The sequence below is a fragment of the Streptomyces sp. NPDC020742 genome (genome assembly GCF_040641675.1).
GTDB lineage: Bacteria > Actinomycetota > Actinomycetes > Streptomycetales > Streptomycetaceae > Streptomyces.
In genome coordinates this window covers 130,218-187,888 of the sequence record NZ_JBFAEA010000004.1, presented here as the reverse complement: position 1 = coordinate 187,888, position 57,671 = coordinate 130,218, and the positions used below count along the sequence as shown (strand labels likewise).

47 protein-coding genes and 1 tRNA gene (1 of these 48 only partly in view) are annotated in these 57,671 nt (G+C 72.6%); 20 read left to right on the top strand and 28 right to left on the bottom strand.

All coding sequences use genetic code 11. The features are described 5' to 3' along the window. Positions 1-380 carry the end of an isocitrate lyase/phosphoenolpyruvate mutase family protein gene (locus tag AB0G84_RS10240; protein WP_361318159.1) on the top strand. It extends 451 nt beyond the left edge of the window, so 380 of the gene's 831 nt are visible here — the last part of the coding sequence; the start codon falls outside the window, past its left edge; its stop codon occupies positions 378-380. 195 nt (positions 381-575) lie between these two features. Here AB0G84_RS10240 and AB0G84_RS10235 read toward each other — a convergent pair whose 3' ends face one another. Beyond that, positions 576-860 carry a hypothetical protein gene (locus AB0G84_RS10235; RefSeq protein ID WP_361318157.1) on the bottom strand — a complete coding sequence of 95 codons (285 nt, stop codon included), beginning with the start codon at positions 858-860 and terminating at the stop codon, positions 576-578. Positions 861-1,066: 206 nt separating this feature from the next. After that, positions 1,067-3,001 (bottom strand): DNA helicase RecQ, encoded by a 1,935-nt coding sequence (recQ, locus tag AB0G84_RS10230; protein ID WP_361318571.1) that lies wholly within the window; start codon positions 2,999-3,001, stop codon positions 1,067-1,069. 440 nt (positions 3,002-3,441) lie between these two features. On the opposite strand from recQ, the gene AB0G84_RS10225 reads away from it, so the two are divergent. Beyond that, a complete protein-coding gene (locus AB0G84_RS10225) occupies positions 3,442-4,005 on the top strand; it encodes an IPT/TIG domain-containing protein (protein WP_361318155.1) in 564 nt (187 codons plus the stop codon). Between the two features lie 150 nt (positions 4,006-4,155). On the opposite strand, the gene AB0G84_RS10220 is transcribed toward AB0G84_RS10225, so the two are convergent. Next, positions 4,156-5,160 carry a tyrosine-type recombinase/integrase gene (locus tag AB0G84_RS10220; RefSeq protein ID WP_361318153.1) on the bottom strand — a complete coding sequence of 335 codons (1,005 nt, stop codon included), beginning with the start codon at positions 5,158-5,160 and terminating at the stop codon, positions 4,156-4,158. Between the two features lie 1,043 nt (positions 5,161-6,203). Between AB0G84_RS10220 and AB0G84_RS10215 the strand changes: the two genes are divergently transcribed. The 4 genes from AB0G84_RS10215 (at position 6,204) to AB0G84_RS10200 (ending at position 15,062) form a co-directional block, all read left to right on the top strand. Next, positions 6,204-6,410, top strand: coding sequence for a DUF5988 family protein (locus tag AB0G84_RS10215; RefSeq protein WP_361318151.1), 207 nt, complete (start codon positions 6,204-6,206; stop codon positions 6,408-6,410). A 79-nt stretch (positions 6,411-6,489) separates the two neighbouring features. After that, entirely contained in the window at positions 6,490-7,824 is a 1,335-nt protein-coding gene (locus tag AB0G84_RS10210; RefSeq protein ID WP_361318149.1) for a beta-ketoacyl synthase N-terminal-like domain-containing protein, read from the top strand. A gap of 33 nt (positions 7,825-7,857) precedes the next feature. Continuing rightward, the gene (locus tag AB0G84_RS10205; protein ID WP_361318147.1) at positions 7,858-14,196 is read left to right on the top strand and encodes a type I polyketide synthase; all 6,339 of its coding nucleotides are present in this window, start codon (positions 7,858-7,860) and stop codon (positions 14,194-14,196) included. Between the two features lie 335 nt (positions 14,197-14,531). Continuing rightward, a complete protein-coding gene (locus tag AB0G84_RS10200) occupies positions 14,532-15,062 on the top strand; it encodes an ATP-binding protein (RefSeq protein WP_361318145.1) in 531 nt (176 codons plus the stop codon). A 142-nt stretch (positions 15,063-15,204) separates the two neighbouring features. On the opposite strand, the gene AB0G84_RS10195 is transcribed toward AB0G84_RS10200, so the two are convergent. From AB0G84_RS10195 to AB0G84_RS10155, 9 genes are all read right to left on the bottom strand, one after another. Further along, entirely contained in the window at positions 15,205-16,617 is a 1,413-nt protein-coding gene (locus AB0G84_RS10195; RefSeq protein WP_361318143.1) for a transcriptional regulator, read from the bottom strand. Between the two features lie 743 nt (positions 16,618-17,360). Next, the gene (locus AB0G84_RS10190) at positions 17,361-17,534 is read right to left on the bottom strand and encodes a hypothetical protein (protein ID WP_361318141.1); all 174 of its coding nucleotides are present in this window, start codon (positions 17,532-17,534) and stop codon (positions 17,361-17,363) included. A gap of 951 nt (positions 17,535-18,485) precedes the next feature. Next, on the bottom strand, positions 18,486-19,436 hold the full coding sequence (locus AB0G84_RS10185) for an SUKH-3 domain-containing protein (protein WP_361318139.1): 951 nt from the start codon (positions 19,434-19,436) through the stop codon (positions 18,486-18,488). Further along, positions 19,429-19,812: a YwqJ-related putative deaminase gene (locus AB0G84_RS10180; protein WP_361318137.1), complete on the bottom strand. Its 384-nt coding sequence runs from the start codon at positions 19,810-19,812 to the stop codon at positions 19,429-19,431. Before AB0G84_RS10180 ends, AB0G84_RS10185 begins: the two co-directional genes overlap by 8 nt. Position 19,813: 1 nt before the next feature. Next, on the bottom strand, positions 19,814-20,281 hold the full coding sequence (locus AB0G84_RS10175) for an SUKH-3 domain-containing protein (RefSeq protein ID WP_361318135.1): 468 nt from the start codon (positions 20,279-20,281) through the stop codon (positions 19,814-19,816). A gap of 26 nt (positions 20,282-20,307) precedes the next feature. Next, positions 20,308-22,098, bottom strand: a complete 1,791-nt coding sequence (locus tag AB0G84_RS10170; protein WP_361318133.1) for a YwqJ-related putative deaminase — start codon at positions 22,096-22,098, stop codon at positions 20,308-20,310. 526 nt (positions 22,099-22,624) lie between these two features. Further along, a tRNA-Arg gene (locus tag AB0G84_RS10165) sits at positions 22,625-22,700 on the bottom strand. A 679-nt stretch (positions 22,701-23,379) separates the two neighbouring features. Next, positions 23,380-23,670, bottom strand: a complete 291-nt coding sequence (locus AB0G84_RS10160) for a hypothetical protein (protein WP_361318131.1) — start codon at positions 23,668-23,670, stop codon at positions 23,380-23,382. After that, positions 23,667-23,831 carry a hypothetical protein gene (locus AB0G84_RS10155; protein WP_361318129.1) on the bottom strand — a complete coding sequence of 55 codons (165 nt, stop codon included), beginning with the start codon at positions 23,829-23,831 and terminating at the stop codon, positions 23,667-23,669. Before AB0G84_RS10155 ends, AB0G84_RS10160 begins: the two co-directional genes overlap by 4 nt. A gap of 101 nt (positions 23,832-23,932) precedes the next feature. Here AB0G84_RS10155 and AB0G84_RS10150 point away from each other — a divergent pair, with 101 nt between their 5' ends. Next, positions 23,933-24,574, top strand: coding sequence for a TetR family transcriptional regulator (locus tag AB0G84_RS10150; RefSeq protein ID WP_361318127.1), 642 nt, complete (start codon positions 23,933-23,935; stop codon positions 24,572-24,574). 88 nt (positions 24,575-24,662) lie between these two features. Here the strand turns inward: AB0G84_RS10150 and AB0G84_RS10145 are convergent, their stop codons facing one another. Continuing rightward, positions 24,663-25,910 (bottom strand): M6 family metalloprotease domain-containing protein, encoded by a 1,248-nt coding sequence (locus AB0G84_RS10145; RefSeq protein ID WP_361318125.1) that lies wholly within the window; start codon positions 25,908-25,910, stop codon positions 24,663-24,665. 235 nt (positions 25,911-26,145) lie between these two features. Here AB0G84_RS10145 and AB0G84_RS10140 point away from each other — a divergent pair, with 235 nt between their 5' ends. After that, positions 26,146-26,853, top strand: a complete 708-nt coding sequence (locus AB0G84_RS10140) for a TetR/AcrR family transcriptional regulator (protein ID WP_361318123.1) — start codon at positions 26,146-26,148, stop codon at positions 26,851-26,853. Between the two features lie 138 nt (positions 26,854-26,991). Further along, positions 26,992-28,506, top strand: coding sequence for an MFS transporter (locus AB0G84_RS10135; RefSeq protein ID WP_361318121.1), 1,515 nt, complete (start codon positions 26,992-26,994; stop codon positions 28,504-28,506). Positions 28,507-28,751: 245 nt separating this feature from the next. Here the strand turns inward: AB0G84_RS10135 and AB0G84_RS10130 are convergent, their stop codons facing one another. Beyond that, complete coding sequence (locus AB0G84_RS10130) at positions 28,752-29,249, bottom strand: MarR family transcriptional regulator (RefSeq protein WP_361318119.1); 498 nt, start codon at positions 29,247-29,249, stop codon at positions 28,752-28,754. A gap of 165 nt (positions 29,250-29,414) precedes the next feature. On the opposite strand from AB0G84_RS10130, the gene AB0G84_RS10125 reads away from it, so the two are divergent. Both AB0G84_RS10125 and AB0G84_RS10120 read left to right on the top strand, forming a co-directional pair. Continuing rightward, complete coding sequence (locus AB0G84_RS10125) at positions 29,415-30,182, top strand: class III extradiol ring-cleavage dioxygenase (protein WP_361318569.1); 768 nt, start codon at positions 29,415-29,417, stop codon at positions 30,180-30,182. A gap of 375 nt (positions 30,183-30,557) precedes the next feature. After that, entirely contained in the window at positions 30,558-31,115 is a 558-nt protein-coding gene (locus tag AB0G84_RS10120; RefSeq protein ID WP_361318567.1) for a pyridoxamine 5'-phosphate oxidase family protein, read from the top strand. A 68-nt stretch (positions 31,116-31,183) separates the two neighbouring features. On the opposite strand, the gene AB0G84_RS10115 is transcribed toward AB0G84_RS10120, so the two are convergent. Together AB0G84_RS10115 and AB0G84_RS10110 are read right to left on the bottom strand one after the other, a co-directional pair. Continuing rightward, on the bottom strand, positions 31,184-31,735 hold the full coding sequence (locus tag AB0G84_RS10115) for a hypothetical protein (RefSeq protein ID WP_361318117.1): 552 nt from the start codon (positions 31,733-31,735) through the stop codon (positions 31,184-31,186). Between the two features lie 117 nt (positions 31,736-31,852). After that, positions 31,853-32,488 (bottom strand): N-acetyltransferase family protein, encoded by a 636-nt coding sequence (locus AB0G84_RS10110; RefSeq protein WP_361318115.1) that lies wholly within the window; start codon positions 32,486-32,488, stop codon positions 31,853-31,855. 200 nt (positions 32,489-32,688) lie between these two features. Here AB0G84_RS10110 and AB0G84_RS10105 point away from each other — a divergent pair, with 200 nt between their 5' ends. Continuing rightward, positions 32,689-33,690 (top strand): sigma-70 family RNA polymerase sigma factor, encoded by a 1,002-nt coding sequence (locus tag AB0G84_RS10105; protein ID WP_361318113.1) that lies wholly within the window; start codon positions 32,689-32,691, stop codon positions 33,688-33,690. Positions 33,691-34,082: 392 nt separating this feature from the next. Continuing rightward, positions 34,083-34,730, top strand: coding sequence for a hypothetical protein (locus AB0G84_RS10100; RefSeq protein WP_361318111.1), 648 nt, complete (start codon positions 34,083-34,085; stop codon positions 34,728-34,730). Between the two features lie 171 nt (positions 34,731-34,901). Here AB0G84_RS10100 and AB0G84_RS10095 read toward each other — a convergent pair whose 3' ends face one another. The 3 genes from AB0G84_RS10095 to AB0G84_RS10085 form a co-directional block, all read right to left on the bottom strand. Next, entirely contained in the window at positions 34,902-35,093 is a 192-nt protein-coding gene (locus AB0G84_RS10095) for a DUF397 domain-containing protein (RefSeq protein ID WP_361318109.1), read from the bottom strand. A 202-nt stretch (positions 35,094-35,295) separates the two neighbouring features. Beyond that, positions 35,296-36,627: an Ig-like domain-containing protein gene (locus AB0G84_RS10090; protein ID WP_361318107.1), complete on the bottom strand. Its 1,332-nt coding sequence runs from the start codon at positions 36,625-36,627 to the stop codon at positions 35,296-35,298. 81 nt (positions 36,628-36,708) lie between these two features. Next, the gene (locus AB0G84_RS10085; RefSeq protein ID WP_361318105.1) at positions 36,709-37,932 is read right to left on the bottom strand and encodes a CoA transferase; all 1,224 of its coding nucleotides are present in this window, start codon (positions 37,930-37,932) and stop codon (positions 36,709-36,711) included. Positions 37,933-38,264: 332 nt separating this feature from the next. On the opposite strand from AB0G84_RS10085, the gene AB0G84_RS10080 reads away from it, so the two are divergent. Then, positions 38,265-38,579 carry a hypothetical protein gene (locus AB0G84_RS10080; RefSeq protein WP_361318103.1) on the top strand — a complete coding sequence of 105 codons (315 nt, stop codon included), beginning with the start codon at positions 38,265-38,267 and terminating at the stop codon, positions 38,577-38,579. On the opposite strand, the gene AB0G84_RS10075 is transcribed toward AB0G84_RS10080, so the two are convergent. After that, positions 38,580-39,212 (bottom strand): Yip1 family protein, encoded by a 633-nt coding sequence (locus tag AB0G84_RS10075; RefSeq protein WP_361318101.1) that lies wholly within the window; start codon positions 39,210-39,212, stop codon positions 38,580-38,582. It abuts the gene before it with no gap. A 167-nt stretch (positions 39,213-39,379) separates the two neighbouring features. Here AB0G84_RS10075 and AB0G84_RS10070 point away from each other — a divergent pair, with 167 nt between their 5' ends. Then, positions 39,380-40,096, top strand: a complete 717-nt coding sequence (locus tag AB0G84_RS10070; protein ID WP_361318099.1) for a VIT family protein — start codon at positions 39,380-39,382, stop codon at positions 40,094-40,096. Between the two features lie 20 nt (positions 40,097-40,116). Here the strand turns inward: AB0G84_RS10070 and AB0G84_RS10065 are convergent, their stop codons facing one another. The 4 genes from AB0G84_RS10065 to AB0G84_RS10050 form a co-directional block, all read right to left on the bottom strand. Beyond that, positions 40,117-41,250 carry a P1 family peptidase gene (locus tag AB0G84_RS10065; RefSeq protein ID WP_361318565.1) on the bottom strand — a complete coding sequence of 378 codons (1,134 nt, stop codon included), beginning with the start codon at positions 41,248-41,250 and terminating at the stop codon, positions 40,117-40,119. Beyond that, on the bottom strand, positions 41,243-42,082 hold the full coding sequence (locus AB0G84_RS10060; protein ID WP_361318097.1) for a hypothetical protein: 840 nt from the start codon (positions 42,080-42,082) through the stop codon (positions 41,243-41,245). The genes AB0G84_RS10065 and AB0G84_RS10060 overlap by 8 nt, the downstream gene beginning before the upstream one ends. Positions 42,083-42,516: 434 nt before the next feature. Next, positions 42,517-43,674 (bottom strand): low temperature requirement protein A, encoded by a 1,158-nt coding sequence (locus AB0G84_RS10055; RefSeq protein ID WP_361318095.1) that lies wholly within the window; start codon positions 43,672-43,674, stop codon positions 42,517-42,519. Positions 43,675-43,773: 99 nt separating this feature from the next. Next, positions 43,774-44,805: a methyltransferase gene (locus AB0G84_RS10050; RefSeq protein ID WP_361318093.1), complete on the bottom strand. Its 1,032-nt coding sequence runs from the start codon at positions 44,803-44,805 to the stop codon at positions 43,774-43,776. A gap of 188 nt (positions 44,806-44,993) precedes the next feature. Here AB0G84_RS10050 and AB0G84_RS10045 point away from each other — a divergent pair, with 188 nt between their 5' ends. Both AB0G84_RS10045 and AB0G84_RS10040 read left to right on the top strand, forming a co-directional pair. Continuing rightward, positions 44,994-46,328, top strand: coding sequence for an amidohydrolase (locus tag AB0G84_RS10045; RefSeq protein ID WP_361318091.1), 1,335 nt, complete (start codon positions 44,994-44,996; stop codon positions 46,326-46,328). 361 nt (positions 46,329-46,689) lie between these two features. Continuing rightward, complete coding sequence (locus AB0G84_RS10040; RefSeq protein WP_361318089.1) at positions 46,690-47,787, top strand: MerR family transcriptional regulator; 1,098 nt, start codon at positions 46,690-46,692, stop codon at positions 47,785-47,787. Positions 47,788-47,918: 131 nt separating this feature from the next. Here the strand turns inward: AB0G84_RS10040 and AB0G84_RS10035 are convergent, their stop codons facing one another. From AB0G84_RS10035 to AB0G84_RS10025, 3 genes are all read right to left on the bottom strand, one after another. Continuing rightward, entirely contained in the window at positions 47,919-49,133 is a 1,215-nt protein-coding gene (locus AB0G84_RS10035; protein ID WP_361318087.1) for an FAD/NAD(P)-binding oxidoreductase, read from the bottom strand. A gap of 136 nt (positions 49,134-49,269) precedes the next feature. Then, a complete protein-coding gene (locus tag AB0G84_RS10030; RefSeq protein WP_361318085.1) occupies positions 49,270-50,253 on the bottom strand; it encodes a sulfite exporter TauE/SafE family protein in 984 nt (327 codons plus the stop codon). Positions 50,254-50,272: 19 nt separating this feature from the next. Beyond that, the gene (locus tag AB0G84_RS10025; protein ID WP_361318083.1) at positions 50,273-51,100 is read right to left on the bottom strand and encodes a GntR family transcriptional regulator; all 828 of its coding nucleotides are present in this window, start codon (positions 51,098-51,100) and stop codon (positions 50,273-50,275) included. Positions 51,101-51,394: 294 nt separating this feature from the next. On the opposite strand from AB0G84_RS10025, the gene AB0G84_RS10020 reads away from it, so the two are divergent. Further along, positions 51,395-52,762 carry an MBL fold metallo-hydrolase gene (locus AB0G84_RS10020; protein WP_361318081.1) on the top strand — a complete coding sequence of 456 codons (1,368 nt, stop codon included), beginning with the start codon at positions 51,395-51,397 and terminating at the stop codon, positions 52,760-52,762. Between the two features lie 291 nt (positions 52,763-53,053). On the opposite strand, the gene AB0G84_RS10015 is transcribed toward AB0G84_RS10020, so the two are convergent. Beyond that, positions 53,054-54,445: an MFS transporter gene (locus tag AB0G84_RS10015; protein WP_361318079.1), complete on the bottom strand. Its 1,392-nt coding sequence runs from the start codon at positions 54,443-54,445 to the stop codon at positions 53,054-53,056. 210 nt (positions 54,446-54,655) lie between these two features. On the opposite strand from AB0G84_RS10015, the gene AB0G84_RS10010 reads away from it, so the two are divergent. Further along, positions 54,656-55,189: an AMP-binding protein gene (locus tag AB0G84_RS10010; protein ID WP_361318077.1), complete on the top strand. Its 534-nt coding sequence runs from the start codon at positions 54,656-54,658 to the stop codon at positions 55,187-55,189. A gap of 1,570 nt (positions 55,190-56,759) precedes the next feature. Further along, complete coding sequence (locus AB0G84_RS10005; RefSeq protein ID WP_361318075.1) at positions 56,760-57,242, top strand: GNAT family N-acetyltransferase; 483 nt, start codon at positions 56,760-56,762, stop codon at positions 57,240-57,242. The last annotated feature ends 429 nt before the right edge of the window (positions 57,243-57,671 follow it).

Below are 57,671 nucleotides of genomic sequence, written 5' to 3'. Positions count from 1 at the left end.
CCAGGATCGACACCCACTGGCAGGTGGACACCCCTCCGCCGCTGTCGGTGACGCTCGCCCGTGCCGAGAGCTATCTGGCGGCCGGTGCGGACGGGGTGTTCGTACCGGGCGTGGTCGCCGATGAGGACATCGCGGTGCTGGTCGCCGAGGTGCCGGCGCCGTTGAACATCCTCTTTGCACCGGGGCGGCACACCGTGGCCCGGCTGGCGGAGCTGGGGGTGCGCCGGGTCAGCACCGGCTCGCTGCTGTTCCGCACCGCGCTACAGGCCGCCCTCGGGGCGGCGGAGGCCCTGCGCGCCGGGACGGAGCCGCCGGATGTGACCGGTACGGGCGGTGCGGTGCTGGGGTACGAGGACGTACAGCGGCTGGTGGGGGAGTAGCGCGCGGGTCGGCCGGGGCGGGGGTCGGCCGAGGCAGGGGCGGGCCGAGGGCGCGGGCGGTGCGGGCCTGGTGGCGCCGAGGATCCGGCACGCCCGCCCCGGTACGGGCCTGGTGGCGCGGACGCGGCGCGGGCCCGGCGCGGAGCCGGCGGTTCGGACCCGGTGGCGCGGAGCCGGCGGTTCGGAGCCGGCGGTTCAGACCTGCCGGCTGCGGCTGTCCTGGAGACGGCGGCGCACCGCGACGACGGCACCGGCGAGGCCCAGCGCTCCGGCGCCGCCGATGAGTCCCGCCTTGGGCAGGTGGCCGGCCTTCTCGGCCAGCCCGGCCAGCCCGTTGTCGGGCAGCATGATCGACGTCCGGCTCTCCGTCGGCGCGGTGGAATCGGCGGCGAAGGCGGCGCCTGCGGGAAGCAGCAGGACGGCCAGCGCGCCGGTCGCGACGGCGGCGGTACGGATCACGGAGCGGCTCTGGGCCCGCATGGGTACTCCTCGTCGGGGGCGGCTCGGGCCGCCAAGGGGCGCGGTACGGCACAGCAGAGTACGGAGCGTCCTTAACGGCCACCCGTACGTTGTGTAACAGTCAGCAAGATCCTTGGAGTCGGTCCTGTGACAGGACACTCGACCGGGTGGCTCCCCGCACTCCCGTTCGCCCCCTGCGGCGGTGTGCCGCCCCCGGGAGGCGGCGCTCACCAGTCGATGTCGTCCGGCGGCTCCTCGATGTCGTCCGGCGGCTCCGGCGGCGCCTGGTCGGATCCGGAACCGGCGCCGGCGGCGTCGCCGCCGTCCGTCGTGCCCCGCCCCGCCAGGACCTCCAGAATCGGCTGCCCGTATTTGGCGAGCTTGTTCTCGCCGACGCCGTTGATGCCGCCCAGTCCGTCGAGCGAGGCCGGGCGCAGCACGGCGATCTCCCGCAGGGTGGCGTCGTGGAAGATCACATACGCGGGCACGCCCTGCTCCTTGGCCGTACGCCCCCGCCAGTCGCGCAGCGCCTCGAAGACCGGCAGCGCCTCCTCGGGCAGGTCCACCGGTGCCCGCTTGGCCTTGGCCCGGGCCGCCCGCGCGGCCTTCTCCGGCTCGCGCCGCATCGGCACCTGCCGGTCGCCGCGCAGCACCCCGCCGCTGGCCTCGGTGAGCACCAGCGTGCCGTAGTCACCCTCGACGGCGAGCAGCCCCTGCGCCAGCAACTGCCGTACCACGCCGCGCCATTCGGCCTCCCGGAGGTCGGCGCCGATCCCGAAGACGCTCAGCGCGTCGTGGTCGAACTGGATGACCTTCGCGGTCTTCTTGCCCAGCAGGATGTCGATGATCTGCCCCGCGCCGAACTTCTGGCCCCGCTCGCGCTGCAGCCGCACGACCGTCGACAGCAGCTTCTGCGCGGGGACCGTGGCGTCCCAGGTCTGTGGGGGCGCCAGGCAGGTGTCGCAGTTGCCGCAGGCGCCGCTCTCCTGGCCGAAGTAGGCCAGCAGCCGGACCCGGCGGCACTCGACCGTCTCGCACAGCGCCAGCATCGCGTCGAGGTGGGCCGACAGCCGCCGCCGGTGTGCGTCATCGCCCTCGGACCCGTCGATCAGCTTGCGCTGCTGCACCACGTCCTGCAGGCCGTACGCCAGCCAGGCCGTCGACGGCTGGCCGTCCCGGCCGGCGCGCCCGGTCTCCTGGTAGTAGCCCTCCACCGACTTGGGCAGGTCCAGATGCGCCACGAACCGGACGTCCGGCTTGTCGATGCCCATGCCGAACGCGATGGTGGCGACCACCACCAGCCCGTCCTCGCGCAGGAAGCGGGCCTGATGCTCGGCGCGCGTACGGGGATCCAGGCCCGCGTGGTACGGCACCGCCGCGATGCCGTTCTCCACCAGGAACTGTGCGGTCTTCTCCACCGAGGCCCGCGACAGGCAGTAGATGATGCCGGCGTCGCCGGCGTGCTCCTCCCGCAGCAGCTCCAGCAGCTGCCGCTTGGGCTCGTTCTTCGCCGCGATCCGGTACTGGATGTTCGGCCGGTCGAAGCTGGCGACGAAGTGCCGGGCCTCCGCCATCCGCAGCCGGGTGGTGATCTCGGTGTGGGTGGCCTCGGTGGCGGTGGCGGTCAGTGCGATCCGCGGCACCTCGGGCCACCGCTCGTGCAGCATCGACAGCGCCAGGTAGTCGGGCCGGAAGTCGTGGCCCCACTGGGCCACACAGTGCGCCTCGTCGATCGCGAACAGGGAGATCTTGCCCCGGTCCAGCAGGCTCAGCGTCTGCTCCACCCGCAGCCGCTCCGGCGCCAGGTACAGCAGGTCCAGCTCGCCCGCCAGGAACTCCGCCTCGACCAGCCGCCGCTCCTCGATGTCCTGCGTCGAATTGAGGAATCCGGCCCGCACCCCCAGCGCCCGCAGGGCGTCGACCTGGTCCTGCATCAAGGCGATCAGCGGGGAGACCACCACCCCCACACCGCCTCTGACCAGCGCGGGAATCTGGTAGCACAGGGATTTGCCGCCGCCGGTCGGCATCAGCACCACGGCGTCCCCGCCGCCTATGACGTGCTCGATGATCTCCTGCTGACTGCCGCGGAAGGCCTCGTATCCGAACACCCGGCGCAGCACCTGCACCGCCTCGCCCGCCTCGGGGCCGCCTTCCACGTTCATGTCCTCGACCACTTCCACGTCTGCCTGAGCCATTCCTGAAGCCTACGAGTTCCGCGGCACCGGCCGCCGGGGCCTGTGGACAACGGTGGTGAGACGGCCGGAACGCGCGCTGGGCCGAATGGGTGTCCTCGTGTCAAGGCGGTTGTCCACAGGTAACCCGTCTGGGTTACTTGAGGAGCCTCGTCGGTGGGCCGTCCATCCCCCTCGGGCTTTGGTAGTCGGCCCGCCCGCCCGCCTGGAGTGCGTGGGGCGAAGAGCACGGCCGGCAGCGCGGCGGCCCCCTGTGCACCCGCCAGGTGTGACCGGGCCGTGGGTGCGCCCCGGTGCCGTTCTCCCGTACGGCCGACTGCTGCCAGCGCCCGGCTTCCCGTGTCCGTACCGCGTCCGTCGCGGTCCGTCACCGGTGGATCCGGGCTACCGCAGACAGCAGGAGGACTTGCATGTCCACAACACCCCAACCGATCGCTCTCGGCCAGCAGGCGCAGCTCCAGCCCGGCGTCGGGCCGGTGCTGCTCGCCACGGTGCCGAACTCCGGGCCCACCACGGGCGGCAACACGGTGACGCTCGTCGGGCTGGGCCTGGCCGGCACCACCACGGTGCTGTTCGGGGGCACCCCGGCCACCATCGTCGGCCAGGACCCGGTCGGGCTGACCGTACTGGTGCTCGCCCCGGCCCACGCCGCGGGAGCCGTACAGGTCACCGCGACCAACGCGGCGGGCACCTCGAACCCGGTGACGTACGTCTATGTGACGCCGCCCCCGACGGTCACCGTCCCGGTGACGCCGGCCTCCGCCGCGGTCGGTGCGGCCTTCTCGATCGCCGGTACCAACCTGACCGGGGCGACCGTGCTGTTCGGCGGCACTCCGGCCACCGGGGTCACCGTCAACGTCGGCGGCACGGCCCTCACCGGGATCGTCCCGCCGGGCACCGTCGGCTCCACTGTCACGGTGACCGTCCAGACCCCGAGCGGCACTGCGAACGCCGGAACCTTCACCTACCTGTGAGGTGAGCGGGCGCTCTCCCGGACGACGGCCCGGGCCCGGGACGCCGGGCCCCGACGGCGGCGGGATGTCCCGCCGGACGGACCCGGCCGACCGGCCCGGCGCCGCCCGCCGGGGGAGCGCAGTACGACCGCGGTCCGGCCCCCGTCCGCTTCACGGGCGGGGACCGGACCCCGGCCGTGGAACCCGGCCGGCCGCCGGCGCGGCGGCGGAGCCCGGGGGCAGATAGCGCCGTACGGCCTCCGGCGAGGGGCGTTCGGCGACCTCACACAGCACGGACAGCCCGAGCCCGGCGTCCGCCATCCAGGTCAGCCCGGTGTAGCGCAGGTCGTGCCGGAGCAGGTACGCATGGCCGAGGCCGACCACGACCTCGTCCCAGTCGGTCGCCTCGCGCAGCACCGCGGTGGAGAACCGGCGCCGGGACGGCCCGGTGAACAGCCGCTCCTGCGGGGCGTGCCGCGCCGCTTCCAGCCGCCCGGCCACCAGCATCCGCGCCGCGGGCCGCAGCGGGACCGCGCGCAGGCTCCTGCCCCGGCAAACGTAGTCCGCCAGGCCGCCCGGCTCGGACACCGTGCGGTGGCGCACCTGCCACGTCCAGGTGGCCGGGTCGATGTCCTGGGCGCGCAGGCCGGACACCTCGCCGAAGCGGGTGCCCGTCCACGCCGCGAAGCGCACGATGTCCCCCCAGCCCTCGTGCCCGTCGAAGGAGTGCTCGACGAGCGTGGCCGCCAGGCGGTCGAGCGCCTCGGGACCGGGCAGGGCCAGCGACCGCGGCGAGCTGCGCTCGAGCTGCGCCCGCTGGAACTCCTGCTGCCAGCCCGCCACCCGTGCCGGGTTGGCGTCCAGCACGCCGTCGCGCACGGCCTGTTCGAGGACGCGCACCAGGACGGCGAGGCTGTTCTTCACCGTTGACAGGCCGCACTCGTCGGCGATCCAGCAGTGCAGCGCGCGGTTGACGGTCCGTCGGTTCATCTTCCGTACGAGGATGTGCCCGATGCTGGGCAGGACGCGGAGCCGCCAGCCGGCCTGGTAGGGCGACATGGTCAGGGGCTCCAGCCCGTGTATCGCGGCTGACCACCGCCACTCCCCGTACTCGGCGAGGGACATCGTGTGGGTGTCGACCGCCGAGGAAGACCGGCACACGGAATCAAACGTCATTCTCGAATAACCCTTGTCTGCGGGGAGTTATTATTGTCCGGTGGCGGTGGCGATGGCGCGATTCACTCGTGCGCGCGAAACCGGTCGGGTGTCGGCGGTCACTTCAATAGGGCATGCTATGCGGCGTAGTTGGCCGGAGTGCCGTGGACGGCCGGTCAAACACTGTCTACTCGCGTCTCTCCAGCCCCAGTTGTGGCATCCGTAGAGGAATGTCGAGCGATGGGCTCGCGGTGCAACACGGCGCCATTTCGCGGCGTGCTGGGAGAAGTGGGCGAGCCGGCGCTTCAGTGGTCATGAGCGAATTAAAAGCATCGACCAATGCCACAGCGCAAGTTGGTACGAGTTTCCGGATTTCGCGCTGCTCCGAACGGGTGGCCTTATCGGTTGACTGTTGTAGCTCGTCTATGTCGCATGGATTACTGGTCGCATCCAACCGGTGGGCCGCCCACCCTCTCCGGGGAGCGGCATCTGGCCTACTCGTTGGCCCGGCCCCGTGCCTGGTTGCGGTCAGACCGTGATGCCGTATGGGCGTCCCCGGTGGAGGGCTTTGGATCCGTCAGCCGGTGCCGGATTTCTTCGGCACCGGCTGATCGGCCCCCGCCGTTCGATCGAGGGGGCGTCATGCGAACGACATCCGCCAGCCGCTGGGACAGTGGCCCACGTGCCCAGGTCCCCGCCCGCAGTGCCGCCCCGTACGGCACCCGGCCCGGCACGCCGGTGCCAGCCGGCCCCGGACCCCGCCGCGGCTGACCACCAACGTCGCGGCCGTCGCCCCCGGCGTCCGTGACCCGCGATGACCGCCCCGTCCGGCGTGCTCCCCCCGCAGCGCCCCCGCTCTTCACCCGCTGCCGAGCACGGCCCCCACGTTGGCGCCGCGCCTGCCGGACACGGCACCCCCACCCCCTCACCCCCCCTCGCAGGCCCCTCACGGCTGCCGCTCCGCGGTGACCTCCTCGCAGGTTCCCCCGCCGCACATCCGAATCCGGATCAGCCGGAAAACCGGCTGCGATCAGAAACCCCGTGACTCAACACCGGAGTGCAGCATGGCGCGAAGAAGCATCGTGATTCTCGTCGACGAACCGGACGGAAAGGCTCTCCCGCAGAACTCCCGGGAGGACGTCCGAGACCCGGTCCGACTCGTGCGCGGCAATGGCTACGAGCGTTTCGAATTCTACGGCGAATACGCCGAGTTGGACGGCGAGCAGGTCCCCGTCTATCGCTGGCATTACCGCACCTCCATCGCCGAGTAGGCGCCGTGCGGTCCCGAGAAGAGAACAGTTCGCAGAGGAGCTGGAACATGATGATCCTCGTGATGGACGGAGTCCTGTCGTGAACCGAGAAGCCGATAATCCCGAAGAGTTCGAATCCGGCCGGGACGCCGTCGTGACCGGCGTCGGATTCTGTCTGCCCGGCCAGGAGAAGCCGGTCTTCACCGCCGAGGAAGCGTGGGACGTCGCCGCCAACGGACGGTCCTGCCTTCGGTACGACGAGGTCTATTACGGCTCCGTCGGCCTGACCCAGGAGATGTTCGACGAGCGCTTCCCGGACCTCCCCCCGTTCTTCTCGCGGCATTACACCACGGCCCACAGATACGGCCTGGTGTCGCTCTCCGAGGCCTGTGCGGACGCCGGGCTGAACTACCGGGACGGGGCGCTCGGCGAAGCGGCGATCCTGGTGGGCCGCGGCGGTGTGGACGCCAGCATCGACAGCTACCTCTCGGTGCTCCGGGCCGACCCCGACACCACCACCGCCCCCGAGGCGATGGAGCTGTTCGTCGCCGCCCAGCAGGCCGTGACACCCTCCGACGTCGCCCTGGTGCAGGGCGCGCTGACCCGCTCCAACGGCCCCTGCTACACCGTCTCGTGCGGCTGTGCCTCGTCCGCCGTGCAGATCGGCACCGCCCGACGGATGATCGCCCAGGGCGAGGTGGACATCGCCGTCGTCACCGGCGTCGACGTCTTCAACGTCCAGCTCATCCAGAACATCCAACGGCTGCTGCACGGCGCCCAGCAGACCTACGACGCGCTGCGCACCCCCGACATGCCGGAGCTGGTGCCGTCCTTCCTGTCCCTGATGCGGCCCTACGACCGGCGGGCCGACTGCATCAACCACGGCGAGGGCTCGGCCACCGTGATCATCGAGAGCCGGGAGCACGCCGTCCGCCGCGGCGCGCACCTCTACGGCCAGGTGCTCTCCACCGCCATGACCCGGGACGGGCTGGCCAACCCCCTCGCGTGCGAGGACACCGGCAGCGAACTGGTCTCCGCGGTCCGGCGCTGCCTCGGCGACCGCTGGGACCTGGCCGACGTGCCCTATGTGCACGGCGGCAGCGACGGCAACCTCGTCGTCACCACCTTCGAGTCCAACGCCATCCGGGAGCTCTACGGCCCCGACCGGCGGCCGCTGATGACGTCCCAGGAGGGCTGCTTCGGCCACAACGGCGCCCCGGCCGGCTGTGTGGGCGTCGCGCTGACGCTGATGATGCTGGAGCGGGGGGAGGTCTGCCCCACGGCCAACTGCGAGGACCCCGCCGACGGGCTGTCCTTCGACCCCGTCCCCGGCGTGCGCACCCGCCCGCTCGACTTCGACTACGCGCTGACCTTCAACTACCAGGTCGGCGGAGTGAAGAACGCCATCCTCCTCGGCAGCACGCACGCCGTGTGACCCGGCCGGACCACGCCTACGTACGGAGACCCGATGAGCAACCACTCACTCGATCCGGCCGCCGCGCCGCACCCCGACCCCCGCACCTGCGAGCCCGTCGCCGTGATCGGCATGGGGTGCCGGCTGCCCGGAGACACCCATTCCCCCGCCGCCCTGTGGCGGCTGCTGGCCGAGGCCCGGGACGCGGTCGGCGACCTGCCCGAAGAGCGCCGGCGCCTCATCCCCGGGGGCTCCCCGGGCCGCGGCGACCCCGCGGCGACGGCCCCCCGCCAGGGCGGCTACCTGCGCGAGGTGGCCGGCTTCGACGCCGCCTTCTTCGGCGTCGCCGGCCGCGAGGCCGACGTCCTGGACCCCCAGCACCGGCTCCTGATGGAGGTCACCTGGGAGGCCCTGGAGCACGCCGGCCTCCCGCCGGAGCGGATGCACGACACCCCCACCGCCGTCTTCACCGGGATCAGCTACGGCGACTACATGGACCACCTGGCCGGTGCGCCCCAGGAGTTGGAGGGGTCGATCCTGACCAACGGCCACTGCGTGGCGGCCGGCCGGATCTCCTACCTACTGGGGCTGCACGGGCCGTGCGTGGCACTGGACACCGCCTGCTCCTCCTCGCTGGTGGCCGTGCACATGGCGGCCCAGGCGCTGAAGGCCGGGGAGTGCGAGGTGGCGCTGGCCGGCGGGGTCACCCTGACCTTCCACCCGCGGATCACCCGCTCCTTCGCCCGGATGGGCATGCTCTCCTCCAGCGGGCGCTGCCGGAGCTTCGACGCCGGCGCCGACGGGTTCGTACGGGGCGAGGGCTGCGGCGTCGTGGTCCTCAAGCGCCTGGACGACGCGCTGCGGGAGGGCGACCGGGTCCTGGCGGTGCTGCGCGGCTCGGCGACGAACCAGGACGGTTCCTCCGACGGGCTGGCCGCGCCCTCGGCGGACGCCCAACGGGCCCTGTACCGCGAGGCGCTGGCCCGCTCGGGGGTCGACCCCCGGGACGTCGGCATGATCGAGACCCATGGCACCGGCACACCGGTCGGCGACCCGATCGAGTTCGCCGGCCTCGCCGACGTCTACGGTGACGGACCGGGCCACTGCGCGCTGACATCGGTGAAGACGAACCTGGGGCACCTGGAGCCGGCCGCCGGGATCACCGGAATGATCAAGACCGTGCTGTGCCTGCAGCGCGGTGCGATCCCGGCGAACCTGCACTTCCAGCGCTGGAACCCGGCCATCAGGGCGGAGGACACCCGCTTCTTCGTTCCCACCGAGCTGACCTCGTGGCCGCTGGCCACCCCGGCCCGGCTGGCCGCGGTGTCCTCCTTCGGCTTCTCCGGGACCAACGTCCACGTCGTGCTGGAGCAGGCCCCGCAGGCACCGGCCCCCCGCCGCGCCGAGCGCGCGGGGGTCGGTGCCGCCCCCGACGTCTTCCTGGTGGGGGCCGGCTCCCCGGACGTGCTGCCCGCCGCGGCCGGCCAGCTCGCGGACTGGGTGGACCGCGGCGAGGGCGCCAACGTCCCGCTGCGGGACCTCGCTCACACCCTGGCCCTGCGGCGCTGCGCCGGCCGCGGCCGGCTGGGGCTGGTGGCCTCCGGGCGCCGCGAACTCATCGGCGCGCTACGGGCGTTCGCCGAGGGGCAGCAGCACCCGGCGGTGGCGGTCGGCGCGGTCGGCGCGGCGGTGCAGCGCCAGCCGGTGTGGGTCTTCTCCGGCCACGGCTCCCAGTGGCCGGGGATGGGCCGCGGCCTGCTGCGCACCGAACCGGCCTTCCTCGACGCGCTGACCGAGGCCGACGAACTCATCCGGGCGCAGAGCGAGGTGGCGGTGCTGGACCTGCTGCGCGGTGGCAGACCCGTCCAGGGCTGCGGCACCGTGCAGCCGGTGCTGTTCGCGCTGCAGATCGCGCTGGCCGCCACCTGGCGCTCGTACGGGATCGAACCCGCCGCGGTGATCGGGCACTCCATGGGCGAGGTCGCGGCGGCGGTGGTCGCCGGCGCGCTGTCCCTGGCCGACGGCGTCAAGGTGATCTGCCGCCGCTCCGGCCTGCTCAGCGACATCGCCGGCACCGGCAGCATGCTGAGCGTGGGGATGAGCGCCGCCGCGGTGCGCGAGGAGCTTGCCGACAGCGCGGTCGACACCGTGTCGGTCGCCGTGCTGTCCTCGCCCGACTCGACGGTGGTGGCCGGGCGGACCGCTGAGGTGAGCCGGCTGGCGGCCGCCTGGGAGGCCCGTAACATCCCGGTCTTCCCGATCGCGGTGGACGTCGCCTCGCACTGCCCGCTGGTCGACCCGGTCCTGCCGGCGCTGCGCCGGGCGCTGGCCGACCTCACCCCCCGGCCGACCAAGGTGCCGTTCCACTCGACCGTCGTGGACGCCGGCAGCACACCGGCCTTCGACGCCGACTACTGGTGCGACAACCTCCGCCGGCCGGTCCGGTTCGCCGAGGCGGTGGCCGCCGCGGCGGCCGACCGGCACCAGGTCTACCTGGAGATCTCCCCGCACCCGGTCGTCACCCACTCCGTGGAGCGGAGCCTGGACGGCCTGGTCGGCGCCCCCGTCGTGCTGCCCACCCTGCGCCGCGACGACGACGAACCGGCCGCGCTGCGCAGCCGGCTCGCCGCGCTGCACTGCGCCGGCGTGCCGGTGGACTGGGGCCGGCTCTACGACGGCGGCGCCCTGGTCGACGCCCCCACCCTCACCTTCGACCGCCGCCACCACTGGGCGGACGCCACCCGGCCCACGGAGGAGGCCGCCGTCGCCGCGGCCCCGCTGCCCGGCCGGCACACCGAGGTGCCCGGTGACCCCGTCCGGCACTGCTGGCGAGCCGACGCCGGCACCGGCGCGCTGCCCTGGCTCGACGACCACCGCGTGCACGGCAACCCGGTCCTGCCCGGGGCCGCGCACTGCGCCCTCGCCCTCGCCGCCGCCTGCGAGGTCTTCGGCGCGCAACCGGACGAAGTGGAGGTCACCGACGTCCACTTCGAGCAGCTGCTGCGGCTGGCGGCGCACACCGAGATCAGCACCGTCGTCACCATGACCGCCCCGGACCGGGCGCACTGCGAGATCCTGGCGCGGGACGCCGACGGCGCCTGGGAGCGGCAGTCCGACGCGGTGCTGCACCGGCTGAGCGTACGGCCCGAGGTCCGGGCGCGGTCCGTCGACGCACTGCGGGTGCGCCACCCCCTGCCGCTGGAGCCGGACGCGCTCTACCGGAGCCTGCGCAAGCGGGGCCTGGAGCACGGCCCGGCCTTCACCGGCGTCTTCGAGCTGCGCTCGGTTCGCCACCACGACAGCTACTTCGCCGCGGTGAAGCTGCCGCCGAAGGCCACCGACCCCGCACCGGGCCTGCCGGTCCACCCCGTGCTCCTCGACCTGTGCGCCCAGTTGGCGGTGGCGCCGCTGATGCACGAGGACGACCAGGCCCTGGTGCTGCCGGTGGGCATGCAGGCGGTGCGGGTCCTGGGTGACCCGGCGCGCGCCGCGTACTGCCACGCGCACATCAGCGAGAATGCGCCGGACACCGTGGTGGCGAACGTCCGCCTCCTGGACGCCGACGGCGCGGCGGTGCTCGCGGTCAACGGCGTGCGCTTCGCGCGCCGGGCCGTGCGCGGTGCGCCGGCGGCCGACGACTGGCTGTTGGAGGTCGGCTGGCAGCGTGCGCCCCGCGCGACCCCGGACGGCGGGCACGCCCCCGGCAGCTGGCTGGTCCTGGGCGAGGCGGACGGCTCGGCCCGGGTGCTGGCGTCCGCGCTGCGCAGCCGCTGCGCCCGTACCAGCGTCTGGGACGTGCCGCTGGACGAGACCACCCTGGACACCTTCCGCGAGGCCCTCACCGAGCGGCTGGCCGCCGGTCTGGAACCGCCCCGCGGGGTGGTGCTGGTCTGCGGCCGGACCAGCGACGGGGAGCCGGCCGAGCAGTCGCTGCGGCGCACCCGCCGGTTCCTCGGCGTCGTCCAGGCGCTCACCGACGCCCCGGCCTCACCCCGGCTGTACGTCGTCACCCGGGGAGCGCGCGCGGTGGAGCCGGACGACGCCGTCGACCTCGGCCAGAGCGCCCTGCGCGGGGTGCTGCGGGTCGGCGCCCTGGAACACCCCGAACTGCGCCCGGCGCTGATCGACGCCGATCCCCGGGACGCCGACCCGGCCGAGGTGGCGCTGGAGCTGCTGGCCGACGCCGACGACGACGAGGTGGCGCTGCGCTCCGGCGGCCGGTGGGTGGCCCGGCTCCAGCCCGCCCCCACCGCCGCACAGGACCGCCCCGCCACCCCCTGCACCGTCCGGCACGGCGTGGACGGGTTCCGGCTGCGCGCCGGTCGGCTGGGCGACCTGTCCAGCCTGGAGTACGCCGTCACTGGGCGGCGCCCCCCGCGGTCGGGCGAGGTGGAGGTGCGGATCACCGCCGCCGGATTGAACTTCCGCGACGTGCTGACCGCCATGGGCCTGCTCCCGGGCGACGAGGACGTCCGCTACCGGATCGGCTTCGAATGCTCCGGCGTGGTCAGCGCGGTGGGCGCCGGAGTGGACCGGCTGCAGGTCGGCGACGAGGTGATCGCCATCGACCTGCGCGGCGGGGCGTTCGGCTCGTTCCTGACCGTCCCCGCCGAGACGGTCGCCCCGGTCCCCTACGGCGTCGACCCGGTCGCCGCGGCCGGGCTGCCGATCGCCTTCGTCACGGCCTGGTACGCCCTGCGGCACGTCGCCCGGCTCACCGCCGGCGAACGGGTGCTGATCCACTCGGCGACCGGCGGCACCGGCCTGGCGGCAATCGCGGTGGCCCGGTCCCTGGGCGCCGAGGTGCTGGCCACGGCCGGCAGCGAGGACAAGCGCCGCTACCTGCGGGGCATGGGCATCCGGCACGTCATGGACTCCCGCTCGCTGGACTTCGGCGAACGCATCCGCGAGGTGACCGGCGACGGCGTCGACGTGGTGCTCAACTCGCTGTCCGGGGCGGCCATCCGCACCGGTCTGGAGACGCTGCGCCCGTTCGGCCGCTTCGTGGAGCTCGGGGTGCGCGACATCCTCTCCGACGCCCCGCTGGGCATGCTGCCGCTGCGGCACAACGTCACCCTGCGCACCGTCGACCTGATCGAGCTGCGCCGGCAGCGTCCCGGGGCGTTCACCGCGGTGTGGCAGGAGGTGCTGGACGAGTTCGAGGAGGGCCGGCTCAAGCCGCTGCACTGCACCGAGTACCCGCTGGCGGAGGCCACCACGGCGTTCCGCACGATGGCCGCCGCCGACCACGTCGGCAAGCTCGTCCTGACCGTGCCGGGCAGCGGGGACGCCGCCGCGGTGCTGCCCGAGATGGACCTGCCGGTACGGGAGGGCGGCGCCTACGTCATCACCGGCGGGCTGCGCGGCCTGGGACTGGCCACCGCGCAGTGGCTCGCCCGGCACGGCGCAGGCCACCTGGTCCTCAACGGCCGCTCCACGCCCACCCCGGAGGCCGCGCGGCAGATCGCGGCGCTGTGCGACGACACCACCAAGGTGTCGGTGGTCCTCGGCGACATCGCCGAACCGGGCACCGCGGAACGGCTGGTGGCCACCGCTGCGACCGACGGCTTCCGGCTGCACGGCGTGGTGCACTGCGCCATGGTCCTGGACGACGCGGTCCTGGCCAACGTCACCGAGGACCAGCTGGACCGGGTCTGGCCGCCGAAGACCGTCGGCGCCTGGCACCTGCACCAGGCCACCGACGGGCATCCGCTGGACTGGTTCACGGTGTTCTCCTCGATGGCCTCCCTGCTCGGCAACCCCGGCCAGGGCGCCTACGCCGCGGCGAACTCCTGGCTCGACGGCTTCGCGGCCTGGCGCTCCGCCCAGGGCCTGCCCACCCTCGCGGTCAACTGGGGCCCCTGGGGCGAGATCGGTGTCGCCACCGACTTCAGCCGCCGCGGCTACCGCACCATCCCCACCGACCAGGGCATGGCCGCGCTGTACAGCCTGCTGTCCCACCGGCGGGTGCAGACCGGCGTGCTGCCCGGGCCCGCGGAGACCTGGCTGCCGTCGGCGGGCCGGCACCTGCCCTTCTTCAGCGCGGTCTCGGACCAGGCGCCCGCGCAGCCGCCCGCCGTCGCCGACGACACCGACGACCTGCGCAGCCGGCTCGGTGCGCTGCCCGCCGGCCTGGCCCGGCGGGCGGCCCTGGAAGAGCACCTCGCGGACCACGTCCGCGCCGTGCTCCGCCTGGGCAACGGCGCCCTCGATCCGCAGACCCCGCTGAAGTCCCTGGGATTCGACTCCCTGTTGGCGATGGAGCTGCGGGCGCGCATAGAGCGCACCCTCTCGGTCGCCCTCACCCGGGACTTCGTCTGGCAGCACCCGACGCTGGCGGCGCTCACCGAGGGGGTCGCGAAGCGGCTGGGGCTGGACCTGACCGCCACGTAGACCGGACGGCTACGCGCATCACCCCACGTTCGGCGGACACCCCACCCGGTGTGTCCGCCGAACACAGCGCTGTTCAGGGGCCATTATTCAATTCCCCCGTAATGAACTCGGCATTGTCCTCGCGCATACGCAACCGTTTTCTTGCGCTGATAGTATTTCACTTCCCAGTATTCTGCACCGCTCCTATTGCTTCGTATTGCGCCTTCCGGGGCGCGCTCCGTACTGCTTGAATGAATGTGGGAAAGCGAGATGAGGATTCCCGGAACGCATCCGTTCCCGGGAAATTCATAGGCAACATCCGGGGGGCCGCGAGGCACCTATGAAAGGGGGTAGCCGTGTTACCCACGATGCACGGTGTCGACGTCATACTGACGGCCCGGCACATCGACACCTGGCCCGAGCCGAAGAGCGCGCTGGTTCCGGCCGACGGCTGGCGTTCGGCGGGGCAACTGACCGTGAGCCTGCCCCCGCTGGAGCGGGCGGTGCCGGTCACCCGCGCCCTGGCCCGCACCTGGCTCGACGGGCAGCGCATCCACGGCGACGACACCCGCTACCTCGTCCTGCTCGTACTGTCCGAGCTCGTCACCAACGCGATCCAGCACTCCGCCAGCATGCGCATCACCTGCCGGCTGCGGCGGTCGGAGGACCTGCTGCACATCGAGGTGCACGACCACGGCGGGACCCCCTGGGTGCCGCGGATGCGCCGTACCGGCCCCGGACAGGAGCACGGCCGCGGGCTGGAGCTGGTCGCCAAGTCCTGTGCGCAGTGGGGACGTCGGACCGACACGGGCGACGGCTGCACCGTCTGGGCCGCCGTGCCGCTGCCGGCCGCGGAGGTCCTCGCCGAGCGCCCCACGCCGCCGTGACGCACCGCCGATGAACCACGCCGGCACCCCGGCTCCGCGCACCGCCCGGAGCCGCACCGACAGCCGACGGCCAGGCAGCACCGGCTCCGCGCCACCTCCCCCGCGGAACGGGACGAGCCACCTGGCCGTCGGCGCTTCGCCGTCACCGGCTGGACGCGCGCTGCAGCGGCACCCGTACGTCGCTCTCCTGCACCAGGGCGTCGAACTCGCTGGCCGGCTTGGTGTCCTGGTAGGGCCGCAGGTCGGCCCGGAAGGTCTCCAGGTACCGCTCGCAGAGCGCCGACCGGAGCCGGACGAGCAGCGCCACCGCCTGCTCCGCCGCCCGGCAGGCCTCCTCGACGTCCCCGGCCTGCACCAGCGCGGAGGCCAGCAGCAGCAGATCGATCGTCCGGCGGCGCACCCGGTTCCGCGGATGCCGGGCCAGCGCCTCGGTGGCCCGGCGGGCCGCCTGCCGCGGCTGCTGCAGGTCGCGGTAGCAGTGCGCCAACTCGTCGGCCAGGTAGGCCCGGTCAAAGTGGGCGATCCACTCGGGGGTGTCGGCCGGAGCGGCGTGCGTCAGCGCCTCCATGGCCTTGTCCCCGAGCATCCCGCACATCCGCGAGTCCCCCAGCAGGGCGTAGCCCCGGGCCTCGGCCACGTAGAACAGCGCCTGGGCGGCCAGCGGCGCCTGCCCCCGGGTCCCTTCCTGGGCGGCCCGTGCCAACTGCACCGCCTCCCTGGCGCACCCGGAGTCGACGGCGAGATGGCTCAGCCCGGCCGCGAGGACGTAGCCCCCGTAGCAGCGGTCGTCGGCCGCCTGCGCGAGCCGCAACGCCTGGATGTAGTACCGCTGCGCCAGCCCCGGCTGGCCGGTGTCCAAAGCGGTGTACCCAGCGAACTCGGTCAGCCGCGCCGCCGCCGCGAACAGCTGGCGCCCGGTGGTCTCGCCGTAGCTCCCGGTCATCAGCCCCGACAGCACGCTGTTCAGGCAGGACACCACCACCGGCCGCACATAGCCGCCACCGATCCGGTGGTCCAGCTCCACCAGGGCGTCCGTGGTCGCCCGCACCAGCTCCACCTCGGCCGTCCCCGCCCGCGGACCCACCTGCCGGGTCCGCGCCACCTCCGGGTCGACGGAGCTGATCAGCCAGTCCCGGCTGGGTTCGACCAGCGCCGAGGCGCCCATGGTCGTACCGGTCAGCGCCTCCCTCGACTCGACGTCCATGTGCCACAGTTCGCACACCTGGGCCAGCGCGTCCTCCACGTCCGCCGCGAAGTGCAGCCCGACCCCGCACGTCACGCTGTTGCCGTTGGCCATGCCGATCTCTTCGGTCGAAACCGTCCGACCGAGTTTGCTGCTCAGTGCTTCGGCGATAATGGCAGGGACGCGTCCGCGCGGCCGTTGCCCTCGCAGCCACCTGCTCACGGACGTCTTGTCGTACCGCAGATCCAGACCCTGTTCCTGTCCGAGGACGTTGACCTGGCGGGCCAACCCCGAGTTGGACACCGCGGCCTCCTGGATAAGTGAACGCAGCTGCTGGTTGATCTGTCGCGCGACGAGTGGTCGGGCGGCCATGGTGCGCCTCCAAGCACATGCCGCCAACGCTTCACGTTGGCATATCCAGTGATACCGGAACTGGACAGGTCATTACCCAACAAGCGGGAGCGAATCGCCATGACCGAAGTCAAGTCGCCGCCATGGCATCGCGCACCGTGGCGAAGGCGCACACGGAGTCGTCAGGCGACGCTCGGTTGCGTCCACTCCACAACGCGCGCCCACCGCATACTCGCGCGCCGTTCCGTACACACCCCACGCAACACCCCACGTCAGACCGCCTACACACGCCACGCCACCGCACTCCACCCCGCCGCCCCCGCCCGCTCCACAAAACGCACGCCTGCCCCCAGAACGGCCGTACGCCAACGCACCCGTCCACAAAGACCAAACCCTCAACTACTGCACCCCGCACGGACTCCGGCTCCCGGGCCCGTGTAGCCCAGACCCCCGCTCCACTGGGCGCCCGGCCCCTGTGGTGGCGTGCTCCTCGCCCGGCACACATTCCTTGCCCCTTTCGCCTGTGCGACGAATGGCGAATGCCACTCTCCGGGAAGTGGTGATTCCCGGAGAGCGTTTTCCGCAAGGGTCGATTCCCCGAAGGCGCCAGCGCTTCTCACTTCCGCGACGCTTACCCCGAAAATTCGCTCAATGGACAGCCCAACCAGCCTGAACCACAACACGGTTGCCCAAGGCGCATCGCTGCATGATGTTTTACGGTCGTCAAGAGGAACGGGTGGGTAAGCGCCCCGAAAGTCAGCGGGTCAGTGTTCCCGCTCGGCCGGCGTAGCGGCGCTCAGGGCCGCGGCCCAGGTCGTGAGCAGCCGCTCGTACTCGTCCTGCTCCTCGGCCCACAGCGGCCGACCGGCGCGTTGGACCATGAACGCACGTATGCGCTCGTTGGCCTCGGCGGCGTCTGGGACGCATGTGGTCGCCATGGCGCGCATCGTACGCCCAGCCACCCACCATCGCAGGCGAATTGCCTGGCTCGACCTTCTCGCAGGATCCGAGCCGTGGCAGGAACCGCCCGTACGGATCCGACCGGACCGAGACCACATGCCCGGCATCGTCCCCGGAGGCATGCTGGTGGCTATGAGATGGCCTCCGTTATGGGTGGATGTCGGCCTTGCGGCCCTCCTGCTTCCGATGTCAGCGGCACTCGTTGTCTGGCTCGGAGCGCGTATGTACCTCTCGGGTGACGACTTCGGCTCTCCCGGCCTACGGACCGCTCGTGCGGCGCGCCGCGGAGCGTGGATCAGCGGTTGCACGGCGGTAGTGGCGGGCGGCGGGCTGATGTGGCTGCGGCTGTGGATCGCCGGGTCCCTTCACCTGATTCTTCTCGGCGGAGCGGCCGCCCTGTTCACCGTGGTGGCCGTCGAGCACGGTCGAGTCCGGAGCGGCGGGGAGAGCGGATGATGTCGCCGGCAACGCCAGCTTCGGGAGGTGATGTTGTCCGGCGGCGAGGTCGATGCGTGGGACTACAACGGTCTGGGGAGCTCGAGGACAGGTGGACGCCAACCGTGCGATGCCGGGCAGGTGCACGACCTGATGAATGCTGTGGCTATCGCCGGCGGCGGTCTGCACAAATCTTGCCCTCCTCGGTCGCACCTTCGCGGCCCGGGGGCGAACGACTACGGCCAGCTCGGCGACGGCACCCACACCAACCGCAGCGCTCCGGTGTACGCCGTCCTGCAGCACGGTCCTCCCAGAGAATGATCGCCGCCCCGTCCTGGGGCCACCACAGCTACGCCCTCTGACCGGCGTACACACCCGCGCGCGAAGGTTCGGTCACCCGTGAGTGAGGCCTTGCTGCCGTGGCGTTCGCGCCCCACCTTCCCTCAGGGAAGTCAGTCGTTCCTCCAGGCAGGCAGTACTTGGCTTCCCTCTGGCTACCCTCGTGACTCCACGTACTTGTCGATCTCCGCCTGGGCGGCCGCGACGTTCTCCTGCTCGAAGGCCAGCCGGCCGGCCGGTGCTGCCAATTCCACCCGCAGCAAGCGGGGGTCATCGTCTGCCGCAGCCAACGCACAGTCGATTCGCGGTGCCGCCGACTGCGCGCTTGCATGACTGCCATCGGTCCTGCCCTGCGCCGCTACCAACGTAAGGTCCAGATCGATGGCCCCGAAGCCCGCAGCCTGCAAACGGGAACGCATTTCCTCAACAGCACGCAGTGTTGCCTCCTCCAATGAGGCATCCTGTAGCGAGAGTTCGACATCAATCGGTTCGCTGGCGAACCTGGATTCCCTGCGCGCATGCAGCCGGAGCGTGTCCGTTTTCAGTACAGAGTGGCGATCCAGGATGAAGGCCAGGGCCGTGGCAGTCTTCACCGCGTCGGTAAGGACACTTTCCCCTGCCATGTTCTGGAGGTGCCATTCCCGCTTCTCGCCCGCCACCCGTTCGGGCCGCTTGCCTTGAAGCAGGGCGGTGACTCCCTCCTTGGGCGAAGCGCCGAGGAGCCACGAGCCGCTGTGATCGATGGAGAACAGACGAGCCCGCTCGTCGATCGCGAGCAGGGCAGCAGAGTCGGTGCGGCCGAAGGGGAACAGCTTGACTCCCAGGCCCTCACTCAATGCGGCCAGGGAGTTGTGGGTGTACCGGCCGAGGCGGGGGTCTACCGTGCACCCTGTGGCGGCCACCTGAAGCCCAGGAAAGGTGGGTCGGAAGGTCAACCCGTAGAACTCCCGAATGCTTTGTTCTGCGGCTGGGAAGACCGCCCATCGTCCAGGGCCCGACTGCGCGACTGTGCTTACGGTCTCCAGTATCGCGAGCATCGCGTCGTTGCCGGCATCCCGCCCGGGGTGCCATCCTGCCGAGTGGAGTTCTTGCCCCTCGTCATTCACGGCCCATGATCCTCACGCCGAGTTCGTCAAGCAGCGCGGTGCAAGACCGGCAGGGCAGCGTTGGCTTGCCATGTTCCGGGTCACCCTGCTCACGAATAAGTCGCGACAGAATCACGGCACCCGAGAAGTGTGGTGCCGCGGCTTTCAGTGTGGTAGGGCTCTCGTCCGCCTGCTGCTCGTCCAAATGCCACAACTGGTCCGAGACGAGTGCCGATTCGGCGCAGTAGCCCGCAAATGGTTCCCTCAACTGTACGGGCAGGAAGCGGAAGAAGTGGTCGACTGCCGGATGAAGGTTGGGTTTCCCCTCGCCCGTGAGGTTGGTCTGGCTGAGCACCATATCGTTGATGAGCAGCGATGATGCGACACCTGGGGCCACGCTATACAAAGAAATCCTCCGCATCCTGCAGACGGCTTCCTTCCAGGCGCTTGGCGAATGCCTCGATCGGTCGCTCGGCCACGAAGTAAGAACCCGTCTCGTGCAGGTAAAATAGTCGCTCGGTGTCATCCATCAGCAGGATGCCGAACTCTCGCGTTTCGTATGCCACGGGGAAAATCGGCCTACCGAGACTTTGGCTGAGCTCGACTATGTCTTCGGCGTCGTCGTCGTACCCGAATGTCGGCGTCACCACCATCTTGATGCTCGGGCTCCGCGGGTAGGGGAGTTCAAGATTTCCGTACTCGTGCACGAAAGCCGTTGCGCACGGCAGTGGAACAATGTCTTCGCCTTGGTTGGCGAAGTCTCGTACCCTGGCCGAAACGAGCCGGTCGGCCTCCTCGCCGATGTCCCGACCGGGGAACCAGCCGTGCTCCGCCAGCCAAGATCTGACTTCTTCTTCACCGATCACGGTTTCTGCCAATCCTCAGCGCCTAACTAGCTTCTATGCGGGATGATACCGAGCCTCGGTAGCATCCGCTTGCAGGAGTCACAGGGCTCCTTGTAATCCCCGTGTGCCTCGATTATCTCGCCACCCCTCTTCCTGTCCCCGATGTTGTTGCAGTGCGTGACTCCCCCCGCCAACTCGTTTTTCAGGGCTTGCTGACTGGTCAAACGCGTACCATCAGGATCCAAGTCCTTCAACCTGTCTGATATCAGGGCCACCTCGGCGCACTTTCCGTGCCCCGCACTGATGTTGCCCTCTTGTTCAATGTCATCCAGCATCTTCTTGAGTTCGGGATGAACATCGATGGCTACATTGCCTCCCGATTTGGTGGAGCTGGTGTGTCCGGTGATCACGCCGTTGTGAAGAAAGCTTCCGGAGCATCCATTCTTGATGCGATATGCGCCCGGTGTTTCAACGCCCGACTTCCCCGGCGCGGCTGTGTGGGCCTTGTTCGCCAAGCGCCGCGACTCTTCCTCTAGCAGCCTGAGCCTCTGGTCGTGGCTCAGGCCACTCACGTCCAGGGCGCGACCATGGTAGTTCTTCATCCCCCATGCACTCTGTCCGTGCCAGGGAGGGTTGATGGGTTGCCCCTGCGGGCCATCGCCCCCACCCGGGGGTCGGTTGCCGGGGCTTCCCGGTCCCTTTCCGCCGCCCGGTCCACCGTGACCGCCTGTGGCCCCACCCGCTCCGGGAGCCTTCGGGTCCTTCGCGTCTCCCTTTCCGAGGCTCTTGAAGTGGTCGGCGAGTCCCTTGTCGTTGTCGTGGTGGTTCTTGGCCATCTGTTTGATGCCGCGGGTCATGTTGTCGTCGAGGTGCTTGGCGGTCTTCTTGACGCCGTCCTCAATGCCGTCGACGACCTTGTCCAGCATCACGTTTGCCGCATCGGCGATGGCATCCTTGCCCCGGGTACGCCCGTGATGGCTTTTGGCCCGCCCGATCTTGCCGCCGGCCTTGTTGCGGAATGTGCTGCCCGCGCTCTCCAGGCTCGTCACCACGCGGTCGTGCTCGTCGGCGTCGAAACTGAACCCCCCATTGCCTCCGGCGCCACCACCACTTCCTCCGCCACTGCTGCCGTTGGCGCTGAGGAGTTCCATGGGTTTGTCCGCTGCTGGCTTCGAAGCTCCCTTGGCATCCTGCACGCCCTGGGTAAAGCCCGCCTTGCCTGCCTTGCCGGTCTGGCTCAGGTCCACGCCGTTCTTGACGCCAAGGGCGTTGGCGCCGAGCTGGACGACCAGGTCGCCGACCATCGCTCCCAAAGCCTCCTCGACCGGAGTGAGGGCGATGCTGACGACCTGCTCGGCAACCTGCTGGCAGACCTCCTTGAACAGCCGCTTGAGGATCACGCGGGTCGCCTGCGTCGCGCCCAGCGCGCCCAGTTCGGAGAGCCCGAGGGTGAAGGGTGCTGCGGCCTGGGCGGCGATGACCTCCGCAGCCAGGATGCCCAGCTGGACCAGCGCGCCGATCTTCGCGCCCTCGATGAGGGTTGCGACGCCGTCCATGGCGGTGGCCGCCATGCGACCGCAGTCGGCAAGGCCCGTGAGGTGCTTGCCGTTGACCTTTCCCCAGTGCGCGTTGAGTGCCTCCGCAGCGAGAGAGCCGCCTGCCGAGTTCACCAGGTTCTGGATGGCGTTGTGTGCTTCGTTGGCGCCTTCACCGATGTCGTCGGCGAACTCTCGCATGGCGTGGGCCATTTCGCGATAGTCATCTTCATCGACATTCGGCCACGAGACGCCGATCAGGTCAAGCAGTTCGTCCGCCCACCCCGGCAGTACAACGCCCACGTGAAACCCATCCCCCGTAAACCGTAAGTCAGATGATCACACGCTCTCATCTGGGTGGAGGGGTCCTCAAGCCAATGATGAGCTTGCTGAAGTCCACAGCCGTCAACCACGAGGGCGGCCTCTGCGCCGACTCCACTGCGGGCGGCGGTGGGGCCGGCTCACGCAGCGCGCGAGCGGCTGGCCTGGCCCGTACTGCGGCGGCTGCGCACCGACGACAGCGCCCGCCCCCTCGCGCTGGACACCCAGCGCCACCCGGCTGTCGGCCTGGAGGAGTGCGTCCGGCAGGCCGGCTGGCACCCGGGCCCGTGGTACCGCGGACGAGAGCTGACAGGGGGTGACCCGCGCCGGGGCGATGGAGTCCCGGGCACTCGCAGACCGCGGTCAGGATGAGGTTTATCCGCACGCGAACGACGACAGTCGGCGTGAGGTGAGGGGCAACGGATCGGCTGCTCAAGCAGCACGGTCGTGAGATTGCCGTCAACGCCTCCGTGATCCGTGATCGCGGAGGCGTTCGGCCTGTGCGGCATGGTGCCCCCGGCAGGATTCGAACCTGCGACACCCGCTTTAGGAGAGCGGTGCTCTATCCCCTGAGCTACGGAGGCGGGGAGCTGTCGGGAAACGTGCTGGAAAATCGGTCGAAGAGGACGCGATTGCCCAGGTCAGCCCACCGACAGGCTGCGGTGGCCTGACGGTAAGGCCTGGGCCACCGCCGTCAGTGTAGCGGGTGGGGTTTGCTCCGCGTTCGGAGCTGTGGGTGCTGAGGGGCCGAGTGGGGGAGTGCGGGGGCGGGGGCTTGTCGTGCGGCGGACCGGATGGGGTGGCCGGCGGGTTGGCGGCAGGGGAAGGCGGGCCGGGGCCATCCCGGAGGCGGGATAAGGCGCGGGCGCGGACGACTTCGGTTCGGGTGGCGCCCGGCTGGTGAGTACCCGCGGGGAAAGTCGGGCGCTCGGGGGCAACCGGGTGCGGAATCCCGGGGCATGTCTGAAGTGCCTTGGCGGCGGTGGGAGTTGTGAAGCCGCCTACGGCCAAGACTTGGAGGGTGATCCGGGCTGCATCGATGGGCGTCGGGGCGCGGAGTCGGAGAAGGCGGTCGCGCGGTGGAGTGTGGCCCACAGGGGGTTCGCCGCGATGATGACGAGCGCCGGATGGCCGACCGTTGGGTCCGGTGACGGCTTCGTCCAGGTCGAAGTGGCGGGGCCTCGGCGGCGGTGAAGCGGCGTACTCGCTCCGCCCGAGGGGCTGGGCGCCGGCGGGACGGGCCGGCGCCCGGAGGTAGGGGCGTCAGCCCGGGATGTTCCAGCTGACCGTGCCGTCCGTGGTGACGAGGAGGGCCAGGATGAGGAGGTCGGCGGCGCCGAGGGTGAGGCCGAGGAGGGCGCGGCCGCGGCGGGTGGTGCCGCGGGCCAGGGCCAGGCCGCCGAGGGCCAGGGCGCAGGGGCCGAGCACGATGTTGAGGACCAGGGTGCCGAGCAGGCCGAGGATGAAGGAGGCCACGGCCATGCCGTCGGCGTGCGAGCGGGGGCCGGCTGCGGCGGCGGGGGTGCTCGGCCGGGCTTCGGTCAGGGTGGTCATCGGGAGTTCACCTCGGACTGGTGGCGGCGTTCGCGGACGAAGAAGACCAGCAGCCAGCCGCCGATGACGGCTGCGGCGACGAGGGTGACGGGGAGGGGGAGGTGTGCCGCGGTGCCCAGCGCGATCCCCATCAGGAGGAGGGCAGCGACGAGGAAGAGCATGATTGCCTTTCCAACTCGGAGGACAGTTGTTCACTCAGTGGCTCCAGCATACGGCGTACGAGGAGTGGAGAAGTTCGGAGAACGGTTGTTTACTGGATGACATGAGTCACATCGTCGGAGTCCGCCAGGCACAGAAGCAGAAGACCCGTCAGGCGCTGCTGGACGCGGCGCTCGAGCTGCTGGAGGAGCAGAGTCTGAGCAGCCTGGGGCTGCGGGAGGTGACGCGGGTGGTGGGGATCGCCCCGACCGCCTTCTACCGGCACTTCCGGGACATGGGGGAGCTGGGCGTCGCGCTGGTGGAGGAGGCGCTGGGCAGTCTGCATGCGATGGTGCGGGCGATCCTCGCCGAACAGGACGGGGCCGAGGAGCGGATCGACCGTACGGTCGCGGTCGTGGTGGAGCATGTGCGGCAACACCCGCTGCACATCCGGTTCGTGGCGCGGGAGCGGCACGGTGGGGTGCGGGCGGTGCGGGGGGCCATCGCGGACGAGCTGGACCGGTTCGCGCAGGAGGTCGCGGCGGCGCTGGGGTCCCAGCCGGTGTCGGAGGGCTGGGGCGAGGACGACGTCCGGATGCTGGCCGAGCTGTATGTGGACCGGCTGGTGACGACGGCCGCGGAGTTCCTCGACGCCGAGGCGGACGGGGCGCCGGGGGCGGCCGACCAGGTGGTGTGGACGGCCCGTCGGCAGCTGCGACTGATCAGCATCGGGCGGCGGCACTGGCAGGAGGAGGGCCGGGGATGAGCCGGTCCGGGGTGGGCCGGCGTGTTCCGGCCGGGGGCGGTTGGTCGGTGGGGCTGTGTGGCGGTCCGTCGGCAGGTAGGGGTGTGGGTCAGGCGCGGGCCGGGGTGACCCGTACGCGGTAGCTGCCGTCCTGGTTCTCGGTGAGGACGGTGATCGAGGCGCCGCTGGCCGGGTCGGTGTAGGTCTCGCCGGGGCGGAAGGTGGCGTCGGTCAGCTCCGGGTCGACGTACTGGCTGGCCTGGAAGCAGCCGCCGCTGTGCGGGGTGCCGTCCACGATGCGCATCGGGCCGCGGCCCGAGGGGACGTCGGTGGCGATCCGGTAGAGCAGGATGCCAGGCCGGCAGACCGTGGGGTCGAGCAGGCCGCGGGTGCGGGCCTCGGCGACGAGTGCGGTGTGCGGGGAGGTGGGGATCACCACGATCTTGGTGCCGCCGGGGGTGGAGACCGGGGTCAGGGTGTGTTCGCCGGGGGTGCCGCGGGGCGGTGCGCAGTGCACCTGGCCGGCGGAGAGCCAGCCGAGCTTCCACTTGTGCCAGCCGACGAAGTCGTTGCTCGGGCCCCAGTCCTCGTCCATCGGGTCCCAGTGGCCGACCAGGGGCGGGGTCCGGCGCTCGTCGGTGTAGTAGAGGTCGGGCAGCCCGAAGCTGTGCGCGTTCTCGTGGTTGAGGACGCGGAAGGCGCTCATCCCGGTCTGCCGGCTCCAGATGAACGACGCGTTCCGGAACGGCACCCCGTCGGCGGTCCGCAGCCCCATGTCCCCGCCGCTGAAGGTGACCGACAGCACCGTACGGGTCGCGGGCGGGCCGGCGTTGGGCGCGGCGATGACGTTGATGACGTCGTACGCGCGGAAGTCGACGATCGGGTCGATCGCGTCGACCACCTCCCGGGACAGTGCGTGGTAGCCGCTGTCCGAGGCCGGGTCGAAGGTGGTGCCGCGCTCGATGCCGTACGCCGCGAGCGGGCGTGACATGCGGATCCAGCGGAAGAGCGGTATCGGCAGGTAGTTGAGCCGGCCGTAGGAGCTGATCCGGAAGAATTCGGTCGCGGCCGGGAAGAACTCGGCGAAGCGCACGCTGGGCGGCATCGTGGCGGGGGCGTCCGGGAAGTCGACGAAGAGGGTCAGCGCCTTCACGACGCCGGACGAGCGGGCGAAGCCGGCGGGGGTGTCGGTGGACTCGGCCACATCGTTGGAGATGCCGCGCAGGGCGCACGGGCCGGTCGGCGGGGCGCCCGGCCCCGGAGGTATGGCCACGGCGCGGGGCGGCGAGCCCAGGGCTATCGCCGCAGCCGCGGTGGCCGCGCCTGCGGCCAGCACCGCGGTTACCTTCAGCCTCATACCGCTCACCCTGCGGTGCCCGGCATTCCCCCGCGCGCGGGGTTGCACCGACTGGACGCATCCGGACACCCGGGGCCGTGGTGCGAATCACAGCGGCGCCGGGAAATATCCGGGGACCTTCTCCCCGTTTGACCAGGCGTCCGTACGAACCGGGGAGTGCTTCCCCGGTTCACCGTCTCCGGAGCCGGTGGCCGAGAAGCCCTGCCCGTCGAGCCTTTCGAGAGGAGTGAGCCGGATGACCGCCGCCGTCGACCGCGCGACGTCCGACCGGTGCGCGGTGTCCCCCGTACCGGGGCAGCCGCACCGTCTGCGGGCCGATGCCCAGCGCAATCGCGAGCGGATCGTCGCGGCCGCCCGCGAAACGATGGTCGAGTCCGGGCCCGAGGTCCCGCTCGATGAAATCGCTCGACGCGCAGGGGTCGGCAATGCGACGCTCTACCGTCACTTCCCGGATCGACCGGAGTTGATCCACCACGTCACGCTCTCCGTCATGTCCCGTACCGCGGACCTCGCGGAGCGTGCTCTCGCCGAGGAGTCCGATGCTTTCCGAGCGCTGAGGCGCTTTGCCCACGACGCCGTGGAGGAGCGGATCGGAGCCCTGTGCTCGCTGCTCTCGGACAGCGTCGACCGCGACCATCCCGCTCTGCTCGCGGCGCGCGAGCGCCTGGAGGCGGCGGTGGAGGCCGTCATGAGCGCCGCGCGCGACAGCGGCCGGCTGCGCACCGATGTCGCCGTCGGTGACCTGATGGTCGCGCTCACCCAGCTCACCCGGCCGCTGCCGGGGTGGCGGTCCCCCGGGGCGGAGTCCGGGGGCGGGTGCGCGGACTTCGACCGGTTCGTCCACCGGCACCTGGAGCTGCTCCTGGACGGCCTGCAGGCGCCCGCCCGCTCCGAACTGCCCGGCTCCGCGGTGACCTTGGAAGACCTCAGGCGCCGCGCCTGATCTCCGGCGGGGCGGCACGGCACCGCCGGCTCCCGCCCCGCTGCCTTGCTTGCCCCACTCGCACTACCCGCACTACCCACACCATCCGCACCACTCTTCCCGTTCTTCGCTCTTACGTGTCCCTAGGTGGATCCCGCCATGCCTGAAACCTCCTCGAACGTCGATCCCCGGCGCTGGAAAGCGCTGATATTCATCGCCCTCGCCCAGCTGATGGTCGTCCTGGACGCGACCATCGTGAACATCGCGCTGCCCTCCGCCCAGAAGGACCTCGGGATCACCGACGCCAACCGGCAGTGGGTGATCACCGCCTATGCGCTGGCCTTCGGCGGTCTGCTGCTCTTCGGCGGCCGGGTGGCCGACCTGTGGGGGCGCAAGCGGACCTTCCTCACCGGTCTGGTCGGCTTCGCGGCGGCCTCCGCGCTCGGCGGGGCCGCGGCCAACGAGGGCGTGCTGCTGGGCGCCCGGGCGCTGCAGGGCGTCTTCGGTGCGCTGCTGGCTCCCGCCGCGCTGTCCCTGCTGGCGGTGACCTTCACCGAGGCCAGGGAGCGCGCCAAGGCGTTCGGCATCTTCGGTGCGATCGCCGGTGGTGGTGGCGCCGTGGGCCTGATCCTGGGCGGCGTCCTGACCGAGTACATGAACTGGCGCTGGACCTTCTTCGTCAACATCCCGTTCGCCGTGGTCGCCGCGACCGGTGCGCTGCTGGTCATCCGTGAGCCCGCGGGCAGCCGCAACCCCGCCCGGCTGGACCTGCCCGGCGTGGTGCTGGCCACCCTCGGCCTGGTCTCGCTGGTCTACGGGTTCACCCGCGCCGAGTCCGACGGCTGGCTGGCTGGTCCGACGCTCGGGCTGTTCGCCGCCGCGGCCGTGCTGCTGCTGGCGTTCGTGCTGGTCGAGTCCCGAGTGAAGGCCCCGCTGCTGCCGCTGCGGGTGGTCGCCGAGCGCAACCGCGCCGGTGTCTACGCCTCGCTGGGCCTGGCCGTGATCGGCATGTTCGGCCTCTTCCTCTTCCTGACCTACTACCTGCAGATCGTGAAGGGCTACACCCCGGTCGAGACCGGCCTGGCGTTCCTGCCCATGGTCGCCGGCATGATCACCGGTTCCACCCAGATCGGTGCCCGGCTGATGACCCGCGTCCGGCCGCGGCTGCTGATGGCGCCGGGCTTCGTGGTCGCCGCGACCGGCATGCTCGTGCTGACCCAGATCGACCTGGACACGTCCTACCCCGCGCTGATCCTGCCGGGCTTCCTGCTGATGGGCCTCGGCATGGGTACGGCGTTCATGCCGGCCATGTCGCTGGCCACGCACGGTGTCCAGCCGCGCGACGCGGGTGTCGCCTCCGCGATGGTCAACACCTCGCAGCAGGTGGGTGGCGCGATCGGCACCGCCCTGCTGAACACCATCGCGGCCAGCGCCACCACCGCGTACGCCACCGCGCACGCGGCCGGGGCCCGCTCGCTGGGCCTGCTCAAGCTCCAGTCGATGGTGCACGGCTACACCACCGCGATCTGGTGGGCGGTCGGCATCCTGGCGCTGGCCGGGGCGATCGCCTTCACCCTCATCAACACCGGACGCCCGGGCGCCGGTTCGCCGGTGGCCTCCTCGGACGATGCGGTGGCCGAGGACGAGGTGCCGGTGCCGGTGCTGGCGCACTGAGCCGGCGGGGCGCGGCGGCGGGGCGGGCGCGCGGGGGCGCGTCCCTGCGCCGCCGCGCCCCGTGATTCTTACCGGACTCCTACCTCACTCCTACGTCCGGATCCCGCGGTTCAACCCTCCCGGGCGCCGGCCGGGGCGGCGGGTCCCGGCAGTCGTCGATCTCCCCCACGGCAGGTCCCGGCAGCCGTCGGCCTCCCCGCCGCCCACCTGCCCGTGCGCCGGCCTCGTCCGGCTCCGCTGACCAGTCAACGGAGCCAGGGGAGGTCGGCGCCCTGCGGTTGCAGCCCCTCGGACATCACCCGGCAGATCTCCGCCAGTTGGCCGACCTGTTCCGGGGAGAGGCGGTCGAATATCGCCGCGCGCACCGCGGCGACATGGCCGGGGGCGGACTTCTCCAGTACCCGCATCCCCTCGTCCGTGAGGTGGGCGTTCTGGCCCCGCTTGTCGGAGGGGCAGTTCTCCCGGCGGACCCAGCCGTTCTTCTCCAGGCGGGCGATCGCATGGGAGAGCCGGGAGCGGGTGATCTTGGCGTTCTGAGCCAGCTCGGTCATCCGCATACGGCGCCGCGGGGCCCGGGACAGCTGGACGAGCAGGCCGTAATAGACATGCGGCATCCCGGCGTCGCGCTGCAACTGGCGGTCGAGGTGGTCCTCCAGGAGCGTGGTGGCGTGGAGGTAGCACTGCCACGCGTACTGCTCCTCATCGGTGAGCCAGCGCGGCTCGGTTGCGGGTTCGGTGCTCATACCATCCACTCTCTCACCGCTCGGAGAGTTATTTAAATTTTAACAACGTCGCGTTAAGGTGGGGGTACGACGCTTGAACATTCAAGTACTGCGGCTGCGGTGGCTGAATGTTGTTGACGTCCCGACTACCGCCCAGTGTGACGCGATGGAGTTGCGATGTCCCTCATGCCGACCCTCTTTCTCAGTCACGGTGCACCGCCCCTCGCCGACGACCCGTGGTGGCCGGGCCAACTCGCCGCCTGGTCCGCCGGGCTGCCGCGCCCGGAGGCGGTGTTGATCGTCTCCGCGCACTGGGAGGAGGCGCCGCTCGCACTGGGCGCCACCACGACGGTCCCGCTCGTCTACGACTTCTGGGGATTTCCCTCGCACTACTACCAGGTGCGCTACCCGGCCCCCGGTGCGCCGGCGTTGGCCGAGCGGGTCCGCGCGATGCTGCGTTCGACGGGCACGCCCGTGGTGGACCTGCCCGACCGGGGGCTGGACCACGGTGCGTACGTCCCGCTCGTCGAGATGTATCCGGACGCCGACGTCCCGGTGCTCCAGCTCTCGCTGCCGTCCCTCGACCCGGCCCGGCTGCTGGCGCTCGGCCGCCGGCTCGCCCCGCTGCGGGAGGAGGGCGTACTGATCATCGGCAGCGGCTTCTTCACCCACAACCTGGCGGCGCTGCGGGAGAGGAACGGGGGGACGCCCGCCTGGTCGGCGGAGTTCGACGACTGGGGGCGGCGGGCGCTGGAGGCCCAGGACCTCGATGCCCTGCTCGACTTCACCCGCAAGGCGCCGGCCGGGCGGCTGGCCCATCCGCGCACCGAACACTTCGTGCCCCTGTTCGTGACCTTGGGCGCCGCGGAGGCCCAGGGGCAGCTGGACAGCGGGCGGAGCGTGATCGACGGGTTCTGCATGGGGCTGGCCAAGCGGTCGGTGCAGTACGGCTGAGGCCCCGGCCCTCGGTGCGGATGTACCAACTCCAGCTCTCCCGGGGGATGTTCGCTGTGGGGCGGCCGGCTCGTACGGCGCGGAACCCGGGGAAATACCGGACAGGGGGTGTCGGGTATGGCGGAGAGGGTGGGCCGTATGACAACAGTGGGCGAGAGCGTTGGCGGTGCGGCAGCGGCGGGACGTCCGGCCGCTGCCGGTGCGGGCGGGGCCGACGGCAGGGAGCGGGTGGACCGGGCTGGCGGGGCGCATCGGGCGGGGCGCGTCGACCGGGTGGGCCGGGCTGACGGAGTGGACCGGGTTGGCGGGGCGGACCCGGATGACCGCGGGGACCGGACGGGGCGGGCGGTCCGGTGGTCGGCGGTCGAGGGGGCGGTGCCGGAGTTCGCCGCGCGGGTGCGGCAGCGGTTCGGGGCCCACCGGCACCATGTGCTGGCCACCCTCCGCCGGGACGGTGCACCCCGGCTCGGCGGTCTGGAGGCGGACTTCCGCCACGGCGAACTGTGGCTGGGCATGATGACCGGCGCGCGCAAGGTGGCCGACCTGCGGCGCGATCCGCGCTTCTCACTGCACGCGAACCCCGGTCCGGGCACCGACCTGACCGCTGGTGACGTACGGGTGTCCGGGCGGGCGGTCGAGGTGACCGACCCCGAGGTGGTCGCGCGCTATGCGGCCGAGGCGCGGCCGCCGGAGCAGTTCCACCTGTTCCGGGCGGAGCTCACGGAGGTGGTGCGGACCTCCGTCGACGCGCCGTATCTGCTGCTGGAGAGCTGGCGGCCGGGCCGTCCGTTGCGCACCGTCCGCCGGACGTCACAGGACGCGTCGCTGCTGGTGGATGCGCCGCTCCCGGCGGGCGAGGGGGCAGCGGCACGGGAGGCGGACGAAGGGGCGGTGCGGGAGCCCGGGGAGGAGGGAGACGGGGGAGACGGGTGAGGCGGGCTCGATAGCGGTAGCCGGTCGGCGGCCCGGTGGGGGCCGCCGACCGGCGCTCCGCCGTTCGCTCAGTGGGTGGCCACCGGCAGCTGCCGGGACCGCTCGCCCTTGTGCGGCCGGTGCCGGCCGTGCGGTTCGCTGGCCCGCCGTCCGCGGAAGAGGTACAGGGAGGCGACGAACATCACCGCGCCCATGAGCAGCCCGAAGCCGACCGACTTGGCGATCATCTCCCCGCCCAGGCTGTAGACCCAGCCCATCGCGAGGCCGAAGAGTGCACCGTAGGCGACCGCCCGGGTCTCGGAGAGCATCGACGACTGGAAGTGGACCACGATCAGGCCCAGGATGCCGGTGACCACGGCCCCGGCCACCCCGTAGAGCAGGGCCGAGCCGCCCTTCTCCCCGGCGGTGTGGGTGCGGAAGATCGTGAAGCAGCCGAAGGCCAGGGCGGCGAGGAGGGGCGCCCACACGGTCGACGGGATGCGGTCCGCCAGCGAGGCCGGCCGTGCGTGCCGCGGGGCGGCCCGGGTGTCGTCGGTGGCGGTGGCGCCGTGTTCGGTCTCGACGGTGCCGTGGGAGCGGGCGGCCCGGGCGCCGTGCCGGTGCGGGTGCTGCTGGTCCATGGCGGGCTCCTCTCGCTTGCCCTCCTGTCCAGGCGACACCCGGGCACCGCAGGCGTCAACCGGAGCGGCGGGCCGCGGCCGCGCCGGGCCGCCTGTGCATCCGGCCGCGCGCCGTCCTCAGCCCAGGTCCTTCTGGTACCAGGCGACGTCCCAGTAGCGGCCGAACTTGCGACCCACCTCGGTGAACGTGCCGAGGTGCCGGAAGCCGAAGCGGGTGTGCAGCCGGACGGACGCCTCGTTGGGCTGGGTGATCCCGGCGTAGGCCCGGTGCACGTCCTCGTCGGCCAGCGCCTCGAACAGCGCCGTGTACAGCAGGGTGCCGACGCCCCGGCCGGTGGCCTGCGGGGTGCAGTAGACGGTGACCTCCACGGACGGGCCGTACGCCGCCTTGGGGCGGAAGGCGCTGCTGGTGGCATAGCCGAGCAGTGCGGGGGTAACCGCGACATCGGGCGGCGCTGCCCCGGGGTGGGTGTCCGCCGACCCGTTACGGGTGTCAGCTGACCCGTGACGGGGATCCGCTGACCCGTTCTGCGGGATTTCCGCCCGGTCTGCCGCTTCCTGGGCAACCAGAAGGCGGTGCGGTCCGTCTTGGGGGTGGGAGAGCAACCACGGGCGTCGCTGCTCGCTGGTGAAGGGCTCCGTGTCGAAGGTGATGCAGGTCTCACGGATGTAGTGGTTGTAAAGATCCGTAAGAGCCGGTAAATCCGCCTCGGTGCCCGCCCTGACCTGCACTTCCCCCGGTCCCACCCGCATATGACCTCCTTCGTGGTGGTGCAGGGTACTGCATGATCAGAAAAATAGCGGAGCCGTGTGGGAATTCTGTCCGGATTCCAGCCGTTGTTTCCTTCGGACGGGCCACTCGGCAAGCATCGCAGACGGTGCCCAGCCGTCGAGGCCGCAACCAGCCCGCCCGATCGTCCCGCGACCGACTCATCGCAAGAGGGAGCACACGCATGGCAACCCGTGCCGTCGCCCGCCGTCAGGACAGCGCCGGTGAAGCTGACGCGGCCCACAGTGTTCGCGCCGTAGGCGGGGAGATCGCCGACCGCGACCTGGTCGGCATGTACCTCGACGAGATCGCGCGCACGCCCCTGCTCGACGCGGCCAAGGAGGTCGAGCTGTCCCAGACCATCGAGGCGGGCGTCTACGCCCAGCAGATCCTGGACGCCGAGGTCACCGACGGCAACGCCGCAGGTGCCAGCCGTGAGGAGCTGGCGGCGCTGGCCGAGGAGGCCGCCCGGGCCAAGGACGTTTTCATCCGCTCCAACCTGCGGCTGGTGGTCGCCGTCGCGCGCCGCTATCCGCGCGCCGGGCTGCCGCTGCTGGACCTGATCCAGGAGGGCAACGCCGGTCTGGTCCGCGCCGTGGAGAAGTTCGACTACGCCAAGGGCTTCAAGTTCTCGACGTATGCGACCTGGTGGATCCGTCAGGCCATCACCCGCTCCATCGCCGACCAGTCGCGCACCATCCGGCTCCCCGTGCACCTCGTCGAGGAGTTGGGCCGGATCCGCCGGGTGCAGCGCGAGTTCAACCGCGAGAACGGCCGCGACCCGGAGCCGGCGGAGGTCGCCGGCGAGCTGGGCTCCACGCCCGCCCGCGTCACCGACGTACTGGACTGGGCGCGCGACCCGGTCAGTCTCAACATGTCGGTGGACGACGACGGCGACACCCAGTTCGGCGATCTGCTGGAGGACACCTCCGCCGCTTCGCCCGAGCAGTCCGTGCTCACGCTGCTGCGCAGCGAGGAGCTGGAGGACCTGATCGACCGCCTCGACCAGCGCACGGCCTCCATCATCAAGGCCCGCTACGGCATCGAGGACGGCCGTGAGCGCACCCTCACCGAGGTCGGCAAGCAGCACGGCCTGACCCGTGAGCGGATCCGGCAGATCGAGAAGCACGCGCTGCTGGAGCTCAAGCGGATGGCCCGCGACACGGGATTCGACGCGGCCGCCTGACCCCGTACCCGACAGCACGAGCCCCGGTGTCCGCCCAGCGGCGTCGGGGCTCCAACGTGTCGTCCCCCTGACCGGCCAGCCGCTGCTCCACCTGTTCGCCCTCGCCGCCGGGACCGGCGTCAGCACCGCCGTGGTCGTCCTCGTCAAGCGGCTGCGCACCCCGTCCCCGGACCGCCCGGCGGACGCCGCGGCCCCCGACGGCGCCGGGGTGACGGCGGCCGTCTGACGGCTCGTTCCGCCGGCCCAGGCCCCCAACTGGACGGCTGCGGTGGGGGGCTGGCCTGCGCAGAAGGTGTTACCCGCCTGTTAGCCGATCCTTAGTGGCCGGGACGAGAGTCAGGGTGTCCCGCCGTACGGCACCGCTTGACACCTCATCACCTCGGGGGAACCCCATGCCGCTCGCCACCACCGCCCTCCGCCGTGGCCGCCGCCTCGCCGCCGCCTCGCTCCTCGCCGTCACCGCACTGTCGCTGACGGCCTGCGGGGACAACGGATCGGCCGCGCCCGCCGCCTCCGCGAGCGCCCCGTCCGCACCGGACGACGGCGGAAAGGCGGGCACCACCGGGGCCGGGGGCTCCGGGGGCGCCACGTCAGGCGGCTCCGCCGCGGGCGACGGGCAGGCGGGCGGCGGCGGCACCAGCGGGGGCAAGGGCGGATCCGGTACGGGCGGGTCTGCGGGGTCGTCGTCGGCCGGCGGATCCGGCGGCACCGGGTCGAAGGGCGGGGCGTCCGCCGGGCGCAAAGGCGCCACCGGCACCTGGACGGGCACGCTGAAGTGGCTCACCGAGGACAAGCTCACCGTGGTGCCCAAGACCGGTATGGAGCAGGCGTTCTACCTCACCGGCAGCACCAAGGCGCTGAGTGCCGCGACGATCTGTGAGGCGCCCGACGGCCGGGTGCACATGGACAGTTCGGGCTACGGCACCACCTCCTGCACCCTTGCCGACCTGCGCAAGGCGGCCCGGCTCGGCTCCGTCGAGGTGCGGGTCACGCTGGACGACGGCGCCGCCACGAAGGTCGCCGAGCACTACCACCCCTGAGCCCGGCCCGGGCTCCCCTCACCGCACTCCAACACTCCACTCCACTCCAGCGACCGTCGGCCCCTCGGCCGGCGGTCGCTGGAGTGCGTGTACCTGGAAGCGCGTGCCGGGGCGTCTACGGGGAGCGGGAGTTCACCCGGGGAGGTCCGGAGCACCCGTGCGCGGCGGGGCTCAGTCGGCCGTGGTGGCGGCGAGGAACAGCGACCAGGCGGTGGCGGGGAAGGTGAGCCGGGTGCCGGGGCCGGGCTGGCGGGAGTCCCGGACGTGGACGTGCGAGCGGTCCGGTTCGACGGCCAGCTCCAGGCAGGCGTCTTCGTGGTCGCTGCTGTAGCTGGACCTGGACCAGCGCAGTTCTTCGCCCATGGCGCCGTCTCCCACCGTTCGCCCGCCGGTTCGCCTGCCGGATCGCCCGTCATGACCGTCCCGCGCCCGGCGGCCGGACGTCAACCGGCGCTTTCGGCCTTTCACCGGGTGCGCAGGGGCGCGCCGGCTGCGCCGGATACGACGCGGCGGTGGCCGGCCCCACCGAGGGGGCCGGCCACCGCCGTACGGAGGGTCCGCCGGATCAGACCGCGCTGCCGGACTTCCAGTCCGACCAGGACAGGTTCCAGCCGTTGAGGCCGTTGTCCGGCTGGACCGTCTTGTCGTGCGAGTTCTTCACGATGACGACATCGCCGACCAGTGACTCGTTGTAGAACCACTTTGCCGGGGTGTCGCCGCCGCCGCCCTTGTTGTCCCGCAGGCCGACGCAGCCGTGGCTGGTGCCGGAGTTGCCGAAGATCGACGGGTTGCCCCAGTAGTTGCCGTGGAGGAAGGTGCCGGACGACGACAGCCGCATGGCGTGCGGGACGTCCTTGATGTCGTACTCACCGCCGAAACCGACCGTCGAGCCGTCCATCCGGGTCTGCTCGAACTTCTCCGAGATCACCATCTGGCCGTTGTAGGTCGGGTGGTCGGGGCTGCCGCCGGAGATCGGCACCCGCTTGAGGGTCTGGCCGTCCCGCTTGACCGTCATGGTCTGGGTGTTCATGTCGACCGTGGAGACCTGGGAGCGCCCGATGGTGAAGGACACCGTCTTGGACTGGACTCCGGTGATGCCCTGGCCGCCCTTCACCCCGTCCAGGTCGATCTTCATGGTGACCTTGGAGCCGGCCTTCCAGTACTCCTCGGGCCGGAAGTCCAGGCGCTGGGCGCCGAACCAGTGGCCGACGACCTGCTGGCCGCTGCTGGACGACACCGTGATGTGGGACTGGACGTCCTTCTTGTTGGTGATCGCCTTGTCGAAGTTGAACGAGACCGGCATGCCCACGCCGACGGTCTTGCCGTTGTCGGGGGTGTAGGAGCCGATGAAGCTGTTGGCCGAGGAGACCGTGGTGAAGGTGGCGTTCTCGGTGGCCGGACGGCCCTTGGAGTCCTTGGCGTTGGCGACGATCTTGTACTTGGTGCCCCGCTCCAGCTGGGCACCGGGCTTCCAGGACGAGCCGTCGGGCGATATGGCGCCGGCCACCTCCGTGCCGGTGTCGGCCGCGGTGAGCTTCACATCGGTCAACTTGCCACCGGTGACCTTCACTCCGGTGTCGTTGATGCTGGCGTCCGTGGCGCCGTCCTTCGACGAGACCTTGATCTTGGCGTCGGAGGCGTCCTTCTTGGCCGCGGCGTCCGCGCCGGCCTGGCCGTTCTTGCCGTCGTCGTTGCCGCCGGCCGAGGCGTCGCCGCCACAGGCGGTCAGGGCCAGCGCGCCCGCCGCGAAGAGGGCGGTCACGGCCATGGTGCGGCGCGTCCGGCGGCTGCGGCGGGGCGCGCCCGGAGTCTGCTGCTCGGCCGACTGGAGCAGCTGGTGCGGGGTGCGGGACCGAGCGGGCGCGGGGTTGTCCGGCGATGTCACGAGCTGCTCCATACAGGGGGGTTGTGGTTCCGTGCTGCTAAACAGCACCGACGGGCGGATTTGGTTGCGGGTCCGGCCACCTTGTGATGAAGGTCACATCCGCGGCGGTAGGGGTCGGTCGGCCGGTCCCGATAGCCAGGTTCGCAGTGGGGTGCCGTGTTCGTCCAGGCGGGGTGGAGGATGCGGAGGGGCCACCGGGGTCTCCGACAGCCGGAGCGGGCTGGTGACTTGAGGGACCCGGCCCTCGCCGACCGGGGTCACCGGGTCGAGCCCGAGCCGCGCCGCCAGCGCCAGCGCCTGCGACACCGTGTGGACCGGCCCGCAGGGGACCGCCGCCGCGGTCAGCCGCTGCGTCCAGGCCTCCGCGCTGTCGCCGGCCAGCCGGTCCTCCAGCGCCGTGACCAGGGCCGTACGGTGCCGGACCCGGTCCTGATTGCGGGCGAAGCGGGCGTCCTCGGCGAGTTCGGGCGCGCCCAGCACCCGTACCAGTGCCCGGAACTGACGGTCGTTGCCCACCGCCACCGCCAGTAGCTGCCCGTCCCGGCAGGCCAGCGTCTCGTACGGCGCGATGCTCGGATGGCGGTTGCCCATCGGGCCCGGATCGTGGCCGGTGGCCAGCTGTCCGGTCGCCTGATTGACCAGCGAACCCAGCAGGGATGAGAGGAGATTCACTTCCACCAGCTGGCCGCGGCCGGTGCGCCCGCGGTGGTGCAGCGCCGCCAGGATGCCGGTGGTGGCGTCCTTCGCGGTCAGCACGTCCACCAGTGCCACCCCCGCCTTGAGCGGGGTGCCGCCGGGCTCGCCGGTGATGCTCATCAGCCCCCCGACGGCCTGGACGACGAAGTCGTAGCCGGGCAGCTGCGCCCCGGCGCCGGAGCCGAACCCGGTGAGGGAGCAGTGCACCAGGCCCGGGTTGGCGGCGCGGGTGGCGGTGTGGTCCAGGCCGTATGCGGCCAGGGAGCCCGGGCGGAAGTTCTCGATCAGTACGTCGGCCCGGCGGGCCAGTTCGCGGGCCGCGGCCGCGTCGTCCGGGTCGGCGAGGTCCAGGGCCAGTCCACGCTTGGAGCGGTTGGCGGCATCGAAGTACGCGGCGGTGCCGTCCGCCGCGAACGGCGGGCCCCAGGCGCGGGTGTCGTCACCGGTGCCCGGCCGCTCCACCTTGATTACCTCAGCGCCGAGGTCGGCGAGCGTGGCCGCGGCCAGCGGGCCGGCCAGCACCCGGCTGAAGTCCGCGACGAGGATGCCGTCCAGTGCGCGGGCGGGCGGCGCGGCGTCGGCGGCGGACGGCTCGGGGCGCGGGTGATGCGGCTGGGGCACGTACGTCCTCCTCACATCGCGGGCGGGTGCCGTCATCGTCGGCGACGGGCCGTGCCGGCGGGAACCTGCCGGGGTGTCCAACGGGGCGGTCCGGTTCTGCCGGGGCGGCGTCCCCGGACCGGCGCGGGGCGAACGGCTGTGGACAGCGGTGGACGACGGTGGACGGCTGCGGAGAGAATGCGCCGAACGTGCCGGGCATCAGCCGAAAATGTGGCGAAATGTCATAGGAGATGCGTCACTTCGCGGCGTACGCCCCAGCTTGCCCTATCCGTACCCCTGGGCCGTGGTGTCTACTGGCTTCACCCAGCGCCTCACCCGTCCAGGAGGACCGCATGCTTCCCTCCGTTTCGATTCTGCAGCAGATCGGCTTCGGCGTGCTGTTCGCGGTGGCCGTCCTCTGGGTCGTGGTGATGACCAGACTGCTGCGACGGGGGCACTACGAGGCGGCGATGCGCCGGGACCACCGGGAGATGCGCCTGCGGTACGGGCGGCGCGGCCCGGCCGACCGGCCCGCGCCGCCGGAGCTGCTGGGGTCGGTCCCGCGGCAGACCGGGCCGGCCGGTCCGCCCGCGGAGTGCGTGCAGCTCAGCGCCGCCGAGCGGGCGGCGTTCGAGGGGCTGGTGCGGCAGCTGACCAGCCGCAGCTGATCACTGGACCGGGCCCAGCCTCAGCAGCGCCAGCGCGGCCAGCATCTGCGCCGACACCGCCGCCGCGGACTTCCACGTCGACAGGTGGTGCTGGCCGCGTATCAGCAGGACCGCGAGGACATAGCCGAACCCCCAGGTCGTCCAGGTCGCCGCCTGGACGAAGGTGGCGTCGGTCGGCAGCCAGGCGGCGATCGCCATCCGCGGCAGGTCCGTCACCCAGAACAGCACGATGAACAGGCTCGCGGTCGGCGCAAAGCGGCCGTTGCCGCCGAGGGTGCGGGCTATGGCGTGGGTGACCGCGCCCAGCGTGAAGCTGGCGACCAGCACCCCCGCCTCGGCCACCCCGGCGAGCTGGAGCGCCGCCGTGCGGTCGGCCGACCACTGGCCGCGGAAGGCGTCCACCGACAGCACCCCGATGGCGCCGCTGATCAGCGACAGCAGCAGCGCCGCGCTCCAGGCGCTGCGGTCCCGCGCCTCCTCCATGACGTCCACTGGCCGGTACCACAGCCCGAATATCAGCCGGTGCCACCACAGTCGGCGGCGCGGGGCCGGCGCACGGGGAGCCGGCTGGACGAGGGTGGGCGGCGGGGGCTGCGACGGCTGGGAGGGCTGGGAGGGGGGTGGTGCGGGCATACGGCCGTTTCTACCACCGGCCGATCAAGGTCGGCGTACGGGCATCGGGCGCGGGTACCGCCGGGTTGACCGGCGCGCCGCCGTCCGGGCGGCCGGAAGCGGATCCCCGGGCCGCACCCGGGACGCGTCCGCTGGGCCGGAGCCGGGGCGGGTGAGAGGCTGGGGCGGTGACGGAGCAGACACCGGAGCACGGCGAGGCGCACGGCGGCGGGCTCGGCAGCCGGCTCAACTGGCTGCGGGCCGCGGTCCTCGGCGCCAACGACGGCATCGTCTCCACCGCGGGGCTGGTCGTGGGCGTCGCCGGGGCGACCGACGAGCGCGGCGCGCTGTTGACGGCGGGGCTGGCTGGCCTGCTGGCCGGGTCGCTGTCGATGGCGGCCGGGGAGTACGTGTCGGTCTCCACCCAGCGGGACTCGGAGAAGGCCGCGCTGGCACTGGAGAAGCGGGAGCTGGCCACCGAGCCGCACGCCGAACTCGTCGAGCTGACCGAGCTGTTGGAGGGCAAGGGCCTGGAGGGGCAGCTGGCCCGCGAGGTCGCCGAGCAGCTGACCGAGCACGACGCGCTGCGCGCCCACGCGGAGGTCGAGCTGGGCATCGACCCCGACGAGCTCACCAACCCCTGGCACGCCGCCGGCGCCAGCTTCCTCGCCTTCACCGCGGGGGCGTTGCTGCCGCTGCTGGCGATCGTGCTGCCGCCGTCCGGACAGCGGCTGTGGATCACGGTGGTGGCGGTGCTCGCCGCGCTGGCGCTGTGCGGCTGGAGCAGCGCCCGGCTGGGTGCCGCGCCGGTGGGGCGGGCGGTGCTGCGCAATGTGGGCGGCGGCGCGGTGGCGATGGGCGTCACCTACGCCGCGGGGACGCTGCTGGGCGCCGTGGGGGTCTGAGCCCGGCACCTGACGTCCGCTCAGGCGCCGGTGCCGGTGTCCCCGTACAGCTCGCGGTACGAAGGGAAGCGGCCCCCCGGCCCGTCGACGGACTCCGCCGCCAGCACGGCCCGGACCACCGCGCGGGTCAGCACGTCCGCGCCGGCGGCCAGGATCTCGTTCAGGGCGCCGGCCGTCACATGGACGCCGAAGGCCGGGTCGGCCACGGCCTCCGCGGGCGCGAGCGGGCGGGCGCCGGTGGACAGCGCGAAGACCGTGTCGCCGTCGGACAGCAGATGGACCGGGCGGAGCGCGCGGGCCAGGCCGTCGTGGGCGGTGCCGGCGAGCTTGTGGGCCTGGGCGCGGGTCAGCTCGGCGTCGGTGGCGACCACGGCCAGGGTGGTGTTCAGCGGTGGGTGCGCGGCGGCCGCCGAGCGGGCCCGGGTCAGCTCCTCGGCCTCGGCCAGTGCGCGCCGTGCCGCGGCGTGCACCTCGGCGGGCGGCGGCGTCACCGGCCCGTCGTACAGCCGGCCGTACAGCACACCGGTCCGCGGGTCGGCCACCGCGCCCACGGCGTTGACGGCGGCGAGCGCGGCGACGGTAGCGCCGGAGGGCAACACCACACTGGCGGTACCGATGCCGCCCTTGAGCCCGCCGGCCACCGCGCCGGTGCCGGCGCCCACATTGCCCTCGGCGACCGGTGCGCCGGGGGCGGTGGCCGCGGCGGCCTCGGCCGCGGCGTGGCCCAGCGCGGCGTCCGGCCGGGCCCGCCAGTCGCCGCCGCGGCCCAGGTCGAACAGGGCCGCCGCCGGGACGACCGGCACTACTTGCGCGGGGTCGGGGCCCACCCGGAAGCCGCGGCCGGCGTCCTCCAACCAGGCCATCACCCCGGACGCCGCGTCGAGCCCGAAGGCGCTGCCGCCGGTCAGCACCACCGCCTCGATCCGCTGGACGAGGTTGCGCGGGTCCAGCGCGTCGGTCTCCCGGGTGCCGGGCCCGCCGCCGCGTACGTCGACGGCCGCGACGGCGCCGCCCTCCGGGGCGAGGACCACGGTGGTGCCGGTCAGCGCACCGCCGCCGGTGCGCCGGGCATGGCCGACCCGCAGGCCGGGGACGTCGGTCAGCGCGTCCTGCGGCCCGGCGGGGTGCGGCGCGGTGGGTGGCCGGTCAGAAATCGGCCGGTCCCATCACGACGACCGGGTGCAGGTCGGGGTCGAGGGTGCGCAGCAGCTCCCGCATCGCCTTGGGCTTGAGGCTCACACAGCCCTGGGTGGGGCCGTCGTGGTCGACGTGCAGCCAGACGCCGCCGCCCCGGGCGCTGCCCAGGGGGCGCCGGGGGTCCAGCGGGGAGTTGCCCGCCTCCCGGTTGTAGTTGATGGCGATGACGTAGTCGAAGGCGCCGGCCAGCGGCTCGCCCTCCACACCGGTGCCGTCGGCGACGAAGCTGTTGTTGTGGTCGTAGGGGAGCTTGGTGCCGTCGGGGGCGGGCAGCAGGCCGCCGGCGTCGGTGAGGCTGAAGACCCCGATGGGGGAGCGCAGGTCGCCGTAGTGGTGGTTGTCCGTCCAGCCGTGGGCGGCGTTGTGCGCGGACCAGGTGGGGCCCGGCTCCCAGTCGTCCGAGCCGTCCTCGCGGGTGTAGAGGACGACCCGGGACTCGAAGGAGTCCATGTCCTTGCCGGTGACGACCAGGGCCTGGCGGGCGTCGGCCGGTATCCGCTTGCGGACGGCGTCGCTGAGGCCGGGGATCGGTCGGCGGGCCGGGACGCCGGGTGCGGCGTTCGGGGCGGATTTCGGGGCGACGGCGGGAGTCCGTGGCGTGTCCGGGCCGGATGCGGTCGTGGACGTGGTGCTCTTGGCGTCGATCGCGGCGTTGTGGTCGTCGCCCGATGCCGGCCACGCCCACAGGGCGGTGCCGACCAGGGTGGAGAGGGCGAGACCGCTCACGGCCTTGCTGCGCCGGGACAGTCTCGTCCTCGTCCGCGCGTGGGACTGGGCGTGGCGAGCCATGGCTGGCGTCTCCTCCAGGTACGGACGGCGGTCGGCCCCAGGGGTTCCCGGGAGGGACCCCTGTCATAAAAAGGGCAATCTGCACCCTACCGCGTCTGTGTCGACGCGCCTCCGGTGGCCTCTGGGAACGGTGGGGAACAAGAGCGCGAATTATGGAGAAGTGGGGTCCATTGGTGGGGAATTGACGGGGCATGGGCTCGCGAGGACTTCCCTCGGAGGGGGGACCGCGCTGGTGAACGGGGCCTTCCCGGGGCGGGAGGGAAGATGGCCGGATCTGATGCGCAATCAGGGTGATAGGGCGTCCTGTACGGCCGTTCGGCACGCTTATGGGGGATCGGCACACCGCCTGACGGACCCTCAATGGAGCAGTGGCGTGGTCGGAAGGCGACGGGCGGCTCGCCGGGACGGGCGACGGTGGCCAGGCCGCGCCCCCGTCACTGCTCCAGTGCGGTTCCCTGACGGGCCGTAAGGGTGACGCCCGCCGCGACCGTCGCCGCCGCCACCAGGCCGGCCGCCGGTACCGCCCACCGCCCGGCGAGGGTGCAGACCAGCACCGCCACGGCCGACACCGGCAGCACCAGCTGCTGCGCCGGGCCGCGCTTGTGGTGGCGGGAGTGGATCAGCCAGACGGTGAACAGGAACAGCGCGGCCGGCACGGTCACACAGGCGCTCGCCGCCCGCACCGACAGGTGCGTGCGGTCGAACGCCTGTGCCACCGCGACCTCGATGCCCGCGCCCACCGCCGCCGCCGAGCAGAACACCAGGTAGTGCCCGTAGCCCCACAGGAACGCCTGCCGGCTGGAGCGCAGGTGGCGGTGGATGGGCACCGCGAAGTAGATCCAGTACGCGGCGAACACCAGCAGTAGCCCGCCGGCCGCGATCGGCAGCAGGGCGTCCAGCTCGTCGTGCTCGTTCAGCGCCGACTGCACCGCGAGGGTGGCCGCCGCGACCGTCTCGCCCAGCACGATGAGGGTGAACAGGCCGTACCGCTCAGCGATGTGATGCGGATGCCAGGCCGTTTGTGCGGCGCGCTCGGCCAGCGTGGGCACCGCCAGCTCCAGCGCCCCCACCACCAGGAACACCCAGGGCACCGCCGCTGTGGGCAGGAGCAGCAGGCCCAGCCAGCCGATCTGGCAGACCGTCACGCCCAGGGCGTAGCCCAGCGCGGTGCGGCGGTCCGGGCCCCGGGAGCCGTGTGCGGCCCGCAGCCACTGGGAGACCTGCGCCAGCCGCATCACCACGTACCCGCACCAGATGAGGGTGAAATCGCTGTCGGTGAAGGCCCGCGGCACCCCGGCCGCCAGGATCAGCGCACCCGCGATCTGTAGGAGCGTCACCGCCCGGTAGAGCCAGTCGTCGGTGTCGTACGCCGAGGCGAACCAGCTGAAGTTCATCCACGCCCACCACACGGCGAAGAACAGCATCAGATAGCCGGTCACCCCGTGCGCCCACTGCCCCTCGGCCAGTGCGTGCGCCAGCTGCCGGCCGGCCTGTGCGACCGCCACGACGAAGCAGAGGTCGAAGAAGAGCTCCAGCGGGGTGGCGGTGCGGTGCTCCTCGTCGCGGCGGCGCGCCCGCATCAGGTCCGGCACAGCAGCTCCTGTCGTCGGGCGGTTGAGCCGACCTCAGCACAGCGCGGCCGGCAGGCACCGCCAACGACGGGCGCGGTGTGTCGTGGCGGGTCCGCCCCGCTACTCGGCGACCGCCTCCACGATAGATGGGAAGGCCGACGTCGGCAGCACCCGGGTCAGCCGGAAGCCCTCCGCCGACAGCAGCGTGGCGAACTCCTCCGCGGTCCGCTCCTGCCCGTCGACCGTCGCCATCATGGCGACGTCCAGGGTCTTGCCGAAGTGCGGGGTGTTGCCGGGCGGCAGGACGGAGTCGATGATCAGCAGCCGGGTGCCGGCCGCCATCGCCGTGCGGCAGCTGCGCAGGATGCGCCGGCAGTCCCCGTCCGACCAGTCGTGCAGTACGTGCTTGAGGACGTAGACGTCGCCGCCCTCCGGTATCGACACGAAGAAGTCGCCCGCCTCGGTGCGCCAGCGGCCCTTCAACTCATCGCCGTCCAGGAGGTGATGGGCCAGCGGCGGCGGCTGGTCGAAGAGCACCCCGGTCAGTTCCGGACGGCGGCGCAGGGCGGCGCGCAGCAGCCCGCCGCGGCCCCCGCCGACGTCCACGACGGTGCCGCTCTCCGGAAAGGGGTAGACCTCGGCCACCGCCTCGTCCACCGGGGCGGACAGCGATGCCATCCCGTCGTCGAACAGCCGGCGGACCACCGGGTTCGACTGCAGGTACGCAAAGAGCGGCGCGCCGAAGATCCGCTCGAAGGAGGCGCCGTCCCGCTCCACCGCGTCCGGCATGGCGGCCGAGGTCCGCAGGAACAGCTCGTCGGTCATCATCAGCACCGCGGGGTGCAGCGAGTCCGGGACGTCGGTGCGCAGCGGCTGGGCTGACGGCGTCAGCCCGTAGGCACCCGTGGCGTCCTCGCGGAAGATGCCCCGGGCGGCGAGGCAGCGCAGCACCCGGCGCAGGTGCGGGGCGTGCGTACCGGTGGCCGCGGCCAGCTGCTCGGCGGTGCGCGGCCCCCCGGACAGGTGGTCGGCGATGCGGTGCTGGGCCGCGGTGCGTAACGCGGCGGAGAAGAGGTGTCCCAGGGCCTGGTCCATCAGGTGGGCCGCGATGTCGTGCGGCTGGTCGTTCGATCGGTGGGGTGAAGCGGCCAACGTCGGCCTCCGGTGGTCGGATCGGGCCTGCGGGGCGGCGGTCGCAGGCGGGGTGATCCACGGTTGCAGCCGGGGGCTGCGGTGTCACGGAAACGGCCGCGCACACCCGCCAACTCCGGCCAGCGAGCCGGTGGGACCGGGCGGGCGGCCCCTCGATGCCGCCCGGTGGTTCATGGTCGAATGCGCGTATGAGCGACAGTGACACGAACGGAAAGACCGGATCCCTCGCCGCCCCGCACGCCGCCCCCACCGCCGTCCTGGCCCCGCTCGACGACCGCGTCGCGGACCTCGTGGCGCTCTACAAGGACCTCCACCGCCACCCCGAACTCGGCTTCGAGGAGACCCGTACCGCCGCCGAGGCCGCCCGCCGGCTGACCGCCGCCGGCTACCAGGTCACCACCGGCATCGCCGGGACCGGGGTGGCGGGCGTGCTGCGCAACGGCCCGGGCCCGGTGGTGCTGCTGCGCGCCGACATGGACGCGCTGCCGGTCACCGAGGACACCGGCCTGGCGTACGCCTCCACCGTCCCCGGTCGGATGCACGCCTGCGGCCACGACGTCCACGTCACCTGCCTGCTGGGCGCCGCCGATCTGCTCGCGGCCGGCCGCGCGCACTGGTCCGGCACCCTGATCGCGCTCTTCCAGCCCGCCGAGGAGGTCGGCAGCGGCGCCCGCGCCCTGCTCGACGCCGGCCTCTATGACCAGGGCCTGGTCCCCACGCCCGACGTGGTGCTGGCGCAGCACGTCGCCCCGTTCGCCGCCGGGCTGATCGCCTACTGCCCGGACGCCTGCATGGCCGCCGCCGACAGCCTGGAGATCACCTTCCACGGCACCGGCGGCCACGGCTCCCGCCCCGAGACCACCATCGACCCCATCCTCATGGCGGCGTCCTTCGTCCAGCGGGTGCAGGCGGTGGTGGCCCGCGAGGTCGCGCCCCAGGACCGGGTGGTGGTCAGCGTCGGTTCCTTCCACGCCGGGGAGTCCGCCAATGTCATCCCCGAGCGGGCCGTGGTCCAACTGAGCGTCCGCACCTTCGACGAGACGGTGCGCGCCGCGGTGCTCACCGCCCTCGACCGGATCGCCCGCGCCGAAGCCGCCGCCTCCGGCGCCGACCGCGTTCCGGAGACCCGGGTGCTTGACTCCTTCCCCGTCACCGTCAACGACCCCGGCACCCTCGGCTCCGTCAACGGGGCGTTCACCCAGCTCTTCGGCGAACAGCGGGTGGTGGCCTACCAGCCGGCCACCGGGAGCGAGGACGCCGGCCTGCTGGCGACCGCCGCCGGGGCGCCGCTGTACTACTGGTGGCTGGGCGGCTGGGACCCGGAGGAGTTCGCCGCGGCGCTGGCGGCCGGGCGGCTCGCCCAGGACATCCCCTCCAACCACTCCTCGCGCTTCGCCCCCGTCGTCCTGCCCACCCTCACCATGGGCGTCCAGGCCCTGATCGCGGGGGCGCTCGACCAGCTGGCACCGGGGGCGGGCGGCGAGGGGGAGGCGCTCCGGGAGGGCCGGGCGGTGGCCGAGTGAGGCCGGGCGGTGGCCGGGTGACGGCCGAGTGAGGCTGGGCGTGGCTGGGTGACCGGCCCCTCGGGCCCCGGCCGTTGACCTTGTCCCTGGGGGAAGGCCCAGCATCGGCGGGGCCGGGCCCGAAGTGCCCGGTACGAGGACGACGGACGGGCGCCGACGGGCCCAGACGGGTACGGGCGGGCACGGACGGGCACCTCCGGGTGCCGGGACGGTCCGACGGAGCCGCTGGCGCGCGGAGCCACCGGGTGCGAAACCACCGGGGTGCGAAGTCGCCAGGGTGCGGAACCACCGGGTGCGAAGTCGCCAGGGTGCGGGGCCACGAAGAGCCGCGGCGCGCGGAAGGAAGGACGGAGGTGCGGGGGTGAAACAGACCGCGGACGGTGTGGAGCTGCTCACCATCGGGGCGTTCGCCCGCGCCTGCGGCCTCTCGCCCAAGGCGCTGCGGCTCTACGACGAGCTGCGCCTGCTGCCGCCGGCCCATGTCGATCCGGTCAACGGCTACCGCCACTACGCCCCGGCACAGCTGGAGCGGGCCCGGCTGGTCGCCTGGCTGCGCCGGCTCGGGATGCCGCTGGCCGGCATCCGGGAGGTGTGCGCACTGGCACCGGACGCCGCGGCCGACGCGGTCACCGCGTACTGGGCGCGCGTCGAGGCCGACACCGCGGCCCGCCGCGACCTGGCCGCCTTCCTCGTCGACCAGCTCCAGCGGAAGGACACCGCCATGACCGCCTCGCCCACCCCGCTCACCCTGCGCTGCGCCGCCGGAACGGACCGCGGCCTGGTCCGCCCGACCCACCAGGACGCCGCCTATGCGGGCCCCCGCCTGTTGGCCGTCGCCGACGGCTACGGACCGGCCGGCGGACTCGCCGCGACCGCCGCCATCGACGCGCTGCGGACACTGGAGGACCGGGCCCCGGCCCCGGCGGACGCCCTGGCGGCCCTGGAGGAGGCGGCCCGCCGCGCCCACCGCACCGCGCCGCCGGCCGCCTCGGCGGACCAGTCCACCGGCAGCACCCTCACCGCGCTCCTCCGGTCCGGCAGCCGGCTGGCGCTGCTGCACATCGGTGACTCCCGTGCCTATGTGCTGCGCGACACCGGCCTGTTCCGCATCACCCAGGACCACAGCCTGGTGCAGTCCCTCATCGACGAGGGCCGCCTCACCCCCGAGGAGGCCCCGACGCACCCGCAGCGCGCCCTGCTGCTGCGCTCCCTGGACAGCAGCACCGACTTCGCCCCCGACCTCCAGCTCCTGGACGCCCACCCCGGCGAGCGCTACCTGCTGTGCACCGACGGCCTGAGCGGGGTGGTCCCGCCGGAGGCCCTGCGGGCCGCTCTCGCGGAGGCCGACTCACCGGAGCAGGCCGTCGCCTCCCTGATCCGGCTGGCGCGTGCGGCGGGGGCGCCGGACAACGTCGGCTGCGTGGTGGCGGATGTCCTGCCGGCGGAGGCGGCCGCGTAACGCGCCCGTCCGGGGTGGGGAGGGGAAAGGGGCGGGCCGGGGCGTTCACGGTTCCGTTCCGGCCCCGTCCCGGTTACCTCCCCGGCCCTGTCGGCGGTTCCGTTGTGGCCCCGTCCCGCTTCTCGTGGCCGCTACGCCAGGCCCTTGAGCATCCCCTTGAAGTAGAGCTGCGGCAGGCCGTAGCGCTTGAGGAACCACATGTCGGTGCGCTCGCGGGTGGTGTCGATGAAGGGGATGGAGGGGGTCGGGCGCAGGTCGTAGTCGAACTCCGCGAGCAGCATCTTGTGGCGGGCGGTGACCAGGGGACAGGAGGTGTAGCCGTGGTAGCGGGCGGTGGCCGGACGGCCGCGGAGGCCGGCGAGGAGGTTGGTGACCACGACCGGGGCCTGCTTGCGGATCGCCGCGCCGGTCTTGGAGGTCGGCAGGTGGGCGACGTCACCCAGCACGAAGACGTCCGGGAACTCCGGGTGCTGGAGGGTGCCTCGATCCGAAGCGACGTATCCGTGCGGGGAGTTGGGGTCGGCGAGCGGGCCGTCGGCGAGCCAGCGGGGAGCGCGCTGGGGCGGTACGGCGTGCAGCAGGTCGTAGCGCAGGGTCTCGGCCTCGCCGGTGGTGTGGTCGGTGATCACCGCCTCCCGGGCCGCGCCGTCCAGGCTGGTCATCTCCGAGCTCAGCCGCACCTCGATGCCGTAACGCCGGGCCGTCTCGGTCAGCGCCCGGTCGAAGACCGGCACCTTGAACATCGCGGGCTCCGGCAGCACCAGGACGATGCGGATCGAGTCCAGGACGCCGCGCTTGCGCCAGTGGTCGGCCGCCAGATACGCGATCTTCTGCGGGGCGCCGCCGCACTTCACCGGCCCGGACGGCATGGTGAACAGCGCCGTGCCGCGGCGCATCCGGCGGATCAGGTCCCAGGTCAGGGGCGCGAGATCGGGACGGTAGTTGCTGCTCACCCCGTGGTGGCCGAGGGCCTCGGCGAGCCCGGGCACACCGTCCCAGTCGAGCTCCAGGCCGGGCGCCAGCACCAGCCGCCCGTAGGACAGGACCCGGCCGGTGGCGGTGGTGACCGTACGCGCGGTCGGGTCGACGGCGGCGGCGCGCTCGCGCAGCCAGCGCACACCGGGCGGTATCACCTCCGCCTCGGTGCGCAGCGAGGCGCGCAACGGGGCCTGGCCGCCGCCCACCAGCGTCCACAGCGGCTGGTACCAGTGGGTCTCGGAGGGCTCCAGCAGGGCGATGTCGCGGACGCCGGCACGCCGTAAACGGGCGGCGACGGTGATGCCCGCGGTACCGCCGCCGACGATGAGGACCTGGTGGTGGGACGGAGCGGCGGTGACGTGCGCCATGGGTTTCCTCCTGTGCGGGTGGGTGTGAGGGGTGCGGTGGACGGGGGACGGGGGGACGGGTGGTCGGGGCGGGTGGTCGGGACGGATGGGGCGGACGGGTGGGTTGTGGGGACAGGTCGTGGACGGTGGTGGTGGGTCAGAGGTGGGGCAGCGCCGCGGTCGCCATGGTGATGGCGAGGACGGTGACGAGGGCGGCGAAGGCGGCGGTCAGGGTCTGTGGGCGGAGGCGGGTGGCCAGGCGGTTGCCCAGTTGGCTGCCGACCGCCGCGCAGGCCGCGAAGCCGGCCAGCAGCGGCCAGTCCAGGGCTCCGGTACCGGCCCGAGTGCCCAGCGCCGTCAGGGAGTTGACCAGGATGACCAGGAGGGAGGTGCCGATGGCGACCGGCATTTCCAGGCCCAGGACGAGGGTGAGCGCCGGCACCACGACGAAGCCGCCGCCGACCCCGAAGAAGCCGGTGAGCAGCCCGACGGCGGTGGCGGTCGCGGCGACCCGGGCCGGGCGCGGACGGTCGGGGCGCGGAGGTACGGGGCGGGGCGGAACGGAGTTGGAATCCGTGGGACCGGAGGGCGTGGGGCCAGGCGGGACGGGGCCAGACGGGACGGGAACAGATGGGGCGGAGCTGGTGGGAGCAGGACCGGGTGACACGGAAGCGGGTGGCACGGAAGCGGGTGGCACGGGACCGGTGGCGGCGGGGCGCGCCCGGTCCGCCCGGTCGTCTGCCGCGGGCCGCTCTGGGCCGCCTTGCTTCCCGCCCGCCGGGCGCCGTGCACGCACTTCCCGTAACACCAGCATCGACGCCACCACGAGCATCAGCCCGGCGAACGCGGTCATCAGGACGCCGGACGGTACCGCCGCGCTCCAACGGGACCCGAGGTAGCTGCCGGCCGAGCCCAGTACGCCGAAGAGCGCGCCGGCCGCCCAGCGGACCCGGCCCGCGCGGCCGTGGCAGACCAGCCCCGACACCGCGCCGACGGCGACCACCACCAGTGCGCCCGCGGTCGCCTCGTGCGGCGACTGCCCCGCCAGATAGACCAGCGCGGGCACCGCCAGCACCGAACCGCCGCCGCCGAGCGCCCCCAGCAGCAGACCTATCAGCAGCCCGCACGGCAGCGTCGCCACGGCTAAGAGGACGGACACGTCAGGCGGACGGGCACGAGGCCGACGAGGGGGCGGCGGCCCGCGGCGCCAGGGCCACCGCCCGGCTGTCGTCGGACCACTCCGTGACGAAGGTGAACCGGTCGCCGCGGACGACCGTCTCCCGCCACTCCACCGGCCGTTCCCCGGCCCGCCCCAGCCGCTCGATGGCGAACGCCGCCTCCCGGTCGGCCAGCCCCAGCAGCCAGGTCTGCCGGACGTCCGGCAGGAACGGCTGGATCCGCTCCCGGCCGCCGGTGACCTTCACCCCGCAGCGCCGGGTCAGCTCGCCGTAGAGCGAGGTGTGCCCGAAGTCGGCCCCCAGCAGCGGCTCGGCGATCTCGGCGGGAAGGTGTGCGGTGTCGTGCGCGAGCGGTTCGCCGTCGGCGAGCCGCAGCCGTTCCAGGACGACCAACGGGGCATCGGGGACCAGGCCCAGATGCCCGGCGATCGTGCCGTCCGCGGTCTGCTCCAGCCGCAGCACCTCGCTGCGCTGCTCCACACCCTGGCCCTCCAACTCGCGGAAGAGGCTGTAGAGCGAGCCGAGCGGCTGCTGGATGCGGCGGGTGTCCAGCCGACTGGCGCGGCCTCGTTCGGCGATCACCAGCCCGTCGGCGCGCAGCTTGCGCAGCGCCTCCCGCACGGTGTGCCGGCTCACCTCGTACTCGGCGGTGAGCCGGTGCTCGGCCGGGAACTCCGCGGTGAACGCACCGGTCTCCATCCGACGGCGCAGATCGGCCATGAGCTGCGCCCAGAGCGGCAGCGGCGAGCGCCGGTCCAGGGGGCGCGGGGCGTGCGCGCCGGGTGCGCCGTCCGACGGCTCGGTCGTCATGGTGGGTTCCTCCGCGGGCTGCTGACGGGGACGGGTGCGGGCGTGGGCGTTGGCGTTGGCGTGGGGTGGTGGCGGGTACGGCGTGGCCTGCGGATTCCCTTGCGGGGTGACTGCAGTGACATGGCCTCACCTGAGAAGTGGTCATGTCGGTTGACGGGCCGGCGGGGACACCCAGCTTGTCGCCCGCCGACCCGGCTCCTTAATGTACGTACATCCGTGCATCCGCACAACGACGCACCCCGCCCGAGCGGACCCACCGCCGGGCCAGGCGCCCGCCCACCCCGGAGGCCGACCGTGCACTTCGCGCAGTACTACCTCGACTGCCTCTCCCAGGCGTCGTACCTGATCGGCGACGAGACCACCGGACGCGCCGTCCTCGTCGACCCGCGCCGCGACATCGACGACTACCTGCGCGACGCGGACGCCGCCGGCCTACGCATCGAACTCGTCGTCGAGACCCACATCCACGCCGACTTCCTCTCCGGGCACCTGGAACTCGCCCGGGCCACCGGCGCCGCCATCGCCTTCGGAGAGGCGGCCGAAACCGGCTATCCCATACGGCGGTTACGCGACGGCGAACGCCTCTCCCTCGGGGCCCGCGACGGCGAAGGCGTCACCCTCACCGTCCTCGCCACCCCCGGCCACACCATGGAGTCCATCTGCCTGGTCGTCCATGAACACCCCGCCGATGAGGTGCCGTTCGGCGTGCTCACGGGCGACACCCTCTTCGTCGGGGACGTCGGCCGCCCCGATCTGCTCTCCGCCGCCGGACACTCCCCGCAGGAGATGGCGGCCCGTCTCCACCACTCCCTGCACACCAAACTCCTGCCCCTCCCGGACGCGACCCGGGTCTTCCCTGCACACGGCGCCGGCTCGGCCTGCGGCCGCAACCTCTCCACCGAGACCAGCTCCACCATCGGCGACCAGCGCCGCCTCAACTACGCCCTACAGCCCATGTCCCAGGACGCGTTCGTCCGGCTGGTCACCGCCGGTCAGCCCGCCACCCCCGGCTACTTCGCCCACGACGCGGCCCTCAACCGCGACGGTCACCCCCTCCTGGACCCCGCCCCGCTGCCCGCGCTGAACCTGGACGAGGTGCTCGCCGCCCGCGACCGGCAGGGCGCGGTGCTCCTCGACTGCCGCCCGCTGGCCGTCTACACCGGTGCGCACCTGGCCGGATCGCTGCACACGAGCCTGGACACCCGGTTCGCGGAGTACGCCGGCAGCGTGGTTGCCCCGGGCACCCCGATCGTGCTGCTCGCCGAGCCCGGCACCGAAGAGGAGGCCCGCCTCCGCCTCGCCCGGATCGGCTACGACCATGTCCTCGGCCATCTGCCCGACCCCGCCGCCGTACTGGACCGCGCGCCCGCACTGGCTCGTCGCAGCCACCGCATCCGATCCGGTGCTGAACTGCCGGCGGACGCCCAGGTCGTCGACGTGCGCAATCCCGCCGAGTACGAGGAGGGCGCTCTGCCCGGGGCCCGCAGCATCCCGCTGGCCACCCTTCCCGACCGCCTCGCCGAACTGGACCCGGCCCGCCCGGTGGTCCTCTACTGCCGCAGCGGCAACCGGTCGGTGATCGCGGCGGCGCTGCTGGAGGAGCGCGGCTTCGAAGATGTCTGCGATGTGCTGGGGGGATTCGAGGCGCTGGCAGCCGCCTGAAGCTGGCCGGGGCGGCTGCCTGAAGCTGGCCGGGGCGCCTGCCTGCACCGGCCCGGTGCCTGCCCGCGCGCCTGGCCGCACCGGCCTGGGCGCCTGTCCCGTCGGCAGCACCGGGCTGGGTGTCTGTACCGGCCCGCGCGCCTGCCCGCGCGCCGGCCGCGCAGGCCCGCACGGGCCCGGGCGCCTGTCCGGTGGCCCGCATCGGCCCGGGCGCCTGTCCGGTGGCCCGCATCGGCCCGGGCGCCTGTCCGGTCGCCCGCACCGGCCCGCGCGCCTGCCCCACCAGGTTCCTCACCTCCTCGTTTCTCGCCCGAGGAGCCCGGCCACCACGGCGGCGGCGAGGCAACTGGCCGCCGCCAGCGCCAGGGGCGAGTGGAGCCCGGCGAGACCGCCGGCGCGGTCCGCTTCCGGGGCGACGGCGGGGGCCAGGGCGAGCCCGGCCCCCGCCGTCGCGGTCAGCACGGCCTTGGTCACTCCGGCCGCCTCGCCCGCCCGCTCGCGCCGTACCACCGACTGACTGCCGGTCAACGCCAGCCCGCCGGCCACGCCCAGCGCCGCCGCGGCCACCGTCACGGTCATCACCAGGGCCACCGCGCCCGCCCCACAGCCGGCCGCCCACAGAGCCACGGCGGCGGCGGACAGGCACCCCGCCATCACCGGCACCGCCGCCACGGGCGGCACCCGGCCGGCCAGCGGGCCGCCGGCGGCCAGCGCGGCCGCGGGAGCCAGCAGAGCCGCGCCCGCTCCCACCGCCGGCCACCCGCGCCCCTGTTGGAGCAGCAGCGGGACCGCGTACAACAGGGCCACCGTCGCCGCGTTGGCGACCGCACCCGCAGCGGTCAGTGCCACATACCGGCGGTTGCGGAACAGTGCGAGGTCCACCAGCGGGGCGGGGCACCGGCGTTCGGCCCGTACGAACAGCGCGCCCAGCGCCGCCGCGGCAACCGCCCAGCCCCACGCCGCAGGGCGCTGTAGCCAGTACGCCAGGCAGGCTGGCGCCCCGGTGACGGTGACCGCACCCAGGAGGTCGAGGGGCGGCCGGCCCACCTGCGGGTCACGCGGATCGGGCGCCCGGTGTGCGCACAGCGCAGCCGCCGCACACAGCGGCACACTCAGCCAGAAGACCGCCCGCCAGGAGACCCACTCGGCCAGCGCACCGCCGACGAACGGGCCGCCGGCCGTGGCCAGGCCCGCCACCCCCAGCGCCCGGCCGATCGCCCGCCGGCCCTCCCCGGGCGGGTGGACACGGGTCAGCAGGGCCAGTCCAGCGGGCATGATCAGGGCACCGCCCGTGCCCTGTAAGACCCGCGCCGCCACCAGCAACGGGAGCGACGGAGCCAGCGCACACAGCATGGAGGCGGCGGCGAACAGCGCCAGTCCCGCGGCCAGCACCCGGCGCTGCCCGCAGAGGTCGCCGAGTCGGCCGGCGACCGGCATGAGCGCACCGGCGGCCAGGAGGTACCCACCGACCACCCAGGGGGCGGCGTCCCCGGAACCCCGCAGGGCAGCGCGGGCGGCGGGCAGCGCGGCGTTCAGGGCGAACGAGTCCAGCTGGACGCAGAACGCCGCGGTGGCCACCGCGGCGACCGCCCAGAACGCCGGCGGACGGCGCCGCCGGAGCAGAACGGGAGGCGTCTCGGGACGCGGTACGGGAAACGGAGGGGGACTTGGGGTGGCAGGCATCGGCGCACCTCTCACGGGCCTGGGCGCGCGGTCCGGGACGGAGGCGCGCAGAAGGACGGCGGAAAACCGGGCTGGAGAGGGATGGAGTGCACCGGAGCGGGGAAGATCCCAGGGGTCGAGGTGCGAGAAGGGGCGGGCGCCGGCCCCGTACAGCGGACGTTCAGCAAACGTTGATCGATGATCACCATGCTGATCCGCATGTTGCGCCGTGTGATCTCAGAGCATGCAGAAGACGTCAGCGAAGTTCAAGAGCCTGCCGCGTCGCGGATCGCCCTCACCTGGAGCGGGGAGCCGGGACGTCTGGAGGAGCTGACCCACGGGACGCTCCTCGACCGGGCCGACCGGGCCGCCGCGGCGCTCTCCCGGCTCGGGGTCCGGGCCGGCGACCGGGTCGCGGTGCACCTCCCGCTGGTCCCGGAATCGGTGATCGCCACCATCGCCTGCGGCAGGTTGGACGCGATACGCACCACGCTGCCGGTCACACTGACGGTGCCCGAACTCGTCGCACGGTTCCGGGAGTCGGGCGCCCGGGTGATCATCACGGCGGATGCGGCGTTCTGGGACGGCGCGGTACGACCGGTGAAGCCGCTGCTCGACCACGCCCTGGCCCGGAGCGCGGCCGCGGGGGACGCGCCCCGGCGGACCGTACTGGTCGTGAACCGGTGCTCGCGGCCGGTCTCCTGGAAGCCGGGCCGCGACCTGTGGTGGCACGAGGCCCTGGAGAGCGCGGCCGTCCCCAACTGACTGATCCGGCGCCCAAGGGGGTAGCCGCACTCTCACCGCGCCCCAAGTCCCTCCTGGCCACGAGCCCTGCCTCCACCGGCCCGAGCCCTGCCTCCACCGGCCCGAACGCTGCCTCCACCGGCCCGAGCCCTGCCTCCACCGGCCCGAGCCCTGCGCTCGCCGGCCCCGAGCACTGCTCTCACCGGTTGCGAGCCGTGCCCTGGTTGGTGACGAGGCGTGGTGTCCTCACCGGCCGTGCTACCTCGACAGCCGCGAGCCGTCGCCGGCCATGAACTCCGGCAGACCACCGACTGTCTCGGAGCGCCGGCTGTCCCAGACCACCGGACCTCGCGGACCACCGGACCTCCCAGACCACCGGACCTCCCAGACCACCGGACCTCGCGGAGCACCGGTCTTCGTCGAGCACCGGCCCCGCAGTTCACCGGCCGCAGGGGTTCGCCGGCTCTGCAGACGGCCGAACCTCCTGGAGCACCGGCTTCGCCGGCACCCGCCCCGCAGGTCACCGGCGTCCACCCAGGTCACCGGCGTCCGCCCAGGTCACCGGCCCCACGCTGGCCGTCGGCTCTCGCTCATCACCAGTGCTCCCGCTCCGAGGGAGTCCTTCCGGCCATCTCCCATCGGACCGCCGGAGGGGCCTCCTCCGCTCCTCACCCACCGGGCATCTCCCCCATGGAGCCATCTCATCCACGGGGTATCTCACCCGCCGGGTGCCTCAGCCGCTGGGGTCCTCACCCACTCAGGTCACACAACGGGCTGCTCACGGTCCTGGTCTCTAGCGTGGGCACTGTGCCCCAGGCTCAGAAGCCCCACCCGCCCCGGACACTGCGCAGGCGGCACCGGCGGCTCCATCCCGGCCGAGGCCAGCCGTCGTCCGCGCGACGCACGTGGCCTCGGTCGTCACGGTGCCTGAGCACCACTGTTGGCGCCCCGTGGCGCTGCCCCGTCACCACCAGTGCCGACGCGCACCACCTTCCATCGAGAACGTCTGGGGCCGGGCACGCCGTACTGCCCCGGTCGGCGGCTGCCGCTCACCTCGGCCGTGGAAACTCCTGGCGTTTCCCCTCCCCTCCCCTCCCCTCCCCTCCCCTCCCGCCCCGCCCCTCCCCACCACCCCCACCCGTCGACGTCTTCATCGCCACACCAACAACGCGCTCGCCGAGAGGTGTTGACCCCCATGCATGACCCCGAGCACGCACCTACACCTGCTCACGCTCACGCCCACGCCCATGGGCACGCGTACGCCGACGCCCGCACCCACGGACACGCGTACGCCGACGCCCACATCCACGGAGGCGCGTACGCCCACGTCTGCGCTCCCGAACGCGCACACAACCGGCACCCGCTTCCCGGCACCGACCGGAAGGGGCCGGGGAGACGCAGTCACGGCTCCCAGAGCCCGCCGACCCGGCCGCATGACGGCCGGCGTCCGCACCCCATACCCACCCACGACAAGGGACGCTGACCAGCGCCAACCCCTCCCGCCCGACGCGGTGTTGCGCCGCGGAGCGCTACCGCACGGACGGTGGTTTATTCGGTCGTGCCCACGTCGGGCGGCCCATAGGTTGCCCGTATGGAATCGAGATCAACATCGCTGCGCCTGGAGAAGGTCACGCCGGACAATGTCGAGGCCGCCTGTGCGCTGCGGGTGCGCCCCGACCAGGAGGGGTTGGTGGCGCCGGTCGCACGATCGCTGGCTGAGGCGTATGTACAGCCGGATATCGCCTGGCCCCGCTTGATCTTCGACGGTGAACAGCTCGTGGGCTTTGTCATGGGCTTCTTCCTCGTTCGCTTCGACCCGGACAATCCGGCGGACCGGCTCCGCTCGGGCCTCTGGCGCCTGAACATCGCCGCTGACCAACAGGGCCGTGGCTATGGACGGTTCGCCGTGGAGTCCGTGTGCGCCGAGCTCCGTCGGCGGGGCCAGTCCCGCGCGACGGTGACCTGGGTGCCGGGGGAGCACGGACCGGAGGGCTTCTATCAGCGGCTCGGCTTCGTACGGACTGGGGAGATGAGCGGCGATCAGGTCGTGGGTGAGCTGGACCTGCCCGGCTGACCGCATGAGGGGGACGGTGCCCGAGCCCGAGCCCGAGCCGGTCGGCGCCGTGCAGGTGCTCTTGACGGTGGCCACGGTCGCTGCGGCGGGTGGACAGGGAGACGGAGGAATCGGAGACGGAGGGCAGGGAGGGGCGGTGAGCACCGCGTACGGGGCGCGCGGTAGGGGCGCTGTGGTGTTGAGGGGCGGTCCTGTGACCCGAAGAGCGTGGCGGGCCTCCGCCGACCGGTGGCCGCGCTCGGCCGGCCCGTACTCTGGAGGGGTGAGCACGACCCCCGAATCCGAGCGGACGCCCGAGACCCAAGCCGCCCTCGGGACCCAGGCCACCCCCGGGACCCAAGCCGCCCTCGGGACCCAGGCCACCCCCGGGACCCAAGCCGCCCTCGGGACCCAGGCCACCCCCGGGACCCAAGCCGCCCTCGGGACCCA

Bases quoted from the DNA above. Each gene is read 5' to 3' on its own strand.
- AB0G84_RS10195 (WP_361318143.1), bottom strand. From the start codon at position 16,617: ATGGCCGCCCGACCACTCGTCGCGCGACAGATCAACCAGCAGCTGCGT.
- AB0G84_RS10155 (WP_361318129.1), bottom strand. From the start codon at position 23,831: ATGCTCTTCCTCGTCGCTGCCCTCCTCCTGATGGGGATCGCGCTGGGC.
- AB0G84_RS10205 (WP_361318147.1), top strand. From the start codon at position 7,858: ATGAGCAACCACTCACTCGATCCGGCCGCCGCGCCGCACCCCGACCCC.
- AB0G84_RS10145 (WP_361318125.1), bottom strand. From the start codon at position 25,910: ATGAGGCTGAAGGTAACCGCGGTGCTGGCCGCAGGCGCGGCCACCGCG.
- AB0G84_RS10075 (WP_361318101.1), bottom strand. From the start codon at position 39,212: ATGCCCGCACCACCCCCCTCCCAGCCCTCCCAGCCGTCGCAGCCCCCG.
- AB0G84_RS10130 (WP_361318119.1), bottom strand. From the start codon at position 29,249: ATGAGCACCGAACCCGCAACCGAGCCGCGCTGGCTCACCGATGAGGAG.
- AB0G84_RS10190 (WP_361318141.1), bottom strand. From the start codon at position 17,534: ATGGCGACCACATGCGTCCCAGACGCCGCCGAGGCCAACGAGCGCATA.
- AB0G84_RS10080 (WP_361318103.1), top strand. From the start codon at position 38,265: ATGCTTCCCTCCGTTTCGATTCTGCAGCAGATCGGCTTCGGCGTGCTG.
- AB0G84_RS10215 (WP_361318151.1), top strand. From the start codon at position 6,204: ATGGCGCGAAGAAGCATCGTGATTCTCGTCGACGAACCGGACGGAAAG.
- AB0G84_RS10060 (WP_361318097.1), bottom strand. From the start codon at position 42,082: ATGGCTCGCCACGCCCAGTCCCACGCGCGGACGAGGACGAGACTGTCC.
- AB0G84_RS10220 (WP_361318153.1), bottom strand. From the start codon at position 5,160: ATGACGTTTGATTCCGTGTGCCGGTCTTCCTCGGCGGTCGACACCCAC.
- AB0G84_RS10115 (WP_361318117.1), bottom strand. From the start codon at position 31,735: ATGGACCAGCAGCACCCGCACCGGCACGGCGCCCGGGCCGCCCGCTCC.
- recQ (WP_361318571.1), bottom strand. From the start codon at position 3,001: ATGAACGTGGAAGGCGGCCCCGAGGCGGGCGAGGCGGTGCAGGTGCTG.
- AB0G84_RS10090 (WP_361318107.1), bottom strand. From the start codon at position 36,627: ATGGAGCAGCTCGTGACATCGCCGGACAACCCCGCGCCCGCTCGGTCC.
- AB0G84_RS10125 (WP_361318569.1), top strand. From the start codon at position 29,415: ATGCCGACCCTCTTTCTCAGTCACGGTGCACCGCCCCTCGCCGACGAC.
- AB0G84_RS10160 (WP_361318131.1), bottom strand. From the start codon at position 23,670: ATGACCACCCTGACCGAAGCCCGGCCGAGCACCCCCGCCGCCGCAGCC.
- AB0G84_RS10105 (WP_361318113.1), top strand. From the start codon at position 32,689: ATGGCAACCCGTGCCGTCGCCCGCCGTCAGGACAGCGCCGGTGAAGCT.
- AB0G84_RS10100 (WP_361318111.1), top strand. From the start codon at position 34,083: ATGCCGCTCGCCACCACCGCCCTCCGCCGTGGCCGCCGCCTCGCCGCC.
- AB0G84_RS10225 (WP_361318155.1), top strand. From the start codon at position 3,442: ATGTCCACAACACCCCAACCGATCGCTCTCGGCCAGCAGGCGCAGCTC.
- AB0G84_RS10045 (WP_361318091.1), top strand. From the start codon at position 44,994: ATGAGCGACAGTGACACGAACGGAAAGACCGGATCCCTCGCCGCCCCG.
- AB0G84_RS10150 (WP_361318127.1), top strand. From the start codon at position 23,933: ATGAGTCACATCGTCGGAGTCCGCCAGGCACAGAAGCAGAAGACCCGT.
- AB0G84_RS10110 (WP_361318115.1), bottom strand. From the start codon at position 32,488: ATGCGGGTGGGACCGGGGGAAGTGCAGGTCAGGGCGGGCACCGAGGCG.
- AB0G84_RS10135 (WP_361318121.1), top strand. From the start codon at position 26,992: ATGCCTGAAACCTCCTCGAACGTCGATCCCCGGCGCTGGAAAGCGCTG.
- AB0G84_RS10005 (WP_361318075.1), top strand. From the start codon at position 56,760: ATGGAATCGAGATCAACATCGCTGCGCCTGGAGAAGGTCACGCCGGAC.
- AB0G84_RS10235 (WP_361318157.1), bottom strand. From the start codon at position 860: ATGCGGGCCCAGAGCCGCTCCGTGATCCGTACCGCCGCCGTCGCGACC.
- AB0G84_RS10095 (WP_361318109.1), bottom strand. From the start codon at position 35,093: ATGGGCGAAGAACTGCGCTGGTCCAGGTCCAGCTACAGCAGCGACCAC.
- AB0G84_RS10035 (WP_361318087.1), bottom strand. From the start codon at position 49,133: ATGGCGCACGTCACCGCCGCTCCGTCCCACCACCAGGTCCTCATCGTC.
- AB0G84_RS10140 (WP_361318123.1), top strand. From the start codon at position 26,146: ATGACCGCCGCCGTCGACCGCGCGACGTCCGACCGGTGCGCGGTGTCC.
- AB0G84_RS10025 (WP_361318083.1), bottom strand. From the start codon at position 51,100: ATGACGACCGAGCCGTCGGACGGCGCACCCGGCGCGCACGCCCCGCGC.
- AB0G84_RS10015 (WP_361318079.1), bottom strand. From the start codon at position 54,445: ATGCCTGCCACCCCAAGTCCCCCTCCGTTTCCCGTACCGCGTCCCGAG.